The 57,671-nt window shown below is 56.0% G+C and carries 48 protein-coding genes and 1 tRNA gene (2 of these 49 cut by a window edge); 29 read left to right on the forward strand and 20 right to left on the reverse strand.

The window, feature by feature from the left end; genetic code table 11:
• Positions 1-471, forward strand: partial view of an MFS transporter gene (locus CFT68_RS20010; RefSeq protein WP_088845455.1) — the final stretch only. It extends 813 nt beyond the left edge of the window; the window shows 471 of its 1,284 coding nt (coding positions 814-1,284); the start codon falls outside the window, past its left edge; the stop codon is at positions 469-471.
• Between the two features lie 303 nt (positions 472-774).
• On the opposite strand, the gene CFT68_RS20015 is transcribed toward CFT68_RS20010, so the two are convergent.
• Together CFT68_RS20015 and CFT68_RS20020 are read right to left on the reverse strand one after the other, a co-directional pair.
• Positions 775-1,371, reverse strand: a complete 597-nt coding sequence (locus tag CFT68_RS20015) for a hypothetical protein (RefSeq protein WP_088845456.1) — start codon at positions 1,369-1,371, stop codon at positions 775-777.
• A 144-nt stretch (positions 1,372-1,515) separates the two neighbouring features.
• A complete protein-coding gene (locus CFT68_RS20020; protein WP_088845457.1) occupies positions 1,516-3,000 on the reverse strand; it encodes an alpha/beta hydrolase family protein in 1,485 nt (494 codons plus the stop codon).
• Positions 3,001-3,330: 330 nt separating this feature from the next.
• Between CFT68_RS20020 and CFT68_RS20025 the strand changes: the two genes are divergently transcribed.
• Positions 3,331-4,014: an SGNH/GDSL hydrolase family protein gene (locus tag CFT68_RS20025; protein WP_088845458.1), complete on the forward strand. Its 684-nt coding sequence runs from the start codon at positions 3,331-3,333 to the stop codon at positions 4,012-4,014.
• Between the two features lie 105 nt (positions 4,015-4,119).
• Here CFT68_RS20025 and CFT68_RS20030 read toward each other — a convergent pair whose 3' ends face one another.
• Positions 4,120-4,554, reverse strand: coding sequence for a hypothetical protein (locus tag CFT68_RS20030; protein WP_088845459.1), 435 nt, complete (start codon positions 4,552-4,554; stop codon positions 4,120-4,122).
• Between the two features lie 459 nt (positions 4,555-5,013).
• On the opposite strand from CFT68_RS20030, the gene uvrA reads away from it, so the two are divergent.
• A complete protein-coding gene (gene uvrA / locus CFT68_RS20035; protein ID WP_088845460.1) occupies positions 5,014-7,851 on the forward strand; it encodes an excinuclease ABC subunit UvrA in 2,838 nt (945 codons plus the stop codon).
• 282 nt (positions 7,852-8,133) lie between these two features.
• On the opposite strand, the gene CFT68_RS20040 is transcribed toward uvrA, so the two are convergent.
• Together CFT68_RS20040 and CFT68_RS20045 are read right to left on the reverse strand one after the other, a co-directional pair.
• A complete protein-coding gene (locus CFT68_RS20040; protein ID WP_088845461.1) occupies positions 8,134-9,273 on the reverse strand; it encodes a PepSY-associated TM helix domain-containing protein in 1,140 nt (379 codons plus the stop codon).
• A 105-nt stretch (positions 9,274-9,378) separates the two neighbouring features.
• Entirely contained in the window at positions 9,379-11,874 is a 2,496-nt protein-coding gene (locus CFT68_RS20045) for a TonB-dependent receptor (protein WP_088845462.1), read from the reverse strand.
• Positions 11,875-12,054: 180 nt separating this feature from the next.
• On the opposite strand from CFT68_RS20045, the gene CFT68_RS20050 reads away from it, so the two are divergent.
• The 9 genes from CFT68_RS20050 (at position 12,055) to CFT68_RS20090 (ending at position 25,642) form a co-directional block, all read left to right on the forward strand.
• Positions 12,055-12,864, forward strand: coding sequence for a tryptophan-rich sensory protein (locus CFT68_RS20050; protein WP_088845463.1), 810 nt, complete (start codon positions 12,055-12,057; stop codon positions 12,862-12,864).
• 90 nt (positions 12,865-12,954) lie between these two features.
• Complete coding sequence (tpiA, locus tag CFT68_RS20055) at positions 12,955-13,719, forward strand: triose-phosphate isomerase (RefSeq protein ID WP_088845464.1); 765 nt, start codon at positions 12,955-12,957, stop codon at positions 13,717-13,719.
• A gap of 161 nt (positions 13,720-13,880) precedes the next feature.
• On the forward strand, positions 13,881-14,261 hold the full coding sequence (locus CFT68_RS20060) for a DUF6150 family protein (RefSeq protein WP_245815461.1): 381 nt from the start codon (positions 13,881-13,883) through the stop codon (positions 14,259-14,261).
• A gap of 244 nt (positions 14,262-14,505) precedes the next feature.
• Entirely contained in the window at positions 14,506-15,267 is a 762-nt protein-coding gene (locus tag CFT68_RS20065; protein WP_088845465.1) for an ABC transporter ATP-binding protein, read from the forward strand.
• Positions 15,246-16,619: a hypothetical protein gene (locus tag CFT68_RS20070; protein WP_088845466.1), complete on the forward strand. Its 1,374-nt coding sequence runs from the start codon at positions 15,246-15,248 to the stop codon at positions 16,617-16,619. Before CFT68_RS20065 ends, CFT68_RS20070 begins: the two co-directional genes overlap by 22 nt.
• A 100-nt stretch (positions 16,620-16,719) precedes the next feature.
• Positions 16,720-17,556 carry a 50S ribosomal protein L11 methyltransferase gene (gene prmA / locus CFT68_RS20075; protein WP_088845467.1) on the forward strand — a complete coding sequence of 279 codons (837 nt, stop codon included), beginning with the start codon at positions 16,720-16,722 and terminating at the stop codon, positions 17,554-17,556.
• 221 nt (positions 17,557-17,777) lie between these two features.
• Entirely contained in the window at positions 17,778-22,976 is a 5,199-nt protein-coding gene (locus CFT68_RS20080) for a hypothetical protein (protein ID WP_141106640.1), read from the forward strand.
• A 319-nt stretch (positions 22,977-23,295) separates the two neighbouring features.
• The gene (gene plsY / locus CFT68_RS20085; RefSeq protein WP_088845469.1) at positions 23,296-23,937 is read left to right on the forward strand and encodes a glycerol-3-phosphate 1-O-acyltransferase PlsY; all 642 of its coding nucleotides are present in this window, start codon (positions 23,296-23,298) and stop codon (positions 23,935-23,937) included.
• A 343-nt stretch (positions 23,938-24,280) separates the two neighbouring features.
• The gene (locus CFT68_RS20090; protein ID WP_088845470.1) at positions 24,281-25,642 is read left to right on the forward strand and encodes a dipeptidase; all 1,362 of its coding nucleotides are present in this window, start codon (positions 24,281-24,283) and stop codon (positions 25,640-25,642) included.
• A gap of 108 nt (positions 25,643-25,750) precedes the next feature.
• Here CFT68_RS20090 and CFT68_RS20095 read toward each other — a convergent pair whose 3' ends face one another.
• From CFT68_RS20095 to CFT68_RS20115, 5 genes are all read right to left on the reverse strand, one after another.
• Positions 25,751-26,365 carry a porin family protein gene (locus CFT68_RS20095; RefSeq protein ID WP_088845471.1) on the reverse strand — a complete coding sequence of 205 codons (615 nt, stop codon included), beginning with the start codon at positions 26,363-26,365 and terminating at the stop codon, positions 25,751-25,753.
• 192 nt (positions 26,366-26,557) lie between these two features.
• The gene (locus tag CFT68_RS20100) at positions 26,558-27,157 is read right to left on the reverse strand and encodes a porin family protein (RefSeq protein WP_088845472.1); all 600 of its coding nucleotides are present in this window, start codon (positions 27,155-27,157) and stop codon (positions 26,558-26,560) included.
• Positions 27,158-27,306: 149 nt separating this feature from the next.
• Positions 27,307-28,008 carry a porin family protein gene (locus CFT68_RS20105; protein ID WP_088845473.1) on the reverse strand — a complete coding sequence of 234 codons (702 nt, stop codon included), beginning with the start codon at positions 28,006-28,008 and terminating at the stop codon, positions 27,307-27,309.
• 139 nt (positions 28,009-28,147) lie between these two features.
• The gene (locus tag CFT68_RS20110; protein ID WP_088845474.1) at positions 28,148-28,819 is read right to left on the reverse strand and encodes a porin family protein; all 672 of its coding nucleotides are present in this window, start codon (positions 28,817-28,819) and stop codon (positions 28,148-28,150) included.
• A gap of 178 nt (positions 28,820-28,997) precedes the next feature.
• The gene (locus tag CFT68_RS20115; RefSeq protein ID WP_088845475.1) at positions 28,998-29,744 is read right to left on the reverse strand and encodes a porin family protein; all 747 of its coding nucleotides are present in this window, start codon (positions 29,742-29,744) and stop codon (positions 28,998-29,000) included.
• A 275-nt stretch (positions 29,745-30,019) separates the two neighbouring features.
• On the opposite strand from CFT68_RS20115, the gene CFT68_RS20120 reads away from it, so the two are divergent.
• The gene (locus CFT68_RS20120; RefSeq protein ID WP_170934871.1) at positions 30,020-31,138 is read left to right on the forward strand and encodes an acyloxyacyl hydrolase; all 1,119 of its coding nucleotides are present in this window, start codon (positions 30,020-30,022) and stop codon (positions 31,136-31,138) included.
• Between the two features lie 131 nt (positions 31,139-31,269).
• On the forward strand, positions 31,270-31,944 hold the full coding sequence (locus CFT68_RS20125) for a DUF2306 domain-containing protein (RefSeq protein ID WP_088845477.1): 675 nt from the start codon (positions 31,270-31,272) through the stop codon (positions 31,942-31,944).
• A 36-nt stretch (positions 31,945-31,980) separates the two neighbouring features.
• Here the strand turns inward: CFT68_RS20125 and CFT68_RS20130 are convergent, their stop codons facing one another.
• The 7 genes from CFT68_RS20130 to CFT68_RS20160 all read right to left on the reverse strand — a co-directional run bounded on the left by CFT68_RS20130 (position 31,981) and on the right by CFT68_RS20160 (position 40,359).
• Positions 31,981-33,012, reverse strand: a complete 1,032-nt coding sequence (locus CFT68_RS20130; RefSeq protein ID WP_088845478.1) for a quinone-dependent dihydroorotate dehydrogenase — start codon at positions 33,010-33,012, stop codon at positions 31,981-31,983.
• A gap of 104 nt (positions 33,013-33,116) precedes the next feature.
• Positions 33,117-34,655: a YifB family Mg chelatase-like AAA ATPase gene (locus tag CFT68_RS20135; protein ID WP_088845479.1), complete on the reverse strand. Its 1,539-nt coding sequence runs from the start codon at positions 34,653-34,655 to the stop codon at positions 33,117-33,119.
• Positions 34,656-34,831: 176 nt separating this feature from the next.
• Positions 34,832-35,416, reverse strand: coding sequence for a D-sedoheptulose 7-phosphate isomerase (lpcA, locus tag CFT68_RS20140; RefSeq protein ID WP_245815462.1), 585 nt, complete (start codon positions 35,414-35,416; stop codon positions 34,832-34,834).
• A gap of 15 nt (positions 35,417-35,431) precedes the next feature.
• Positions 35,432-35,848 carry a hypothetical protein gene (locus tag CFT68_RS20145; RefSeq protein ID WP_088845480.1) on the reverse strand — a complete coding sequence of 139 codons (417 nt, stop codon included), beginning with the start codon at positions 35,846-35,848 and terminating at the stop codon, positions 35,432-35,434.
• 153 nt (positions 35,849-36,001) lie between these two features.
• Positions 36,002-37,849 carry an ABC transporter ATP-binding protein gene (locus CFT68_RS20150; protein WP_088845481.1) on the reverse strand — a complete coding sequence of 616 codons (1,848 nt, stop codon included), beginning with the start codon at positions 37,847-37,849 and terminating at the stop codon, positions 36,002-36,004.
• 61 nt (positions 37,850-37,910) lie between these two features.
• Positions 37,911-38,273 carry an ADP-ribosylation/crystallin J1 gene (locus tag CFT68_RS20155; protein WP_088845482.1) on the reverse strand — a complete coding sequence of 121 codons (363 nt, stop codon included), beginning with the start codon at positions 38,271-38,273 and terminating at the stop codon, positions 37,911-37,913.
• Positions 38,274-38,460: 187 nt separating this feature from the next.
• On the reverse strand, positions 38,461-40,359 hold the full coding sequence (locus tag CFT68_RS20160) for a hypothetical protein (RefSeq protein WP_088845483.1): 1,899 nt from the start codon (positions 40,357-40,359) through the stop codon (positions 38,461-38,463).
• Positions 40,360-40,514: 155 nt separating this feature from the next.
• Between CFT68_RS20160 and CFT68_RS20165 the strand changes: the two genes are divergently transcribed.
• The 3 genes from CFT68_RS20165 (at position 40,515) to CFT68_RS20175 (ending at position 42,837) form a co-directional block, all read left to right on the forward strand.
• A complete protein-coding gene (locus CFT68_RS20165) occupies positions 40,515-41,486 on the forward strand; it encodes a GNAT family N-acetyltransferase (protein ID WP_088845484.1) in 972 nt (323 codons plus the stop codon).
• 65 nt (positions 41,487-41,551) lie between these two features.
• On the forward strand, positions 41,552-42,190 hold the full coding sequence (gene upp / locus CFT68_RS20170; protein ID WP_394340121.1) for a uracil phosphoribosyltransferase: 639 nt from the start codon (positions 41,552-41,554) through the stop codon (positions 42,188-42,190).
• 233 nt (positions 42,191-42,423) lie between these two features.
• Positions 42,424-42,837: a hypothetical protein gene (locus CFT68_RS20175; protein WP_088845486.1), complete on the forward strand. Its 414-nt coding sequence runs from the start codon at positions 42,424-42,426 to the stop codon at positions 42,835-42,837.
• 74 nt (positions 42,838-42,911) lie between these two features.
• Here CFT68_RS20175 and CFT68_RS20180 read toward each other — a convergent pair whose 3' ends face one another.
• Positions 42,912-44,342, reverse strand: coding sequence for a DEAD/DEAH box helicase (locus tag CFT68_RS20180; RefSeq protein ID WP_088845487.1), 1,431 nt, complete (start codon positions 44,340-44,342; stop codon positions 42,912-42,914).
• A gap of 152 nt (positions 44,343-44,494) precedes the next feature.
• On the opposite strand from CFT68_RS20180, the gene CFT68_RS20185 reads away from it, so the two are divergent.
• The 3 genes from CFT68_RS20185 (at position 44,495) to CFT68_RS20195 (ending at position 46,047) form a co-directional block, all read left to right on the forward strand.
• Positions 44,495-44,568: transfer RNA gene (locus tag CFT68_RS20185), tRNA-His, on the forward strand.
• Positions 44,569-44,723: 155 nt separating this feature from the next.
• Positions 44,724-45,659, forward strand: a complete 936-nt coding sequence (locus CFT68_RS20190; protein ID WP_088845488.1) for a PfkB family carbohydrate kinase — start codon at positions 44,724-44,726, stop codon at positions 45,657-45,659.
• Between the two features lie 139 nt (positions 45,660-45,798).
• Positions 45,799-46,047 (forward strand): hypothetical protein, encoded by a 249-nt coding sequence (locus tag CFT68_RS20195; RefSeq protein ID WP_141106641.1) that lies wholly within the window; start codon positions 45,799-45,801, stop codon positions 46,045-46,047.
• Between the two features lie 83 nt (positions 46,048-46,130).
• Here CFT68_RS20195 and CFT68_RS20200 read toward each other — a convergent pair whose 3' ends face one another.
• Together CFT68_RS20200 and CFT68_RS20205 are read right to left on the reverse strand one after the other, a co-directional pair.
• Positions 46,131-46,874 carry a TolB-like translocation protein gene (locus tag CFT68_RS20200; protein ID WP_141106642.1) on the reverse strand — a complete coding sequence of 248 codons (744 nt, stop codon included), beginning with the start codon at positions 46,872-46,874 and terminating at the stop codon, positions 46,131-46,133.
• A gap of 197 nt (positions 46,875-47,071) precedes the next feature.
• A complete protein-coding gene (locus CFT68_RS20205; protein ID WP_088845491.1) occupies positions 47,072-48,805 on the reverse strand; it encodes a M61 family metallopeptidase in 1,734 nt (577 codons plus the stop codon).
• 231 nt (positions 48,806-49,036) lie between these two features.
• Between CFT68_RS20205 and rpmH the strand changes: the two genes are divergently transcribed.
• The 9 genes from rpmH to CFT68_RS20250 all read left to right on the forward strand — a co-directional run.
• Positions 49,037-49,195, forward strand: a complete 159-nt coding sequence (gene rpmH / locus CFT68_RS20210) for a 50S ribosomal protein L34 (protein ID WP_088845492.1) — start codon at positions 49,037-49,039, stop codon at positions 49,193-49,195.
• Positions 49,196-49,229: 34 nt separating this feature from the next.
• Complete coding sequence (locus CFT68_RS20215) at positions 49,230-49,655, forward strand: ribonuclease P protein component (protein ID WP_088845493.1); 426 nt, start codon at positions 49,230-49,232, stop codon at positions 49,653-49,655.
• A gap of 22 nt (positions 49,656-49,677) precedes the next feature.
• Positions 49,678-51,387, forward strand: a complete 1,710-nt coding sequence (locus tag CFT68_RS20220; RefSeq protein WP_088845494.1) for a S41 family peptidase — start codon at positions 49,678-49,680, stop codon at positions 51,385-51,387.
• Between the two features lie 134 nt (positions 51,388-51,521).
• Positions 51,522-52,220: a tRNA (adenosine(37)-N6)-threonylcarbamoyltransferase complex dimerization subunit type 1 TsaB gene (gene tsaB, locus CFT68_RS20225; RefSeq protein ID WP_088845495.1), complete on the forward strand. Its 699-nt coding sequence runs from the start codon at positions 51,522-51,524 to the stop codon at positions 52,218-52,220.
• A gap of 61 nt (positions 52,221-52,281) precedes the next feature.
• Entirely contained in the window at positions 52,282-52,794 is a 513-nt protein-coding gene (locus tag CFT68_RS20230) for a DUF2480 family protein (RefSeq protein WP_088845496.1), read from the forward strand.
• Positions 52,795-52,878: 84 nt separating this feature from the next.
• On the forward strand, positions 52,879-54,216 hold the full coding sequence (locus CFT68_RS20235; RefSeq protein ID WP_088845497.1) for an APC family permease: 1,338 nt from the start codon (positions 52,879-52,881) through the stop codon (positions 54,214-54,216).
• A gap of 19 nt (positions 54,217-54,235) precedes the next feature.
• The gene (locus CFT68_RS20240; RefSeq protein WP_088845498.1) at positions 54,236-55,066 is read left to right on the forward strand and encodes an ion transporter; all 831 of its coding nucleotides are present in this window, start codon (positions 54,236-54,238) and stop codon (positions 55,064-55,066) included.
• Positions 55,067-55,135: 69 nt separating this feature from the next.
• Complete coding sequence (locus tag CFT68_RS20245; RefSeq protein WP_141106643.1) at positions 55,136-56,422, forward strand: hypothetical protein; 1,287 nt, start codon at positions 55,136-55,138, stop codon at positions 56,420-56,422.
• 330 nt (positions 56,423-56,752) lie between these two features.
• Positions 56,753-57,671 carry the 5' portion of a serine hydrolase gene (locus CFT68_RS20250; protein ID WP_170934872.1) on the forward strand. 218 nt of this gene lie beyond the right edge of the window, so only the first 919 of its 1,137 coding nucleotides appear in the window; its start codon is at positions 56,753-56,755; the stop codon falls past the right edge of the window.

Here is a 57,671-nt window from a genome sequence, read left to right on the forward strand (position 1 = left end):
GATGGCCTAGGCCACTTGGAAGCGGCTCCGGCCGTGGGCTCTGTCCTGATGGCTACGGCCCTCACGTATTTTCCGCTGCGTCGTCATGCGGGCCGCAAGCTGCTCTGGGCCGTGGGCGGATTTGGCCTGGCTACCATCTGCTTTGCGCTGTCTTCTAACTTCTGGCTCTCGTTGTTTTTGCTGTTCCTGACGGGCGTATTTGATTCCGTCTCCGTGATTGTGCGCTCCACGCTGCTGCATACCTTCACGCCGGAGCACATGAAGGGCCGAGTGTCGGCCGTGAACAATATCTTCATCGGCTCTTCCAACGAAATCGGCTCCTTTGAGTCGGGCGCCGCCGCAAAACTGCTGGGTGTAATTCCGTCCGTGATTTTTGGAGGCATTATGACTATGCTAGTAGTAGGCGTCACGGCCCTGAAAGCCGACAAGCTGCGTAAGCTCGACATGACGCCTCAGCCCGTGAAGGCCTAAAAGCAGGATGATGTTTCTAAAACGCAGAAGGTCGGCCAACTCCTAAGAGTTGGCCGACCTTCTGCGTTTCAACAGTAAGGAGCATCAAAATCAGTTGTTTATAGCACAAATGTGGATAAGTCTGTGGATAAGCCCATAGTTGTTAACATATTTTTCGTAAAAGTCAAGGTTGGACAGCAGCAGATTTTTACTTGGCTCTGTAAATACTGTAAAGCTTGGACGGTGTTGAAGCGCAACCGTTACCCCAGCCACACCCCAGCACGCGTAGCTCCGCCACCACATGCTAGGCCTATATAATCAACGTCAGGTTCGCATGGGGACCAGCAGGAACGTACCACGCAAACAGCGCGCAAAACCGTTGCGGCGGCTGTCGGCATTCAGGTCCTGGCGTTGGTAGCGGCCATTGAGGGGCTGCCCGCTGATGGCCAGAATGGTGTAGCCGCGTTGCTTTACCAGATAGCGCCGCCGCTCAGTAGCCGGCACGGGCACCAAATGCTGATGGAATTCCCACACCGAACGGACCCACTGCGGCTCCGTACCGGAAGCACGGGCCTCATGGTAGAGTTCAGCCAACCGAATATCCGTGGTATAGTGCTGCTCGGGCTGTTGGCGCACTATCAGGTCGTGGGCTTGCCAGAGGTGCTTCATGGCATCGGGCTTGCGCAGAATCTCACCGCAGTGTTTGCAAACGTGCTCATTGGGGCCGCAAACTAACCGAGAGGGGTAGCCAGGAACTGAGGAAGTCAATGCGCCTTTGCGCTGCTCGCGTAGCACTTGCACCAGCGCCGAAAATAACTCGCCTTCGCTGGCGCCATGCTTATGGCGCAGAATATCGAGCGTATGCCTGCTGAGCATCTCGAAGGCAAGCAGGTCGCGCAGGTCGTGGAGCAGCGTGGGCATGGCAGGCTATAAACCCGAAGCCGGGCAGTGGGTTCCTGAAAGCCTCATAAACCTGCCAAAGAGTGCAGGCGAGTAGCGCTTTTCGCGCTATAGGTGTCCACTCAACCGAAGCCTAGCAAGCCCGGCAGCACTTCAGGTACTGGCCTAGCGGCTAGCCTGGGCAGCCTTATCAGCCTTTTTAGGGCTCTTTAGTTTAGCTGGGGTAGAACGGGGCTCCGTAACGGGTAGAGGAGCCGGGCGAGTGGTGTTATCAAAAATCCACTCACGTACCAGGTCCAGGGCTTTGGGTGAGAAGGTGGGTTGCTGCGTGCCGTTTATCAGGGGCCAATCTTTCTCATCGGGCTGGAACCAGTGGTTTACATCTGACAGCTTCTTGGCTTTTACGTGAGAGTTTTTGAGGCCCTTTTTCAGGATAGAAAGGTTCTGAGCGGGCGTTACCTGCAGATCGGCGGTGCCATTGAGGGCCAGCACCGGGCATTTCACTTCCGCCAGTTTCAGAGATGGGTCGAAATCGAGGAAGAAACGCGACCAGGGCGAGGTGAGCTGGGCGGCGCGTGCCCGCGCCATCTGTGGGTCGAGGTCGATGTTGTTGAGGCGTAGGTTGGCGGCCACTTTTCCGCGAGCCTGGTTGTCGTTAGGCGTTTGCCGCACGATGTCGATTACACGTTCATGAAAATCCAGGGCAGCCTTCACCTGAGCCGGGTTGGCCCCAATCAGACGCAGAATTTCCAGTTGCTGACGCACCAATACGGCACGCCCTGTGAGGCCATACCCGGCCAACGACACCACAAAGGCTGGCCGGACGGGCTCCGACTGAGCAGCTGCCAGTAAGGCCACATTGGCACCCTCGCCGTGCCCGATTAGGCCTATTTGTTGCGGATCAACGAGGTTGCGACTCCGCAAAAAAGCCATACCAGCCTGGGCGTCGCCCATCAGATCGGTGGTGGTGGCCGTGAGGTAGTTACCCTGTGACTTGCCTACGCCCCGGTCATCGAAGCGCAAAACAGCAATGCCTCTGCGCGTGAGGTGGTCGGCGAGCTGACCAAACATGCGGTATTCCTGCTGCTCGGCGTCGCGGTCCTGCGGGCCCGCATCAGAAAGCAGAACTACGGCCGGGAAAGGCCCTGGTCCGGCCGGCACCGTGAGGGTGCCCGAGAGCCGGATTTTGGCGTTGTTATTATTGAAAATCACCTCTTCCTCGCGGTAAGGCGGGGTCAGTCGGGGTTTGCCGTTGGCTGTTGTGGGGGCGGCTGCAGCGTGGGTGAGCGTGAGGGGTACAGTGAGGCCGGGCTGGGCCCAGGTGCCCGTGAGCAGTTTGCCACCGTCTTTTATTTTCCCCACGAAGCTGCTGCCAGCCTGCTCAATGCGCAGCGTAATGTCGTTGCCCTTAATTTCGGCTTCCGCAGGCATACGGCTGATGCGTTGCTTAGGCGCATCCAGCGCCGCGTAGTAGGTGCCATTGCTGAGCGGTACCAGCGTAATGATGAGCTCAAGCGTACCGCCCGGAACCTTGAGTGGCCCTCTCCATTGTCCGTTTAGTACGGGGGTAGGAGGATCGCCGGCCAGAACTGGCATCGACACCCAAAAAACCAGAAAAAGAAGAGCAAGGGCGGGTAAAGCTTTCTTCATAAAATGAAAGTCATCAATGGTATTTTACCGCGTACGGGCACAAGCGGAACGGAAAATATCAAACCTGACGCAGACTTGCCAATGTAGGTTACACGCTACCTCCTGCAAGGGCCCATGGAGGCTTTAATCGTTGAAAAAAGGTCTGGATGGTTTCACGAGGCCAACCCGGATTCACATAAATGTTATGCTATATAGGAAAATGTATAGTCATGTTGTTTGATGACGGTTTCGCTTGTCTGGTTTTTGCACAAGGCATACGCTAGGCCTAGTTGTCCGTAGACTCACGTTTCCAGCCAGCAGCTGGTTTTGCTTTAGTATTTTACGCCTCCTATGTCTGCTCCCCGCTTCCAATTTGGCCTAGGCCTGTTTCTTGCCCTCCTGAGCTTGCCTGGTTTGGCTCAGAATGTCCCTGCCATCAACCCCGCACAATGGGCTCCTGAGTTGCGCGCTTTCGCCCAACAGGACAGCCTCACGCCACCGCCCGCTAGGCCTATCCTGTTCTACGGAAGCTCCTCGGTGCGGAAGTGGGAAACGCTGCAGCAGGATTTTGCTGGTAGGCCAGTCCTGAACCGAGGCTTCGGCGGCTCCCGCTTTCCTGATGCGCTGTATTTCTTCGATAAGCTGGTAGTGGCCTACCACCCGCGCCAAGTGGTGCTCTATGAAGGCGACAACGATATCGGCTCCGGTGCCACACCGCAGGAGGTGTTCCAGTCGTTTCTGGCGTTTGAGAAGCTCATGCAACAGAAGCTGCCCAAGGTGCCGCTGGTGTTTCTGGCCATCAAGCCCAGCCCCTCGCGCTGGACGCTGTACCCCAAAGTGCAGGAAGTTAACCGCCTCATTCGGGACTACATTGTCGCTCACCCCAAGCGCCTGCGCTACGTGGATACGGCCACGCCGCTGTTAGGACAGAATGGCAAGCCTCAGCCCCAATTCTATGTATCCGATAGCCTCCACATGACGCCTGCTGGCTACAAAGTGTGGAAGCAGGTGGTAGGGAAGGGATTGAAGAAGTAGCACAAACCGGGTCTGGTTGGGCGGCACTAGCAGAAAAGACTGCCTTACGTGGTCGTAGTAAGGTATATTGTAATTCAGTGTACGGGTCAAAAATAGGTCACGACGCTACTGTTGGCCTTTCTGCACGTGTTGAATAATAGCCGGCAGGTTTTTGATGGGAGAAAACCAACCATTAAGTTCATTGAATCTTACGCCGTGTACGCCTTGCGCAGCGAGAGCCAACAGGTAGTCTATGGCTTGTTGCGTATCCGTGGATATTACCATCACGTTGCCGCTGTCATCAACAAAACCGCCATTGGGGATAGTTCTGGCGTATTCCTGCGCCCGTTGCCTGTCAGTGAACAGGAACACCCAGGGTTTACCATCCATAACACCCACAAACGGTTTCCGATCTTCGATAGTAGCCGTTTGCCGCGTTATAAAATGCCATTGCGGCAACTCCAGGGCCGCTGCCCACAAGGCAGATAGATCTTCAGTTTTTCCAGAGCTTTTAGCTTTTTCTAAAAGTAGGTCAATATCCTTGTGGGCAGCAGAGTCCATACGTCTTGGTTAGAGTGCCATTGAAGCGCTTATTGCGCTTGACATACTACGTATTGGGCGTTTGGTTGTGCCCGCTTCTGTGGTGCATATGCGGCACCCTCCCATTTGGCGCTCATATAGCGTAACTCGTGCCCGCCATAACGGGAGAATAATCCTAACGTAACGCTCCACATAATTAAGGGGGACGCCCTTAATCTTTTAGGATTAAATATAATAAAGTACAGCCAGCTCACGGATTGGATAATCCAGCAAATCAAAGTAATGACTGAGCTTCGGTAGGAATTGGGGCGGCTGAATATTGGTGTTCCGGCTTTCTGGAAGAACTGGACCGCATCGTCATGCTGGCAACGGAGTAAAGGGGTATAAAGTAGCACGACACTGCTACCCCCCGTACCTTCGCCTGACCTAAACCGCAGTGGCTGGAAACCAAACCTGGGCCTGCGGCTGTTTACCCGTTCTATGGCCGACAACTCCGTTCTGCAAGTAGCCGCCCCCGCGGCCGACCCGATTGACCAGCTCGACCCGCGCGAGTTTATTCTGATAAAAAATGCTCGGGTTCATAACCTCAAAAACCTGAGCGTAGCGCTGCCGCGCAATAAGTTTATTGTAGTTACGGGCCTGTCGGGCTCGGGCAAATCGTCCTTGGCGTTTGATACGCTGTATGCTGAAGGGCAGCGCATGTATGTGGAAAGCCTCAGCAGCTATGCCCGCCAGTTCCTGGGCCGCATGGACAAGCCCGATGTAGACTATATCCGGGGCATCTCACCGGCCATTGCCATTGAGCAAAAGGTCAGCATCAAGAACAACCGCTCTACGGTAGGCACCAGCACCGAGATTTACGACTACCTCAAGCTACTCTTCGCCCGCGTAGGCCGCACCTATTCGCCCTTGAGCGGCAAGCAGGTCCGCAAAGACAATGTAGCCGACGTGGTGGATTACCTCATGCATCTGCCCGAGGGCACCCGCGTGATGCTGCTCTCGCCGCTGCTGCCCGCCGAGGATGGCCGCCCCATGAGCAAGGAGCTGGATTTGCTGCTGCAGAAAGGCTATAGCCGCGTGGTGGTGAACGGCGAAACCGCGTTCATTGAAGAATTGATTGCCGAAGGCCAGCCCGAAGTAAAAGGCGACGTGCACATCATGATTGACCGTGCCGCCATTCAGCCCGGTGACGAAGACTTAACGTTCCGCCTCGCCGACTCGGTGCAGACCGCTTTCTTCGAGGGGCACGGCACTTGTCTGGTAAAGCTTGACGATGAGACCCGCATCTTCTCCGACCGCTTCGAGCTGGATGGGGAGGTATTCGAGGAGCCCAGCGTCAACTTTTTCTCCTTCAACAACCCCTACGGCGCCTGCCAGACCTGCGAAGGCTTCGGCTCGGTGCTGGGCATTGACGAGGACCTGGTAATTCCGGATAAGAGCCTGACGGTATATGAGGGCGCTATTGCTCCCTGGCGTACCGATAAGCAAAGTGAGTGGCTGAAGCCTTTGCTTAAGAATGGCATCCGCTTCGATTTTCCCATTCACCGGCCTTATAATGAGCTGAGTGAGGCTGAGCGCCAGTTGCTCTGGAAGGGCAATAAGCACTTCGATGGCCTAGATGACTATTTCAAGTGGGTGGCCACCCAAACGCATAAAATCCAGTACCGCGTGCTGCAAAGCCGCTATCGGGGCCGTACCACCTGCCCCGACTGCCGCGGCACGCGCCTACGCAAAGACGCGCAGTACGTCAAAATCCAGGATCATAGCATTACCGATCTGGTCCTGCTGCCCGTAAGCCGCGCCTTGGAGTTTTTTCAGAACCTCGATCTGCCCGAGCACGAAGCCAAAGTAGCCGAGCGTCTCGTAACGGAAGTCACGAACCGGCTGGAGTACTTGAACCGCGTAGGCCTGGGCTACCTTACCCTGAACCGATTGAGCAGTACGCTATCCGGTGGCGAGAGTCAGCGGATTTCGCTGGCTACGTCGCTGGGTTCGGCGCTGGTGGGCTCCATGTATATCCTCGATGAGCCCAGCATAGGCCTACACCCCAAGGATGCTGAGCAGCTGATTGGCGTGCTACGCTCCCTGCAGCAGCTCGGCAACACCGTGATTGTGGTGGAGCACGAGGAGAAGATCATGGAGGAAGCCGACCAGATCATCGACATTGGCCCGGAAGCAGGCAGCGGCGGCGGTATTCTGCAGTTCCAAGGCACTTACGAGGAGATTCTCAAAGACACGAAATCCTACACCGGCCGCTACCTGAGCGGCAAGCTGGAAGTAGCCGTGCCCAAAACCCGTCGCCCCTGGCGCAATGCGCTGGAGCTAACGGGTGCCCGCGAAAACAACCTCAAGAACGTATCAGTGAAGTTTCCGCTGAACGTGATGACGGTAGTTACGGGCGTATCGGGCTCCGGCAAATCCACGCTGATTCGGCGGATTCTGGCGCCGGCTTTGCTCAAGCAGCTTGGCGGCGGTGCAGGTGAGGCTACCGGCAAGTTCGACCGCCTCACGGGCGTAAATGGGCAGGTAACGCACGTGGAGTTCGTAGACCAGAACCCCATTGGCAAGAGCAGCCGCTCCAACCCCGTGACGTACGTGAAGGCCTACGATGCCATCCGAAGCCTGTTTGCTGATCAGCAGCTAGCCAAGGCACGCGGCTTCAAACCGTCGCACTTCTCCTTCAATATTGATGGGGGCCGCTGCGAAGTGTGCCAGGGCGAAGGCCAGGTGAAGATTGAAATGCAGTTCATGGCCGATATCTACCTGACGTGCGAAGCCTGCGAAGGCCGCAAGTTCAAGCAGGATATTCTGGACGTGAAGTTTCAGGACAAGAGCATCAACGAGGTGCTGGAAATGACCATTGAGGACAGCATCGAGTTTTTCAAAGGACAGCCCAAAATTGTGGAGCGCCTCAAGCCGCTGGATGATGTAGGCCTCGGCTACATCCGCCTAGGCCAGTCGGCGAATACGCTTTCTGGTGGTGAGGCCCAGCGCGTGAAGCTGGCCTCTTTCCTGACCAAAGGCAACACGCTACAGAACGACAAGATCCTCTTCATCTTCGATGAGCCCAGCACTGGCCTACACTTCCACGACATCAATAAACTGATGACGGCCCTAAACGCGTTGGTGGAGCAAGGCAACTCGGTTCTTATCATCGAGCATAACATGGACATCATCAAGTGCGCCGACTGGGTCATTGACCTCGGCCCCGAGGGCGGTATCAACGGTGGCCACCTGCTGTTCGAAGGTACGCCCGAGGACATGGTAAAAATCAAGGATACCAACCACACGGCTCGGTTCTTGGCTGAGAAGTTATAACTGGCCTAGGCTAGTGGACAAACAAGAAAGGGTGGCCTACGCATGCGTAGGCCACCCTTTCTTGTTTGTCAGGAAGTAGACATTGGTTAAATAAAACTCGTCATGCTGAGCGGAGCCGAAGCATCTCTACCTCTGGCTAACCAACTGGCCTAGCACCGATTCAACGAAGCGGTAGAGATGCTTCGGCTCCGCTCAGCATGATGTTTTTTGGCTTCTATCTATCTAATGTATCCAAATATCTAATGTATCCAAACCTTACTTTAACAGTCAAAAAAAGAACCCCTAGGCCACTTCGGCAGTGCGGTGCTTCTTGCGCTTTGTCTTGTTGCGCCGGCCCCACCAGATTATGGTTCCGGTAATAGGCAAACTCGCGGAGATTAGGCTGCCTAGAAACGCCACCAGCTTACCTCCAAAACCCAGAATCTGGCCCGTGTGCAGGTCATAGTTCATATCGGCGAACTTGGTGCCGGTGCTTTTGGTGGCATGAAAGCGTGACTCCAATAGCTGGCCCGAAACGGGGTGAAACGCGTATTCGTCGCGGTGATAGTAGTGTAGCGCCTTTTGGTACGTCCAGCAAAAAACAGGGGCCTTGCCCGCGCCCGTAGGCCCGATGAGCACCATCTCGTGGGTAGGCGAAAGGCGGCGCACGTTGCGGTATACCATGTCGGAGAGGGGAGCAGGGGCCGCTGCGGCAGGTTGCAGCGTATCCAGCTTAAGGGTCATGATATCCGGCGGCGACGCCTTGCCGCCGTTCGCGGCAAACACAATCGGCTCCAGCATCCAGGGGAAAATCATGAACAGGCCCGACAGTGCTAGCAGCAGACCAATACTGGCTGCATAGAAGCCCAGCACATTGTGCAAATCATAGTTGATGCGGCGCCAGCGGGCTCCCCACTTAATGGTAAAGCGCTGCTTGCGCTCTTGCTTGCGCTTTGGCCACCACAGCACCAAGCCCGTGAGCAGCATCACCACAAAAATGGAAATGCTGATGCCGACCACCCATTTCGCTACTGCCTCAGGCAGCAGCAGGTGCATGTGTATCTCCTGAACGATGGTGAAGAAATGCGTCTTTAGATTTACTTCTTGCAGAACCTTGCCCGTGTAGGGGTTCAGATACACCTGAATAGGCAGGCCAGCTTTATCCAGAAAAAATACGGTGGCCGAGCGGTCGGGGGCAAAGTACGTGACCCACGCATCCTGCATGATAGCGCCCGGATGGTAAGCTTCTGCGGCTGCTTTCAGCTGCGAGGGCAGCACTGGCTCGGCCTGCTGCACTTCTACCTTACGCCACGGCTCCGTCAGGTCTCGTATATCATCCTGAAACGTGAAAATTGCCCCCGTCAGACTCACAATAAACACCACCAGCCCAGACGAAAGCCCGAGCCAGAGGTGAAGTTTGCCGATGGCTTTTTTGAACGTCATGCGGAAAAGGAGGAGATGAAGGAAAGGGTATGCTGAGCCAAGCGAGGAACCTAGATAAGCTGCTAGGCCACTCGGTAGGTTCCTTGCTTGGCTCAGGCAGATAGCCTAGAACTTGTAGGCCACGCTGCCCACGAAGCTGCGAACTTTCTGAGGGTTCATGGTGGTGTAGCCGATCCAGTAGTGCTCGTTGGTCAGGTTATCCACCTTGCCTGAGAGGCGGAAACGCTGGAAATCATAGAACACCGAAGCGTTCAAAACAGTGTAAGCGGGCAGAATAAACGTGCCTTGGCTGGCGCTGTTCACGATTTTATTGTCGCTGGCGTAGTTGCCACCAAAGCCCAGGCCTAGTCCTTTCAGCGTACCCGCCGATAAGCGGTAGCTCAGCCACAGGTTGGCTAGGTAAGGCGAAGAGGCTGTGTTGGGGCGGTAGCCATCCACGTCGGCGGCGCTACGTGTTAGCTTGGAATCGTTGTAGGCAAAGCCTCCCACAATGTTGAAGCCCTGCAGCGGATTGGCAATCAGGCTCAGCTCTACGCCTTTGCTCAGTTGCGTACCATTCTGGGTCTGTGCGTTCGGAATGCCGTCGTTGGCAGTAGGAGTGGTAGGAGCCACTGGCGTGCTGCGTAGGATGTCCTGCACCCGAATATCATAATAGCTCACCGTGGCACTGATTCGGCCATCGGCGGCGTCCAGCTTCACGCCGGCTTCTACTTGGTTGGCACGCTCTGGTGTGGCATTGCGCGTCTGGCCCTCCGTATTGAGGTAGGAGCCGCGGTTGGCGAAGCTGTTTTGGTAGTTGGCAAACAGGGCCACCCGGTCTTTCACTGGCTGAAACACCACGCCAAATTTTGGGGAGAGAGTTGTTTGCTTGTAGGGCTCTACGGCGGCGCCTACTAGGCCACCCTGGTTATCGTAGCGGTCGAGGCGCAGTGCTGCCAGCACGCTCAAGCGATCCGTGAGGTTAAGCACATCCGAAACGAAGGCACTGTACGTGTTGATCTTCGTCGTGACGGGATACGTGAAGCCAGGTGCGCCTGCTGCATACTGTGCCCCCAAGGCCGTGCCATTGAAGTCAGTGTAGGCCTGGTTGCCAAGGCCTAGCGCCACCGGTGCCCCAAAGCTGCTGCCAAAAAAGTTCTGGTCGTTATTGATGCGCAGATAGTCAAGGCCCACCACAAAGCGGTTGCGCAGCGTGCCGAGCAGGAAGTCGCCATTGAACAGCTGCTGAATCTCCGTGGTATTGGCGCGGCTATTGTCCGTCGATTGGTCGGCGCGGCTCAGGAAATTGGTAGAGCCCAGGCGCGTCCGGTCGCCGGTCGTGATGCTGTCGGCAATGGGGGTCAGGTAGAAATAGGGACCAAAACCATTAGAATAGCTCCGGCTGTGCGTCACATTGGTAGAGGAGGTGAAGCCGGGCGCCAGCTGGTAGTTTACCTGGGCAAAGTAGTTGGAGCTGCGCGAGTTCTGCGTCAGGCCATTGCCGATGTACGACTGGCGGTAGTCGAGGTTAAGCTCATCAGCGCGGCGGGCTCCCAGTGAAGCGGGCGGGAAGTAAAAGAAGATAATCTGCTTGCCTACGCTCTGGGTGTTGTACAGCTCAGCATCGAGGTGAATGGTCAGGCGCTCGGTAGGCTTGTAGGTAAGAGTAGGCGCAATAGTCAGGCTCTTGCCATAGCCTTGGTAGCCGCGATTTTGGAAGTTGCGCTCATAGCTGCCGGCTGTGTTCAGGCGGAACAAGAGCTTCTTTTGCTTGTCGAGGGGCGTATTCAGGTCGAGGCTCAGGCGGTTGAAGCCGAAGCTGCCGCCCGCATAGGTCGCCTCGCCACCAAATGTGTCGTAAGCCTTTTTGGTCACGCGGTTGATCAGGCCACCATACGAAGTGAGGGCGCTGCCAAACAGCGTGGCCGATGGGCCTTTGATGACCTCCAGTTTCTCTAGGTTCACGGCATCGGTGCTGCTGGATACGTTGCCGGCAATGCCGTTGCGGAGCTGGCTCTGCAGGATAAAGCCCCGGCTGTTGTAGTAGCTGCCCCCGTCGCCGGCGCGGCCGGTGGCCTCCCACATGCGCTGTAGGCCAGGTGCGTTGCGGGTAGCGTCATCGGCCGTGAATACTAGCTGCTCGGCCAACAGCTCCTTGCCCACCGTGGCATACACCTGTGGGTTCTCCAGGTTTTGGAGCGGCATCTTGCTCACATATTCCGACTGCTTGCGGGCAAACTTATTGGTGCGGCTGCCTTCCACCACCACCTCTTTCAATTGCTGCTGGCTTTCGGAGAGTTGGAAATCCTGCGTGGTGGTCTGGCCGGCCGTTACGATTACGTCACGCTCCTGAGCGCCAAAACCTATCAGCCGCACTCCCAAGGAATAAGTGCCTGCGGCTAGGCCACCTATGCGGTAGTTGCCATTGGCATCGGTGTCGGCCCCACGGCTAGAGCCCTGAATACCAACTGAAACGCTGGCGGCCGGCTGGCCATCTGCCGTAGTAACACGGCCTTGGATAGCCCCACGCTGGGCCTGGGCCGTGAAAGAAACTGCACTGAGCAGTATCAGCAGCCAAAAGGCAAACGCCTGCGGTAGCAAGCGAGTAGTAGATGGTTTCATAGAGCAGGTAAAAATGATTTCTGCTGCAAAGCTCGGCAGGAATTTTTTATTATTTAGAATGAATACAAATAATATTCAGAAAAGATATAAAGTAGCCGAAGGCTTAAGCGCTTCCGAGTGCATCATACACATGCTGGTAGTTCGTTTGCGTACTTGCACCACCATTCAGTTCTTCTTCCCATGTCTGCTCCTACTTCCACGCCTGCTGCCTTTGATGTTCTGACGGCCCCCACCGACAACCGCTTGTGGCGCTGGGCAGCCTCTGCTGCTATTGTTGGCAACATCGGTCTCAACTATGTATCGCAGCGCTTCCCATTCAATGGCCAAACCAACGCGCAGGTATCGTACAAATACCCCACGCTGCTCACACCGGCCGGCTACGCCTTTAGTATCTGGGGCCTGATTTTCTTGAGCCTACTGGCCTACGCGGTGTGGCAGCTGCTGCCGGCTCAGCGCCGCAACTTGCTTCCCGATGCGGTAGCTAGGCCGCTGGTGCTAGCCAATTTGCTCACCGGGCTCTGGCTGGTGGTGTTTGCCTATGAGCTGCTACTGCCCAGTATGCTGGTAATGCTTCTGATTTTGGCCAGTTTGGCTATTGTGTATGGCCGGGCCCGCCACTACGTGCGCCGGAACGCGGCGCCCTGGTGGGCCAGCGTGCCTTTTGGCCTGTACCTGGGCTGGATTTCTGTGGCGACGGTGGTGAACGTGACGTTGGCGCTGGGTACCAAATGGCAGCCCGGCTCCGATCAAAGTCTGCAGCTCGCCATTATTCTGGTAGGCATCGTGGCTGGCTTGGCCCTGAATGTCACGCGCCAGTTCCGGGAACTGGCCTACCCGGCCGCCGTAGCCTGGGGTCTGGCCGGCATATGGGTGGCGCGCCGCGCCAACGAAGACACGCTGGTGCTTGCCTGGATGGCGCTAGCCGCCGCTGGTCTGGTAGCCCTGATAGGCCTAGCCCTAGCGTGGTGGGGCAGAAGGCAGACGACGTAATCGGTTACTCGTAGGCCAGTGTGGGCTGGGGCGGGGTCGAGTACATCCTGCTAACTTGCGGGCCAACTCCCAACCTCAACCCTTTCCGCTATGCGTAAGAATATTGTAGCCGGCAACTGGAAAATGAACACCACGTTGCAGGATGGCCAGGCCTTGATTTCCGAAATCGTGAACATGGTGCAGGATGAAGTGACTGGCTCCAACGTGGAAGTAGTCGTGTGCCCGCCGTTCCCGTTCCTGTCGGCTATTGGCAAGCAGCTGCCCACGGGCGGCCGTTTCCACCTCGGCGCCCAAAACTGCCACCAGAAGGAAAGCGGCGCCTTCACCGGCGAAGTATCGGCCAAGATGCTGCAATCGGTAGGGGTTGAATACGTGATTCTAGGCCACTCGGAGCGCCGCCAGTATTTCCGTGAGGATGATGAGCTGCTGAGCCAGAAGCTGAAAGCGGCCTTGGCGGCCGGCCTGAAGCCGATTTTCTGCGTGGGCGAAAGCCTGGAAACCCGCGAAGCCGACGAAACCTTCGACTATATCAGCAAGCAGCTGAAAGATGGCCTGTTCCACCTCTCCAATGAGGAGTTCGACCAGGTAGTAGTGGCCTACGAGCCCATCTGGGCCATCGGAACGGGCAAAACGGCTACCAGCGCGCAGGCGCAGGAGGTGCACGCCTTCATCCGGGAGCAGATTGCCCGCGCCTACGACGCCGAAGCCGCTTTGAACACGAGCATCCTGTACGGCGGCTCGGCCAACGCCCAAAATGCCCGCGAGCTATTTAGCCAGCCCGATGTAGACGGCGGCCTCATTGGCGGCGCCTCACTCAAGTCCAGAGACTTCACCGAGATTATCAAGTCGTTCTAGGCCAGTAGCAAGAACTGTCATTCCGAGTGAAGCGAGGAATCTGGGAGGATTTTCTAATCTGTAGAAGATAAACGCAGATTACTCGCTTCGCTCGGAATGACAGAAAGCTGAATCCGGCAGGATAATTGTCCAAAGGCTTCTGCCTTCTTCATTACCTGCTTATGCTCACTACGCTTCTGTTTTCTGGCTTGCTGGCTCTGAATCCGTTTTCGCCGGCACCTCGGGTGCCGCTAGCGGCGCCAGGCGTAGCGTTGTCGGTGGATGGCTGCCGCATCTTTGGCTCGGTGTATCTGGAAACGGATCCGCGCCGCCAGAGCCGGTGCTTCGGCACTATCTACATGGAGCCGGAAACGTCCTTTGCTGATGTGCTGGTGTTTCAGGAAACCAACAAGCTTTTCGCCGATAAAGCCGGCCTGTGGTACCTCACCGATGCCCGCGACTTCGCCGATTACGTGCTGTTCGTGACTACCAACCGCAACCTCGCCGACTTCAGCATTCAATACACCAAAGTGCGCTCGTACGCGGGCTGCCGCAAGCAGTAAAGCCGAGCTTCAGTTCTTTCAAAGCCTCTTTCATTCATTTGGAAGAGGCTTTTTTGATTTTAGCCTAACGTCAAATTCGGGCCTCTGCTTACCGCAATGCCTGTAGGCCACTGGCTGGCTTCCATGAGGCGCAACAAAAACACAGGCAGAAGAAAACGGGCTGTGCGAATCCCGTATCTTACTTCTTCGAAAGGCCTGCCATCAACCGCTAGGCCGCTTTATTATACCTTATGTATTCAGTGAAATGGAATTAGAGCTTCGTCAGCTGACGAAATCATTCGGGCCAAAAACGGTGCTGCGCGACGTCTCGCTCACGGCCGAAACCGGCTACTGCGTAGGCGTGCTGGGCCGCAATGGCGCCGGCAAAAGCACCTTGTTCAACCTGCTTATTAATGTGCTGCTGCCCACGTCGGGCCAGATTCTACTGGATGGCGAGACACTGGGCGCAACGTTTCCGGTGGCCGTGAAGCGCCGCATGGGTGCCCTCATCAACCAGGGACACTTAGTGGAGCAGCTCACGGCCGAGGAATACCTGCAGTTTGTGGCCCGCATCTACGAGCTGCCCGATGCTTCGCACCGCATTAATAGTCTGCTAGGCCACTTGCTGGAAGAATACGACACCGTGCGCCGCAAGCGCCTCAGCTCCTTTTCCACGGGCATGAAGCAGAAAGTGGCCGTGGCCTCCTGCCTGCTGCACCGCCCCGAGCTGCTGATTCTGGATGAGCCCCTGAATGGCCTCGACGTGTTTTCGGCGGAGCGGATGCTGGAGCTGTTGGGCAGCTACCGGGCGCAGGCCCTCACGTTCATATCCTCGCACAACCTGGCCCACATCGAGAAAATAGCTACCCACCTGCTCATCATCGATGGCAGCGAAGTGAAATACTGGGGCACCATGCAGGAGTTTCTGCAGGGCCGCGAGGCCTACCTCAACGATGCTCTACTCCAGCTGTTGCACCCAGCATCCACCGCTGCCCAAAACCTGACATGGCTCACGACGGAACGCTAGGCCACTTTCTGCCTTTCCTGCTGGGCCGCCTTCTGCGGGCGGTGCTGTGGCCCGATGCCGGGGAGGGCCGCGCGGCCCTCATTTTTCTGACGCTGTTCTGCATCCTGTATGGGGTGGTGCTGGCTTTCATGCTGAACAACGAGAATGGCATACCCAGTGGCTTTGCGCAAAAGCTGCTCTTTGCGCTAAATGGCATACTCTACGCATCGGCGCTACTAGTGGACTTTGTGCCCACGTACCGGCCCGTGCAGCCGCCCTTGCCCGATCATTTTCCGGTATCGGGGAGACTCAATCTGATAACGGCTTTTTTACTGGACCTTATCACTGTTCGCCGGTTCCTGCTGCTGCTGTTTCTGCTGGTGGCCCTGGCCTGCGCTCCACATTCCTGGCGCCCACTGGGCCTTAACCTGTTGGTGCTGCTGAGTGCGGGTGCCGCCAGCTTCAACCTGCGTCTGCTGCTTTCTATGGGGCGTTGGCGCCACTTGCTGTTTGCCCTTAACGTGCTGTGCTTGGCGGCGGCGGCCGGTTGGCTCAGCACCTTCATTTCCCTCCCGCTCGCCGCCACCGCCCTAGTTGTGGTGGCCATAGCCGGTCCGCTGGTGCTGTGGGGCGTGGCGCTGGCCGGGCTAGGGGAGAAGTTCAATGCACGTCATCTGGCAGTAGCGCCCGAAAGCAAGTCTGAAAATCAATTACTAGCGCGCCTTTCGCCGGAGTGGAAGGCTTACCTGCGCAAATGCTGGCCGGCGCTGTCGGTGGCGCTGGTAGCCAAGCTGGTCATCCTAGGGCTCAGCAGCCAAATGACTGCTACCCGCCACGGCGATCCGCTTAATGGGGTGTTTTGGATGTCTTTCCTGCCCATCATCAGCTTCACTTATGTCAATAATAATCTGTTCGGGATTATTGGACCCGTGTCCGCGAATGAGCTTGCCCGGTTAGGCCTTACCAAGCGGCTGCTGTACCTGTACCTACGCCTGGTGGGCCCGGTGCTACTGCTAGATTGCCTCCTGTCAGTGGTTGTGCTACTGGCACTGTTTCCGCAACAACGATGGTCGTTAATCGGATTAATTCCTCTGGCCGCCGTTGCTATGCTCGCGCTAGGCCTATGGGGTAGCCTCTATAAAGCCAAGGCCATCAGCAAGAGCATCGACCTAGCAAACATGCGGAACAACGCCTCTACCCTGATGAATCTGCTGAGTATTGGTGTGGGAGCAGCGCTGTTTTTTATGCCGTGGTGGTGGGCGCGTATTGTGCTGGCCATAGTGGTTATGGCCTCTGCCTGGTGGCCGGTACAGCGTGTGCTGCGCAATGAAGGTGGCCTACGGCGCCAGTTGTGGGGTGCCTTAAACTCCTAGGCCAGTAGCTCCAGTCCAAATCTGTATTTTTGCGCCGGAATTGCTGCTCTGATCTGTTGGGCAGGATTTTCATTTCTTCTGATACCTCTTGCACTCCTGTATGGACTTTATTGAAGTAAGCGTAAAAGCTCCCCGCGAGCTATCTGATATTCTGGTGGCCGAAATGGCGGAGCTGGGCTTCGATACCTTCGAAGATAACGACGAAGGCTTCTGCGCCTACACTACCGAGGACGTGTTCAACGTCGATGGCGTGGCCGAAATCATCAGCCGCTACGAGGGCCTTGGTGAGGTGGGCTACACGCACCGTGTGATTACGCGCCAGAACTGGAACGCCGAGTGGGAAAAGAACTTCCAGCCCTTGGTTATTGCCGATAAAGTGTCGGTACGGGCTCCCTTCCACGAGGCCCGCCCCGACCTGGCCTACGAAATCGTGATTATGCCGCGCATGTCTTTCGGCACCGGCCACCACGATACCACGGCCCTCATGATTACCAACCAGCTCGACATCGACCACCAGGGTAAGCGCGTGCTGGACATGGGCTGTGGCACCGGCATTCTGGCCGTAATGGCCGTGCACCTCGGCGCCGATTACGTGCTGGCCGTGGACGTAGAGCCCTGGACCGCGGAAAATGCTGCCGACAATGCCGCCGAAAACAATGTGCAGGACAAGGTAGAAGCCCGCCTCGGCGACGTAACCGCGCTAGAAGGCGAGGCTACGTTCGACATCATTCTGGCCAACATCAACCGCAACGTACTGCTGGAGGATATGCCGGCCTACGCCCAGTACCTCAAGCCCGGCGGCCCCATCCTGTTCTCTGGCTTTTACGAGGAAGACCTCCCGCTTATCCGCGAAGCCGCCGAGAAAGCAGGCTTTCAGTATAAGAACCACCGCACCCAAAATCACTGGGTATCGGCCGTGTTCCGGCAACCTGCTTAAAGCCACTTTGGGGCTTACACTTCCGCTACACATCAGTAAAGCAAAAGGCTGGTTCTTAGGAACCGGCCTTTTTTGTTGGCCTTTGTAGCCAGTTCAATAGCCTCCGGATAGTATAAAAAATAGCTAGGGTATGATTGTTGGAGGGATGGGGGAGAAGATGGCAGAAAGTGCCGGGTTTTGTCGAAATTGTAGGCGATTAATTACGCGCTGACGGATTTAGTATGAAGCATTTTACTTTTGGATGGGTATGCGCGCTGCTGCTGGGATTGAGTGCTCCAACATGGGCGCAGCAGACCAAGCCCCAACCTTCTAAACAACCTGCCGGAGCAGCTCCTGCTGCGCCGGCATTGCCCCGTTTTACGGGCAAGCTGAGCAGTGACCCTCAGCAATTTATGCAGGATGTGCAGTCGATGATGGCAACGGCCAACGTGGCCACGGGAAAAGCTGCTGCCGCGCGCCTGCAGCAGGTGTGGGCCAGCAATAAGCTCACGGCCACGCAACAGGCCTACATCGTGGCGCTGTCGCAGCAAATGCTGGCGCGCAAGTTCAAGGCCAAGCCGCACTTCGAAGCGTTCTTTACGGCCATTGCGGCCGGAGCTACCGTGCAGAACTTCTCCGATCAGCAGATGACGGAATTTCTGAACGTGGCCGGCAAAGCGCTGGCCAAAGAGCAGGTGCCCGAGGTGGAGAAGTTCCTGATGAGCTCGGCTCAGTTCCTGGATACCAAGTTTCTATATCGCTCGCGCTACAACACGCTGCGCGTAGTAGGCGGAACGTTTAGCTTTGCTTACAACGAGGAGGAAATGCCCTCTATGGCTCCTGTGGCCGCGCCCGTAGCAGCACCGGCCACCGTAGAAAGCAAGCCGCTGAACACCAAGGCCGGTGCTAAAAAGAAGGCCCCTTCCGGCTGGGATTCCGAAGATCTGTGGAGCAATACCGATGATGGCTGGGGAACACCGGCTAAAAAAACAACGGCGGCTGGCAAAACGGCGGAACCCGCTTTCGTGCAGGCGCCTTCCTACGATACCTATATCCCGCCCACTACGCGTGGTCCCGTCCTGGTCCTGAAAGACGCGGACTTGTTTATGGCGTCGCCCGGCGACTCTATCTACATCCGGAAAACCAGTGGTGTAATTACACCTAAAAGCCAGTTCGTAGGGTACGGAGGGCAGTTTGCCTGGCAGCTAAACAACAACCCCGTCACGGCCGATCTGACGAGCTACAACTTTGATATCACCAAGGCCGAATTCACGGCACAGCCGGTCACGCTCACGTATCCGGCGCTGCTGGAGGCCCCGGTGAAAGGGTGGCTGGCCTACCGCAGCGTGAAGCGCAAAACGCCGACCACTGATACCGGCTACCCACGCTTTATCTCCAATACCAACGACGCCCGCATCAAGAACATCGGCGAAAACATTCGCTACTATGGTGGTTTGTCGCTTTCGGGCAGCCGCGCCCTTTCGGCCTCGCTGGATGGCGCCCTGTCGCGCATTGTGGTGGAGCTGGATGGCAAGCCCAAGTTCAAGGCGTCCTCCCTGGCCTACGTGCTCGGCGACTCCATTATCACGGCCCAGCGCGCTGCCGTGACCATTTACCAGGATAAGCAGGACTCGCTCACGCACCCCGGTGTAAAGCTGAAATACGCCAAGAAACAGCAGGTACTGCAACTGGCGCGTGAAGAAGGCCTCTACAAAACTACGCCCTACTACGACTCTTATCACCAGATGGAAGTAACGGCGGAGCTGCTCACGTGGCCGCTGCGTACGCCTTATATCGATTTCTCCATCCTGACGGCCAAAAACCAGGTAACGGCCAACTTCGAATCGAAGGAGTTCTACACCAATACCCGCTATCAGCAGATCAAGTCCATTAACAAGATTCACCCCTTGCAGATGGTGGTAGGCTATAGCCAGGCCCACGGCAACGTGCGCCTGTTCACGATTCAGGACATGGCCAAGGCGCTCAACCTGAAGCCCGACAACCTGCGTTCGGCCATGTCGGGCCTGGCCCGTGATGGCTATATTCAGTGGTACCCGCAGACGGACCAGCTGATTCTACTGCCCAAGGCCTCGCACTACGTCAACTCTTCGCGCGGCAAGAAGGACTACGACCACATTGCCATTAAGTCATTGTCGCCTTCCGGCAAGAATGCCACGCTCAACCTGGCCAACAACGACCTAATTGTGCGTGGAGTAGACCGTTTCAACTTCTCCGATGACTCCGTGACGGTGTTCGTGAAGCCAGACTCCAGCATCATCCGGATTCAGAAAAACCGCGGGGTGCTGTTCAATGGCACAGTGGTAGCCTCGGCCTTTATCTTCAAAGGCAAGGAGTTTAAGTTCGACTACGATGGCTTCTTCATTGATCTGGTGAAGATTGACTCCATCATTGTGAAGGGCAAAGGCTCGAAAGGCTCCGTGATGAAGGCCCGCAAGGATGTCGATTTCACCCTGACCAACAAGAAGAAGACCTCATCGGGTAAACTCTACATCAACGCGCCCAACAACAAATCGGGCCGCAAGCGCCTGGGAGCCTATCCGTCGTTTGATGCCAGCACCGGGGCCTACGTGTTCTTCGATAAGCCCGAAGTATTGGGCGGGGCCTACGATACCACGGTGTACTTCGATATTCCGCCATTCAAGCTCGACTCGCTCAACAACAAGAACCGGGCAGCTGTGGGCTTTAAGGGCTCATTCGTGTCGGGGGGCATCATGCCTACGTTCAAGACCAAGCTAGCTTTGCAAGATGATGGCTCTTTGGGCTTCGTGTATGACGTGCCGAAAGAAGGATTTCCGCTGTATGGCGGCAAAGGGCGCCTGTTTAATAAGGTGACGATGAGCAACCGCGGTATTCAGGGCGTGGGCAACATCAAGTACCTGACCGGCGACTTTGCCAGCGACCAGTTCATTTTCTACAAAGACTCCGTCGTGACGGTGGGCAAATCGGGTACTATCTTGCCGGGGCCGCTGAACGGGACCGAGTTTGCGAAAGTGACCCTGCAGCCCGGCTACCAGATGAAGTGGGCCGTGAAGCAGGACTCGATGTACCTGAGCAGCCAAGGGCAGGGGCAGGGCCTGAAAATGTACGACGCTACGTACGCTTTCAAAGGTACCCTGGCTTACACGCCCGGCGGCCTCTATGGCACCGGCGGAATGGATGGCCCGCAGTCTTTTATCCGCTCGGCCGCTTTTGTATTCAAGCCAACGCGCTACACGGGTAAAAATGCCACGCTCAGCATCAAGTCGGCGGAGGTAAACAAGCCAGCCCTCACGGCTAACAACGTGGGCTTTACCTACGATTTGAAAGCCGGCAACACGCAGTTTGCCCGCGAAGCCGGCGACAATAAATCCAGCATCGAGCTGCCCTACTCGCAGTACCGCACCACGCTCTCGGGCGGTAAGTGGGACTTCAAGAAGAAACTGGTGCAGCTGAGCGTAGAAGCCGGCGCCGACTCGTCGCGCTCCTATTTCTACAGCACTAAGCCGGAACAAAAAGGCCTCAAGTTCCAGGCTGCTACCGGCCAGTACGACCTAAGCCGCTACCGGCTGGTGGCGGGCGGAGTGCCCCGCATTGCTGCCGCCGATGCCTGGATTTCGCCTGACTCTAGCAAAGTGTACATTCTGCCCAACGCGGAGATGCGTGGCTTCCAGAACGCCGGCATCGTGATGGATACCTTGCACAAGTACCACACGCTGTACAAAGGCGAAATCAAGATTCAGTCGCGCAATGCCTTTACGGGTAACGCGCTGTATAGCTACAAAAACGCCTCCGCCGATTCCTTCGCTATCAAGTTCACGAACTTCGCCATGGACTCTACGGCGCTGGCAGGTGGCCTAGGCAAAGCCGCCAAAGCCACTAAGGGCCTTCTGAAGCGCGGCAACGGCGCTGATGATGCGCCTGCTTCGCCGGCTACCACAGCCGTAGCTACTATTGCAGCTTCCGACAAATTCCACCTGGCGCCGCGCATTGCCTACCGGGGTGCCGTGAAGATGAACTCCCAGAAGCGGGGCTTCACGTTTGATGGACAGTCGAAGCTGGAGTTTGTGAAGAATCAGACGGCTTCGGAGTGGTTTGCCGTGCAGGATAGTATTGACCCGAAAGGCATTAAGATCAAGCTCAACGAGCCGAAGTCGGAGGATGGGACACCGATGAAGTCGGGCCTGTTCCTGTCAGATAACTTGGGCAAGGTGTACCCCCTGTTTGTGGCCGTGAAGCCCGGCGTAACGGACCAGAATATCTTCGAGGTAGATGGTACGCTGAGCTACAACCAGAAGAAGCGCGAGTACGCCATCAGCCGCCACGAGTACACCAACCCCGATATCTACGAGGGCTCCGTACTGACGCTGAACGACTCGACGGGTGCCATGAACTTCCGGGGTAAGGTGAACCTCATCAACTCCAACAAGGACTATACGCTTACTTCAGCGGGCGTAGGCTACGCCAAGCCGGACAGCGCCATCTACGACCTCGACACCTTCATGGCCTTCGACATCAACCTGCCCGAAAAGGCAGTGGAGGCCATGGGCATTGATATGGCGACGAACGCCAAAGGCCTGCCCGAAGCCCTGACCGGCTCGCAAACCCAGCTGTTCAAGATGGGCGAGTTCATCGGCAACAAAGGCGTGCAGGATTACAGCACCCGCAAAGGCAGCTACACGCCGCTGCAAAAGGTGTCGCCGAAGTTCCTGCATACGGTGGTGTTGAGTCAGGTGGACCTGCGCTGGAACGACAAGCTACGGGCTTGGTACTCGGTGGGCAAGATAGGCCTGGTGAGCATCGGCAAGAAGGACATCAATGCCCTGATTGACGGCTACATCGAAATCAAGAAGGAGAGCACCGGCGATGTAGTGGAGCTGTACCTGGAGGCTGAGCCCCAGACGTGGTACTATCTCAAGTACTCAAACAACGTAATGCTGGCCAAAGCGCAGCACGGTTCCTTCGATGAAATCATCGGCCTCAAAGCCAAAGGCGACTACAACACGGCCACGGAATACGGCTTCTATCTCGGCGATGACCAGGAGGTGCAGGCTTATCTCAACCACTTCCGCAAGGACTACCTCAAGGAGTCGGGCAAGCGCAAGGTGAACACCTCGCAGCCCGTGAGCACGGGCAACTTCGACAACATGGAAAGCGGCGGCAAAAAGAAAAAGAAGAAGAGCGACCCCGTAGAAGATGCCCTGAACGCCGACCCCAACGCTGCCCCGGTGGAGGAAACCAGCAAGAAGAAAAAGAAGAAGGATGAGCCAGTAGAAGCTGCCGCGCCGGTGGAAGCTGACCCCGCCGACTCCGGTAAGAAAAAGAAGAAAAAGGACGAAGCAGTAGAGGCCACCCCGCCCGCCGCTGCTCCGGCCGAAGAACCCAAGAAGGAGTCCAAAAAGAAAAAGAAGAAGGACGCCAACGACCCCTTCGGCGACGAATAAACCAACAGCCCCGACAGAGTTTCTGTCGGGGCTGTTTTTTAGTACAGTGGCCTAGGGGTGTCGTCGGCTTCCCCAATGTGCGTCACTCTACACAGGCACGTCATCCTGAGTGCAGCGAAGGATCTTAGCACGTCAGTAAGAGGTGCTAGGCCAGTCGTTCTCGCGTGGCAAGATTCTTCGCTGCGCTCAGGATGACGCGCGAGTAGGACGGCGGCGGCGCTTCAATGGCCCAATCAGCACGTTGGTAGCTATTCTTCCCAACGCCACTTCTCTAGAACCGTATCTTTACCCCATAGCTCGACCTCTACCCACCTCCTGCATGAATCTCCCCCTCGTTCTAGGCCTCTTGGTGGCCGCTTACTTCATTGGCTCTATCCCGACCGCGCTTTGGGTGGGTCGTCTGTTTTTTGGGATTGACATTCGGGAGCATGGCTCCGGCAACTCGGGCGCTACCAACACGTTCCGGGTGCTGGGCAAGAAGCCCGGTTCCTTCGTGATGGCCATTGATGTGCTGAAAGGCTGGGCCGCCACCTCATTGGCTTCCGTGATGCTAAATCAGGGCGCCATTCTGCCGGAACAGCTGCTGTACTACCAGATAGCCTGCGGCGTGCTAGCCGTGCTAGGCCACATCTATCCAATTTATGCCGGCTTCCGGGGCGGCAAAGGCGTGGCTACCGTGCTGGGCATGATGCTGGCCATTGCGCCGGCTACGGTGGGGGTGTGCATTCTGGTCTTTATCATCACGCTCCTTATTTCACGCTATGTATCCCTAAGCAGCATGACGGCCGGCATGACGTTTGCCGTGCTCCAGCTGCTGCCCCAATTTCGGCCGCAGAACCAATTGCTGGTGTGGTTTGGCTTTGTGCTGGCCGTGCTACTGGTATATACCCACCGCGCTAATATCGGGCGTCTGCGCACCGGCACCGAAAGCCGTGTGCCGATGCCGTGGGATAAGAAGTAATGCTTAGAGCACTAGTTTCAATCAGTCTCGTTTGAAGTAGCGGTATAGGTTGTAGCTCAAGAATAGCAGCAAGCTGACCAAGAAAAGACCAATTAGAACTGGTGCTATAGCAAGTACGGTGTACAGCCAATTCGGGCCTCCGTGGGCTTGCGCAGCTGTAGGAGAGCAGCAAGCTACGAACAGGACTAAGCAGACTATTTTGTAAAGACGCATGTAAGGCTTGCTTATAAAGGCAGGTGTAAAGTAGCCGCTTTTCACGTTAACGGAAACAGCTATTGCTACCGAACCCTACCGTTTCGTTCCCTACTTTTACCCCAGCATTTCCAACTAACCCCACCGCCGCATGGCTTCTTACCTCGAACAGAACCAAGAGCGTTTTTTAAGTGAACTGATGGACTGGCTCCGCATACCGTCGGTTTCCGCTGATCCTAAGTTTCATGGCGACGTACTGCGTGCCGCTGAGTACCTCAAAGCCCGCTTCGAGGAAGTAGGCCTGGAGAATGTGGAGCTGTGCCCTACGGCCGGCAACCCCATCGTGTACGGCGAGAAAATCATTGACCCCAACCTACCTACGGTGCTCGTGTACGGCCACTATGATGTTCAGCCCGCCGACCCGTATGAGCTCTGGACTTCGGGCCCTTTCGAGCCGTTAATCAAAGACGGTAAGATTTACGCCCGTGGCGCCTGCGACGACAAAGGCCAGGTGTACATGCACGTAAAGGCCTTCGAGATGATGCAGCAGGGCGGCGGTGTGCCCTGCAACGTGAAGGTGATGATTGAGGGCGAAGAAGAAATCGGCTCAAACAACTTGGCCATCTTCGTGCGCGAAAACAAGGAGAAGCTCAAGGCCGATGTCATCCTGATTTCGGATACCGGCATGCTCGCCAACGACCAGCCCAGCATAGAGGTAGGCCTACGCGGCCTGAGCTACCACGAGGTAGAAGTAACCGGCCCGAACCGCGACCTGCACTCCGGCCTCTACGGCGGCGCTGTGGCCAACCCCATCAACATCCTCTGCAAGATGATTGCCAGCCTGCACGATGAAAACAACCACATCACCATCCCGGAGTTCTACAACAACGTGGCGGTGCTGAGCGACGAGGAACGAGCCGAGCTGAACCGTGTGCCCCACTCCGACGACGAGTTCAAGCAGAGCATCGGCCTGCCTGATACCTACGGCGAGAAAGGCTACACTACCGTAGAGCGCATCGGCATCCGGCCTACGCTGGACGTGAACGGCATCTGGGGCGGCTACACCGGCGAGGGCGCCAAAACCGTTATTGCCTCCAAGGCTTACGCCAAAATCTCGATGCGTCTGGTGCCCCACCAGACCTCCGAGGAAATCACCGAAATCTTCCAGAAACACTTCACCAGCATTGCGCCCAGCGGTGTAACGGTGCAGGTACGCCCTCACCACGGCGGCGAGCCAGTAGTTACGCCTACCGACTCAGTGGCCTACAAAGCAGCTGCCGATGCCATGGAAACTACCTTCGGCAAGCGCCCCATACCGACGCGCGGCGGCGGCTCCATCCCGATTGTGGCCATGTTCAAGACGGAGCTAGGCCTGGATACCGTACTGCTGGGCTTCGGCCTAGATTCGGACGCCATCCACTCGCCCAACGAGCACTACGGCGTATTTAACTTCCTAAAAGGCATCGAGACCATTCCGCACTTCTACCGCAACTACGCGGCAGCCATGAAGTAAGCGCAAGTGACCTAGAACCACAAAAAAGGCTCGTCTTGTGTAAGACGAGCCTTTTTTATGCTTCCGCAACGACATGGGCCTCCCAACTCAGGAAGACTGGCCTTTATATTAGCGCCGACGCCGTCCGGAGCTGCCACCCAGTAGATAGCTCACGTAGAGCTGAAAGGCGCTGTTGCGAATGTTGGGCTGAAATGAGGTATTGCCAGTCGTATACTCCTTCGGGATATTGGTGATGCCGCCGTTGTAGCGTAGGCCTATGCCCGGCCCGCTAGCCGACTGATAGCCCAAACCGGCCGCATAGCCGAAATCAACGGTGTTGTAGGCGTCTTTGATATCGGTAGTAACACTCCCGATTTTCTGCTTGGCAGATGACAGGAACCCCAGCTGCGGTCCTACCTCAAAGAATAAACCATCGGCATTAATGCGGAACATGATCGGTAGATCGATGTAGTCGAATTTGTTGATGACGTCAGTGCCATTGAGAGTGTACTTCGAGCCTTTCTGCGAATACAGCAGCTCGGGCTGCACTGAGAAGGCATCGTTCACGCCAATATTGGCCAGTAGGCCACCATGAAAACCTACTTTGTTGCCCTTCAGCGCGGCATCATCGCCGGCAAAATTGGTCAGGGAAGCGCCGCCTTTCAGGCCTACACGTACGTTCTGGGCCTGGCTGGCCGTAGCAACGCCTGCTACTAGCAGAAACAGCAAAAAGGACTTCTTCATGAGTAAAGGAGGATGAGTAAAAGATGGGCAAAACTACGCAAAGCAGCCAGTTCGATGCTTTCTGCTCAGCCATAATCGTCTACGGGGTTGTTTTGGGCGTTGGTGTTGGCGCCGGAGCAGCTTTGCTGCGGACTTTCCTTTTGTCTTTCCCAATCTTGCCAATCAGCCGCCCGGGGCTGGTAAAGAGCTGAATCATCTGACGCGGGTAAACAAGTAGGCCAGGTAAAACTCTACGCTGCTGTTGCGCAGCTGCACTTGGCTGCTTCCATCAATGTCTACCCGGCGGAATACATTATTTAAGCCGCCATTATAGCGCCAGCCAACAGAAAACCCCGTGCTGTCCTGATAGCCGAGTCCAACTACAAAACCAGCATCTTGCTTGCGGAAAGCGGCAGTGCCAACCGGTGTGCGTTGCGCTACAACCGGAGTAACAGACCGAAGCTGGCTAAAATAAGGTCCGGCTTCAAAAAAGATGTCGTCCCAGTGGTACTGAGCAAGCACGGGGAAACTCACATAATCTAACCGGTGCTGGATGGATGGGCCATAGGCACTGCTGTTGTCGCCGCGCTGAGTATATAGTGCTTCTCCCTGAACCGCCAGGTGCTTTGTGAGCTTAATGCGCAGTAAGCCTCCTCCGTGGGCACCGAAGCGCAGGGAACTGTTTTTGGCATCGGCTCCAATACCGTTGGCAATGGTAGCACCGCCCTTGAGGCCTAGCAGAATGCGTTGGGCCTGCGCTGGCACTGCCACAAGGAGCATGGCGGCCAGCCATAATCTGTAAATAGATTGCATTGAATAAGTAGAGTAGGATAAATAGCCTACTAGCTAAACGTGCGCAAGACTACCAGATTATAGCCGGGTTCACCAAACCCCATAAAAACACAACCGCCCGGCTCCTGCATCAGGAACCGGGCGGCGTACAGGCAAGTGGCCTAGAGGGCTTACTTGCTCGGAATCAGGTAGCCCAACGAGAGCTGCAGCGCCGAGTGGCGGGCGTTGGCCAGGTCGCCGTTGAAATAAGAGCCATTGTCGCTTTTCACGAAGTCGCTGAAGGCGCCGGTGTAGCGCAGGTTAAGGCTCACGCCGTTATCGGCCTGGTAGCCGACGCCGGCTACGTAGCCCAGCTCGCTACGCTTGAAACCGCTGACATCTTTCTTGTCCTGCGACTCAAACACTTCGGGCGTGCCGTTAGGCTGGCGCGTGCGGGTGATTTTGGTTTCGTTGTTGGAGCTCAGCAGGTAGCTGTACTGCGGGCCAGCTTCCACAACAAAGCCGCCAGCGTTGATTTTCAGCAGCACCGGCACATCGAGGTAGTTGTAATTTACATTGCCCTCGCGCTTCTCGGTGTACCCTACGCCCAGCAGGGTGTTGGTGTACTCGGTGGGCTTATTCTCGAAGCCCTTTTGCGAATACAGAACCTCGGGCTGGATGGAAAAGAACCCGTCGCCGGTTACGTCGGCATTCAGGATAACACCACCCAGAAAGCCGAATTTATTATTGTAAGTGTTTTCGTTTTTTACGTTACCGGCCAAGTTAGAATAGTTGGCGCCGGCACGGAGGCCCAGGCGTACGCCCTGAGCGTGAACGGAAGAAGCAGAAGCGGCTGCCAGAAGGGTAGCCAGTACAACAGCAGACTTTTTCATACGTGCAACAGTAGTTGAGTGAGGGAAGAAATGCGCACTGATTACTCCAAAATCGAAAAGCATGCCAAGCTTGTGCTTCGGGCATAAAAAAGCCCCATCTGAAGCACCAGATGAGGCTTTTTCTAGGAATTAAGCTGACCTATTTGCCCGGAATCAGGTAGCCTAACGATAACTGAAACACGGAGTTGCGTGCGTTTCTCACGTCATTGTCCTGGTAGCCGTCTTTTCCGAAATCAGTGAAGGAGCCGTTGTAGCGCAGGCCTAGCAACAAGCCCATATCCGACTGGTAGCCCAGGCCAGCGGCGTACCCTATTTCGTTGCGATTCACGTTGTCCAGGTCGCTGGTGCCGCTGCGCTGGGTGGCGGTATTGCCATTTACCGACACCTTCGACTCGTCCTTTACCTTCAGCAAGTAGCTGTACTGCGGGCCCGCCTCAAAGAAAAGACCGCCAGCGTTTATCTTCAGCAGCACCGGTACATCAATGTAGTTATAGGTCCGGTCGCCTTCGTATTTGATGGTGTTGTTGCCGATGTTAAACTCATTATCGGCGTATTGGAAGCCTTTCTGAGAGAACAGCACTTCCGGCTGCAACGACAGGAACCCATCATCAAGCAGGCCGATATTGAGCATCACCCCTCCATGAAAGCCGAGTTTATTCTCAAACCGATCCTCATCCGTAAGGTCGCCAGATAGGTTAGACAGGTTGGCACCGCCCTTAATACCCAACCGGATGCCCTGTGCGTGGGCCGAGGAAGAAACGAGGGTAGCGGCAGCTAGCAAGGCTCCGGTTGCAAAAGCTATATTTTTCATAGGAAGGGAAATGGTTAGGGGAAAAGAAATGCACTCTAGGCCAGGGTAACGCTCAAAATAGCGTCCAGCGTATATATCGGAACAGCATTTCCGGTGTTTCGGCGCTTTTAGTAGAGCATAAAAAAAGCTGCCGACCTTTTCAGGTCGGCAGCTTTTCAGGTTTTTCGGATAGGGTGGCCTAGCGGCCAGTGGGCAGCAAATAACCTACCTGCAGCGTGTAGGCATTGTTGAATGCCTTCGACTCGTTTTGGGTGTCCTTGCTATCAATGAGCGAGTTGAAACCGCGGGCGTAGCGCAGGCCCAGGCTCAAACCGCCATCGGTCATGTAGCCAATGCCGGCCACACCACTGATGTCAAACTGCGCTAGGTCAGACTTGTACGCTTTGTCGCGGCTTACGCCCGTGTAGTCCTGGAAGCCACTGTTGTCTTCCACCTTATCTTTGTCGCCGTTCGTGTACTTGGTGGTCGTCTGCTGCTTGTTTTTGGAGCCGAACAAGTAGCTCACCTGTGGGCCGAGTTCAAAAAACAGTCCATCGGCGTTGATGCGCGCCAGCAGAGGAACATCGATGTAGTGCAGAACACGCTGTTGCTCTAACTCTACCTTCGAAACGCCAGCGGGTAGGCCAGTCGAGCGCTCCGATTTAACTTCGTATCCTTTACGGTTATACAACACCTCGGGAGCAAACGAGAAGAAGCCGTCGCTGCTGAGCGGGATGATAGCACCCACGCCAGCGTTGTAGCCGAGCTTGTAGTCGCCCAGATCGGTGCTATAGTTCGGGCCCGTAATCTGGTCTACATTTTTGCCTGAGATATTGGAATACGTAGCGCCACCTTTCAGGCCAATGCGGAAACCGCCGGCATCCTGAGCGTGGGCTACTGAAGCCGCCGACACGAGAACGAGCGAGAGAGCTGCAAATTTTTTCATACTAAAAGAGAGGAATTTGAAAGACAATTTCTACACCACTTCACCGACCACTACAGCCACGTTCCTCGTGGTTTTCAGGGAGTCATAGCGTAAAGCGGTAGGCCAGGGTTGCGGATTAGCACGCATTTTATTCAGATTTAAACCTGCGGTAACACGCTCGTTTCCGGCAAACCACAACAGCAGTAGGCTCTTACAAACTTCCTGTTTAGCGTAGGTTTCCGATGGCGCGTCGGGTGGGTTTCGCTATTTTTGAGCGGCTTGCCAGTTGGTTTTCTATGATGATTCGATACAAAGTGCTCTTGAGTAGCCTACTGCTCGGGGGGAGCATAAGCCAAAGTTGGGGGCAAGCCGGAAAGCCTGCTGAGCCCGCTGGCCCGTTGGTGATTGGGGCGTATGGCCTGGGCAGTTTTGTGGTGGCGCATACGCCTTCCGTCAAGCACCTTTCGGTGTCGCATCCTACGGGCGTAGAGCTGAATGTGCAGCGGCAAACGAATGGCTCGGCGCCCTGGCACGCCTGGTACCGCTACCCCAAAATCGGCTTCGCCCTTACCTACTACGACTACCATAACCCGGTGCTAGGCCAGTCGTATGCGGCCGGCGTGTACATCAATAAGTCGTTTTGGCGTACGCGGCGGCAGGAGCTCAACTTCCGCATCGGAACGGGTGTGGGCTACTTCCCACAGGCCTACGACCGGGAAACTAACCACAAAAATACCATCGTCAGCTCCCGGCTGAACGCCACCATCCAGACCCGCCTGGAGTACGATGTGGCGCTTTCTGAGCGCGTAGGCCTGTTGCTGGGCCTGGGCCTGAACCATTACTCCAACGGGGCTACCTCCAAGCCTAATTTCGGCATCAACCTACCCACGGTACTGCTGGGCCTCAACTACCATCAGCAGCGGCCCTTCTCGCCGCTGCCCATCGGCGAAGCTGCCCTCATGCCGCCCGATGTGGGCCGCAGCTTTCTGGAGATAAGTACTACCGCCGGCGTAAAGCAGCTGGACGTGCAAAACAGTCAGAAGTATTGGGTGAACTCCGTGACGGTAGCTGCCGGGCGCCGCGTAAACCGGAAAAGCAACCTCGTAGTAGGCCTGGAAGGCTTTTATGACCGTAGTCTGGCCGCCGAGCTGCGTGATACTGCCCGCACCACCGACAACCTGCCCGATGTGAAAAAAGCCGGCGTGTACCTGGGCCACGAGCTGTTGTTTGGCCGGCTGGCCTTCGTCTCGCACCTGGGGTTTTACGTCTACAATCCCTACAAATCCAACAAGTTCTACTACGAGCGGCTGGGCCTGAAATACTTCTTCACGGAGCGCTTTTTCGGCAATATTGATCTGAAAGTACACCGCGGTGCCGCCGATGTAGTGGAGTGCCGACTGGGCATGCGGCTGTAGCGCAGCTTCGCTTCAGACATCGAATTCTGCAGTTCAGCGCCGCTTTTCGGGAGCTGGGTAAGATGTAATGGGCGCACTGCTGCCGGGCGGTGATATTGCCTCATCATTCATCCTCTCCATCGGCTTTCTATATGGAAACCTTCCTGCTCCTGAACCGCTGGCTGCATATTGCCGCCGGTTTCACCGGATTCTTTGTAGCCCCCGTGGCGCTAGCGGTACGGAAAGGCGGAACGGCTCATCGGTTGTGGGGCCGGGTATTCTTCTGGTCGATGCTGGTAGCTGGTAGCACGGCTATTGTTTCGGCAAGCCTGCAGGGACTGACGTTTCTGCTGCTTACCGGCATTTTTAGCCTCTATCTGGCACAGTTTGGCTACCGCTCCCTGCAGCATAAGCGCATGGGGGAGGGCCAGCAGCCTGCCTTCTACGATTGGGCGAGTGGCCTACTTGGCCTAATCATCTTTCTCGGAACAGTGGCCTACGGAGTGCTGCACCGCCCCTTCAACCCGGTGCCTCTGGTATTCGGTGGTATTGGCGTCATGACGACGGTCCGGCAGCTGCTGGCTTTCCGCCGACCCGGCGCCTGGCCAGCGGGCCAATGGCTGCGCAATCATATTTCCGGCTTTGTGGGCTCCTACATTGCCGCCGTATCGGCCTTCTCGGCCACCAGCCTGAAGTTCATTCCGTTTCCAATCAACTTCCTGTGGCCTACCGCCGTGTTGGTGCCTTTGCTGATCTGGCTACAGCGGCGCTACGTGCCCACTAGGGGCAGCAGTTCTGCGCTGGCGGCTGTTAGTGTCAGTAAATAGGCAAAGGTCTCTAACGTAAAAGTTAGCAGGAACTTATCAGGCGCTAACCAGTGCCTGGTTGATGCGCTTGACCAAGCCAGGACCTTCATAAATAAAGCCCGTGTAGAGCTGAATCAGGGAGGCGCCTGCTGCCAGTTTCTCCTGTGCATCCTGAGGCGAATGAATACCGCCAACCCCAATAATAGGTAGCTGCCCGGAGCTGTGCCGATGCAGGTAGCGGATTACTTCGGTGGCTCGCTGCCGCAGTGGTTTGCCGCTAAGCCCACCGGCTCCCAGCGCGGCTACTTGCCCGGCCGGTGTCAGCAATCCGTCGCGGCTGATGGTAGTATTGGTGGCTACTAGGCCACTCAGGTTGGTTTCGCGGGCGATGAGCAGGATGTCGTCGAGCTGGCCATCCGTTAGGTCGGGGGCTATTTTGAGGAGCAGTGGCCTAGGCGTGGGCAACGACTGGTTACGCTCCTGCACTTGTTGCAATAGCTGAATCAGGGGTTCGCGCTCCTGCAGCTGGCGCAAATTAGGCGTGTTCGGCGACGATACATTCACCACAAAGTAGTCCACCACCTCATGCAGGGCTTCTACGCAGGCCACGTAGTCGTGGGCCGCTAGCTCATTAGGCGTATCCTTGTTCTTGCCGATGTTACCGCCAATCAGCATATCGGAGCGGCGGTGACGCAGGCGGGCAGCAGCTGCCGTCGCGCCCTCGTTATTAAAGCCCATTCGGTTGATGAGGGCCTCATCGGTGGGCAGCCGGAACAAGCGCGGTGTCGGGTTTCCCGGCTGTGGCCGCGGAGTCACCGTCCCGATTTCCACAAACCCAAAGCCCAGCGCAGCCAGCTCATCCGTCAGCACAGCGTTCTTGTCAAAGCCCGCCGCCAGGCCCACCGGATTCCGGAAAGTCAGCCCAAATACCTCCCGTTCCAGGCCAGAGTCGCGAAAATCGTAGAGCCCCCGTAGCAGCGCCGTAGCACCCGGCATCCGGCTCATCCGTTTCAGGTTATCAAATACCAGATGATGAGCCCGCTCGGCGTCGAGCTGGAAAAAAAGAGGTTTCAGCAGAGCTTTGTACATGGCCCTGCAAAGATGGTGAAATTGTGAGATGGTGAGTTGGACGTGCTAATTGCGCAATTGGCGCAGTCTAGGCCAGTAGAACGTCCATCTCACAATTTCACCTCCTATCCCGCCCAGCCTTCGCGGTCGAGGCTGCGGTACTGGATAGCTTCGGCCAGGTGCTCTATTCGGATGTCGTCGGTGCCAGCTAGGTCGGCAATGGTGCGCGCTACTTTCAGAATACGGTCGTAGGCGCGGGCTGATAGGCCTAGGCGCTCCATGGCGGTCTTGAGCAGCGTGTGGCCAGCCTGGTTGATGCGACAAATATCCTTCACCATCTGAGAAGGCATCATGGCGTTGGAATGGATATCCGGAAACTCCCGAAACCGCTCGGCCTGGCGCTGCCGGGCACCTTCCACCCGCTGCTGAATATCTTGGCTGGTTTCGGAGCGGCGCGTTTCCGTCATCTGGTCGAACGTGACGGGCGTTACTTCCACGTGCAGATCAATTCGGTCCAGCAGGGGGCCACTCACCTTATTGAGGTAGCGCTGCACCACACCGGGGCCGCACACGCATTCCTTCTCGGGGTGGTTGTAGTAGCCGCAAGGGCAGGGGTTCATGCTGGCTATGAGCATGAAGTTTGCCGGAAAGTCGATGCTGAGCTTAGCCCGCGAAATGGTCACGCGGCGTTCTTCCAAGGGCTGCCGCATTACTTCCAGCACGGTGCGCTTAAACTCCGGCAGCTCATCCAGAAACAGCACACCGTTGTGCGCCAAGGAAATCTCGCCCGGCTGCGGGTTGCCGCCGCCACCTACCAGCGCCACATCCGAAATAGTATGGTGCGGACTTCTAAAAGGTCTTGAGTTCAGCAACGAGCTGTTTGTGCCCAGCTTGCCCGCTACCGAGTGAATTTTCGTGGTTTCCAGCGCTTCCTGCATGTTCAGGGCCGGCAAAATACTGGGCAGCCGTTTGGCCAGCATCGTTTTGCCGGCACCCGGAGGGCCCACCATTATTACGTTGTGTCCGCCCGCCGCTGCTATTTCCAGGGCACGCTTAATGTTTTCCTGGCCTTGCACATCCGCAAAGTCGGCGGCGTACTGGTTGGCGGTGTTCTGAAATACGTCGCGCGTGTCAATTACCAGCGGCTCTATGTGCTGGCGTCCTTCCAGAAAGTCTACAGCTTCCTGCATCGTCTCGACAGGAATAATGTCGAGGTTATTGACAATAGCGGCTTCCAGCGCATTCTCTTTGGGCAGAATAAAGCCTTTGAAGCCTTCCTTGCGGGCCTGAATAGCAATGGGTAATACGCCCCGAATAGGCCGTAATGCCCCATCAAGGGCCAGTTCGCCCATCACCACATACTGGCCTAGTAGCTCCGTATTGAGTTGCTGCGAGGCATGCAGAATGCCCAGCGCAATGGGCAAGTCGTAGGAGGAACCTTCCTTGCGGATATCGGCGGGCGCCATATTCACCACCACTTTGGTGCGAGGCATGCGGTAATTCTTAAACTTGAGCGCAGCCTCCACCCGTTGCTGGCTCTCCTTAATAGCATTATCAGGCAGGCCCACCACAAAAAAGCCTGTTCCTTGCGATACAACTACTTCAATGGTAATAGTATAAGCATTAACTCCTTGCACGGAAGAGCCGAAGGTTTTAGTAAGCATATATCAAAAAATACAGCTGAACAGTAATAGGAAAATTTCGAGTACAAAGATACCGCGTCACCCATAAATCTAGGCCACTCTTCGCCTAACGAAAAGGCGTATTGATCGGGGAAAAGCCAGCTTACACCTTGCTCCTCCCCAATCAATACGCCTTTTGCACTCTCAGTACCGTGGTATTATTTTACCAGTTGCTCAATCAGCATGATCATGATGTGAATGGCCTTAATGTGGACTTCCTGGATACGATCGGCGTAGCCCATATGAGACACCCGGATCTCTACGTCGCTGATATGGGCCAGTTTGCCACCGTCTTTACCCGTCAGGCTCACCACTTTCATGCCGGCTTCCTTTGCTGCTTCGGCGGCCAAGAGGACGTTAGGCGAGTTGCCGCTGGTGCTGATGGCGAGCAATACGTCACCGGGGCGGCCTAGCGCCTCCACATAGCGGCTGAACACGTAGTCGTAACCGAAATCGTTGGCTACGCAGCTCATGTGAGATGCTTCGGTGAGGGCAATGGCGGCCAGGGCGCGGCGGTTCTGGCGGTAGCGGCCCGTGAGTTCCTCCGCAAAATGCTGGGCATCGCAGAGGCTGCCGCCGTTGCCGCAGGTCAGCACTTTACCGCCTTCATCAAGCGCACCGGCTATCAGGCGCGCGGCTTGCTCAATTGCCTGCAGGTTGGCAGGGTCTTGCAGAAATCGGTCGAGGACGGCGCGGGCTTCGGTCAGCTCGGCCTGAACGAGGTTGGTAAGCAGTTCGGACACGGGTAGAAAAGAATGCTAGGCCAGGGGCTGGCCCGAAGAATCGTAGGGGGTAGAAGAAGGGGCCGTGGGCGTGGAGGGCGGCACGTAGCCTTCGGGAATGGTGGTGACGCCGGTACGCGGGGCGGCGCCGGGCATGCGCTCTGTGAGGCGCTGCTGTTCCATCTGCTGGTCGTAAAGGCGGGCTTTCAGCTCATTGATCTTGCCTTCGCGCGCCGTAATGTCGCGCCGCAGCATGGTGCTGTCCAGGTTCTCCGTAATCAACTGCAGGCCTAGCAAGATGATGGCCGTAATGAACAGGCCGAAAAACAACGATTCCGGCGAGCCAGCCATGTTCGAGAAGGAATTTCGTACGGCTGGGCTGAGCAGGATCAATAGGCCTAGCAGCAGAAATACCATTACCAGAATGGTTATCAAACGTTTGATTGCAAGCATGGATTTCAGAAGCTAAGAGGGGAAAACAAAGCGTATAGTACGCAGAAGCAGGGTTGGCGGACTAAATATAGTGTTTTGCCAGTCTAATACGCTTTTGCTACTGTTCAGCTTTCTGCCGTTGCACTAAGCTGGGAGCCCTAGTATAGGCTAGGCCTATACCAAGGCTGCGTTGGTGGTCTGCATCAGGCTCAGGCGCTTGTACAGGCCACCTTCGTTGCGCAGCAACTGCTCATGGGTGCCGCGCTCTACAATACGGCCGTGCTGGAGCACCACAATCTCATCGGCGTGCTGCACGGTGCTCAGGCGGTGGGCAATGACCAGGGAGGTGCGGTTTTGCATGAGCCGCGTGAGGGCTTCCTGTACGAGTTTTTCGCTTTCCGTATCGAGGGCAGAGGTGGCCTCGTCCAGAATTAGGATGGGCGGGTTGCGCAGAATGGCGCGGGCAATGCTCAGGCGCTGCCGCTGCCCACCTGAAAGCCGGGAGCCCCGGTCGCCGATAACCGTTTGGTAGCCTTCTGGCGAGGCCGTGATGAAGTCGTGGGCATTAGCAATGCGGGCGGCTTCCATTACCTCGGCCTCGGTGGCCTGGGTGTTGAAGCGAATATTGTTAAAGATGGTATCGTTGAACAGAATGCTTTCCTGCGTGACGATGCCCATCTGGTCGCGGACGGAGTGAATGGTGCAGTCGCGCACGTCGTGGCCATCGATGAGCATCTGGCCGCCTGTGGGGTCGTAGAAGCGGGGCAGCAGGTCGGCGAGAGTGCTTTTGCCGCCGCCGCTAGGGCCTACCAGCGCCACGGTCTTGCCTTTCTGAATGGTGAGGTTGATATCCTGGAGCACGGGCGTATCGCCGTAGCTGAATTGTAGGTTGCGTAGCTCAATCTGCTGCTCAAAGGGCGGCAACACCTTGGCATCGGGCTTGTCGCGGATAGCGGGCTCGGTGTCAATAATGCTCAGCACTCGTTCGCCGGCCACCAGGCCCCGCTGGATGTTGCCGAACGATGACGACAACGCCTTAGCCGGCGTAAGCACTTGCGAAAACAGAATCACATAGCCAATAAACGTCTCGCCCGTCAGGTTCGATTGGCCACCCAGAATCAGCGTGCCGCCAAAATATAAGAGGCCCGCTACGACTGAAACGCCAGCAAATTCGGAGAATGGAGAGGCCAGGTCGCGGGTGTTGTCGATGGCGCGGGAGGTGCGGGCATATTGGTCGTTCTGGGCTTCAAACTTGCCTTTAATATAGTCCTGGGCGTTAAAGGCTTTGATAACCCGCACGCCGCCCAGCGTTTCATCAATCACGGAAAGCATGGTGCCGAGGGTACTCTGGCTTTGCTTGGCCTGGGTGCGCAGGCGCTTGGCCACCGTGGCAATAACGCCGCCCGAAATCGGTAGCAGAATCAGGGTAAATAGCGTCAGCGGCACCGAAATATGGAACAACACCACAAAGTAAGCCACTATCGTGAGCGGTTCCTTGATAACGGCCGTCATAGTGTTTACCACGGAAGTTTCCACTTCCTGCACGTCGCTAGTGAAGCGCGACATCAGGTCGCCTTTGCGCTCGTTGCTAAAAAAGCTGAGCTGTAGGCCAATGATACGGTGGTATAGGTCGTGGCGCAGGTTTCGGATAACGCGGGCGCGCACCTTGGCCAGCAGTCGCAGGCTCAGGTAGCGGAAAACGTTGCTTAGCAACACCGATATCACTACCACCACGCACACAAACGCCAGCGCGCCCAGCTTGCCGCGGTCGGCCAGCACATCGGCGAAGAAGTAATAAAACGTATCGGAAACCCACTGAATAGTGGGCGTAAATGTGGGCAACGAAGCAGGTGCCTGTAGCTTCACTGTGTCCGTCTTGTCAAACAATACCTTCAGCAGCGGAATAATGAGGGTAAAGTTGGCAATGCTGAAAATGATGGTCAGCACTGTGTACAGCAGGTATTGCGGCAGGAAAATGGCCCACGGGCGGGCGTACTGCAGAATGCGGAGGTAAGTCTTCATCGGAAGCGGCAAAGGTAGCGCATTCCCAGGGTTGGCGACTTTTTGAGCAGAAGGTACTGGCCTAGGCCACTTCTACCATCGCCACAATTTCAATCTGGCCAAGTAGCTGCTGATTGAAATCGGGCAACTCCTCGGCGGGCACGCAGAACGACTGCTGCTCTAGGCCACCAATGCTAGAGCGCACTGGGAAGCAGGCGGCATACTCCGCGTCTACAGCAAAACGCAGCACGTAGGCCACTCCAGCACCCGCGTTGTCCCAGCTGCGGGCCAGCTGGGCCGCGTAGGCCTCTTGCAGCATCGGGCAGAAGCTGGGTTGCTCTGGAAGGCGCGGCGGAAACTCCAGCCACCCCGAAGCCGCAATCAAATCCAGCTCCTGCTGATCAACAGGCCAGTACAGCAGCAAGGCAGAAGGTTCATGACGCATGGTTTTCAGGTGATGAGGTGACGGACGGTAAAGAGAGGACAAGGTAAACTGGCCTACAACTAAAAAAGAACGTCATCCTGAGCTTGCCGAAGGATCTCGCGTGCTGATGTTGAGTTAGTAACCCAATGTCTGCACGCGAAATCCTTCGGCAAGCTCAGGATGACGTTCTTTTAGGAAACTAACTGGCCTAGAACTCGTGTAGGCGCTGGGCGATGTTCCAGCGGAGCGCTACCGAGGCTAGGGCATCGGTGCCGGCCGTGAAGAACGGTACAGGCTGGTTGAGTGTGCGATGACGAACAATCATTTTACCATCGAGCCACAGGTTGTGGGCCGCCTGCCAGGTCGCCGTGAAGTCGCCGTGGAAGAGGTAAGATGTCGGGCCGCTGCCTACCATAAAGCCATATTCCCGAATCTGGCCATTGGCATCGAGGGGGCGGTTGGTGTAGGGCAGGAGCACATTGGAGCCGTAGTTCTGGCCCGCGGGGTCGAGGCCCTGCTTGCTGTAGAAGCCTTTGGCTACCACATTCAGGCGGGGCAAGGGCTGGTAGCTCACAATCCCGATCAGCTCCCACAGGTTGGCGCCCATGGGGTGAGCCAACGACTGCTGATAGTGCTGGTAGTTGCGGAATTTATCCTCGTGCTGGTACATGTAGGGCCGGATGAAGTTGAATTCACCCTGGATATCGAGGTTCCGGATACCGGCCACGTTGATGTACTTGCCGCCTAGTTGCAGGCTTTGCTTGTTGGCCCACCAGCCGTCACCGCTTCGGATCTGGCTGAGCACGAACTCATCCAGCACGAGTTGCCCGTAGAGCTGTACGCTGCGCTTGATGTTCCATTTAAAGTCTAGGCCCAGCAGCGCGTTATCCTCAGAGCCAGTACCCTGTTCCACCGCCCGATAGAAGATAATCGGGTTGAGGTACTGAAGCTCGAAACCGCGGCGGCGGGGCTGCAAAACCGGCTGACCATTCACGAGCACGCTATCCGATGTAGAAGAGTAACCGCTATACACCACGCTCTCAAACACGCCCACGTTCAGGTTAGGCAGAATATCGAAGCTTAGGTGATGGAAAGCGAGGTATTTCCGGTCGTAGGAGGCATCTACATTGGGCGCGTCGGCCGTCATCTGGGCAAACAGGTTCTCGTAATGGAACTTCCAGATGCGGGTGTTGGCCTTCAGAAACAGATAGGGTGCCGCATAATCAGACAGGATAAGGCTGCGGTAGCCGTTACCAATCTGGTTGCGGTCGTGGCCCAGCTGCAAGCTCACGTGCTTTCCGGCCGCGTAGGTTAGATAGCCACGAGCTGAGAGGAAGTCGTACTGACCCGGCGTGTTTTTGAACGGCTTCCAGAAGCCCTCATGCGGCACGGCTTTGTCGCGGTCGATGCGCTGCTGCACATATTCCGGCATAGCCATTTGGTTATCAGCCAGGAAGGTGTAGAATCCTAGGCGCTGATCGATGGTGCCTTCCAACTGCACGCCGCGGGTGTTGAGGAAGCTATAGCTCTTGCTGCCGTCGCTGTTACCTAAACTCAGGCCCAGTACCGGGTTCACGCGCAACGAAAAGTCCGGCGTTTCTACACTATAGAGGTCAGAGGGCCGCTGGTAGAAATACTTCAGAATAGGCTGGTCGCGCTGGTTGATGGCCGAATCTTGGCGGGTATCGTGCCAGTTGTCGCGGAGCAGGTACCGCACATTGAAGCGGTCCTGCCGCGAGAGGCCCGCCGAGGAATCCTGCAAAATGCGCTCGGCCAGGCGGGCCACGGCTGCCCGAGTATACGGCCGCACCGAGGTATGCAAATCTCCCAGCGAATCGGGTCCGTACTGAATGGCATAGCGGTCAATCAGGCGGTAGATATCAGCATCCAGAGGCACGTACGTGGTGCCCATAGTTGTTTTGGTGTTGGATCCTGGTTGCGCGCTCAGGTTGCTGGTCCGTTTGGGGGGGGCCAGCGGAACGGGCGTATCATACGTCACCCAGTTACCCTGGCCATCAGTAGGGCGGGTGGTGGGCGTATCCTGAGCTATGGCGGGAGCGGCCAGCAGGCTCGTCAGCCCCAGAAAAAGGAGGTAGGGTTTTCTCATAAGCAGAGCCCTTTACGCCGAAACCGACGCGCGGGTCGACAAACCTACGCAGGATCGGCAAGAGTGGGATGAGGTGCCAACGCACAGAACCAAAAAAACGTCTGCTACTGGCCTACGAAAGCGCCAGAAGTGACTTGGCGCACTACCTTTAGGCCATGCCATTGCGCTTGCTTCGCCACCACGAAATAGACCTTGCTGCCTGGGATGCCTGCGTGTCCTCGGCCCGCGAGGTAGTGCCCTACGCGCACTCGTGGTGGCTGCAGGCTACCGCTGGCCGCTGGGACGCGCTGGTAAAAACAGACGATGAAACTGGCCGCTATCTGAGCATATGGCCCCTGCCCATAAAGCGTCGGCTGAGTGGCCTAGAGGTGTACCAGCCGCCCTTCACGCAGCAGCTAGGCCTGCTCACGTCCCAAAAACAGGTGCGTCCGGCCATTCGGGAAGTGTGGGACCATAGGAGTGCGGGGCTGCGCTATACAAAGATCTACACCCAATTCAACGACCAAAACGAACTAGTGCCTGCCGGAAAATTTTCGATAGGCCTAGGCCACAGTTTTTTGGTCTGCACGCACCGGCAAACGTATCAGCTAAGCCTGGCAGTGGCCTACGAGACGTTGGAAGTGGCCTACGCCGCCGACTACCGCCGCCGGTTGCGTCAGCTTTACGCCTCTCGTCTCACAGTCAGGGCCACCACTGACGCTGAGCCATTGCTGACGCTTTTCCAAGAAACCAAGGGCTATGAGGCTGGTCTGAAACGCCGGCATTACAGCGTGTTGCGTAACCTACTAGTGGCTCTGCAGCAGCGCCAACTGTCGGAAATACTGGAAGTATGGCACCCCGAAACCAAAGAGCTTCTGGCCGCTGCCTTGTTTGTGAAGTACCGTACCCGCCTGATTTACCTGTTTGCAGCTGCCTCTGCCGAAGGCAAAAAAGCGGGCGCACCACTACTGCTGCTCGACCACCAGATTCGACGCTATGCGGGTACGCCGGGGCTGATTCTGGATTTTGAAGGCGGTATGATACCGTCAATTGCTCGTTTTTTCGCCAATTTCGGGGCCACGCCCGTGCCGTACGCGGCCTTCTCCTGTATTTCTCACCGACCTTGGTATCTCTCATGGATGCGCTGAAGCCTACCTCTGCCGATTCTCTCGCCGCCGCTCCGGCCGCTGCGCCTGCCTATGACTCCGACCGCGTGCATGTTGTGTGCGCTGAGCCCTCCATTGCCAACCATTTTCTGGCCGAGCTACGCGACGTAACGGTGCAGCAGGATTCCCTCCGCTTCCGCCGCAACCTGCAGCGCCTCGGCGAAATCATGGCCTACCGCATCAGCTCGCAGCTCAGCTACACCGATAAAACGGTGAAGACGCCGCTGGGCGAATCCAGCAGCAAACACCTGCACGATTTTCCGGTGCTGGCCACCGTGCTGCGCGCCGGCCTGCCCTTCCACCAGGGCTTTCTGAATTACTTCGACCAGTCGCCTTCTGCTTTTGCGGCGGCTTATCGCATCGAGGGTACGGCCCAGGTGCAGGTGCAAGTCGATTATCTATCGGCCCCCAGCCTGGATGAGCGTGTCCTGATCCTGGTTGACCCAATGTTGGCCTCCGGTAAATCGTTGGTGCAAACGTACCGGGCCATGTTGCGCTTCGGTACACCCCGGCAGGTGCATATTGCGGCCGTTATTGCCAGCCCCCAGGGCGTAGAATACGTCACCCGCGAAGTGCCTGAAGCCAACCTCTGGGTCGCCGCCATCGACGACCACCTGAACGACCAAGCCTATATCGTGCCCGGCCTCGGCGATGCCGGCGACTTGTCATACGGCAGCAAGCTCTAGGCCTGTCGGTGCGGCTGGTTAATCCGATTGGGTAAGGTATTTGCGGGCAGCATAGGCGCGCCGCAAAAGGGTAACACGCTCTTAATCATTCGGCGCCAACTTGAACGGGCGCGGCTCGTTGGTTGTATTCTATTCACGCATTCCTGTCTGCCACTTTTTTGAGTGTCAGGCGGTTCCAGCAAACGTCTGTGGTTCCGGTCTATTTAAAATACGCTTCGGTCTTTCTGGTCAGCATGTTCAAGTTCGTGGCCGGACCTATTGCGGGTATAGCCTCGGGCTTGCCCGCTGGCCTGGTATGGGGCCTCAGCGTAACGGGCATGATGACCACCGTGCTTATTATTTCCAGCGTAGGCCAGGCGTGGGCATTGCATCAGCGCCGCAAGCGTCAGGAAAAAGGCAAGCCGCTGTTCAACCGCCGGAGCCGAGGGATTGTGCGCATCTACCGCCGCTTTGGCATGGTGGGCATTGCTTTTCTCACTCCCATCCTGTTCAGCCCTATCGGAGGAACCGTTATTGCCACGCAGCTACACGTGCCCCGCTTCCGCATCTTGTTTCACATGCTCTGGAGCGCGGTGCTTTGGGGTGGTACTCTTACCATCCTGGCCGTCCGCTTCAGCCACCTCGCCATCTTCGACCATTACCGGTAACAGCGCCAGTGTATTCATGAAAAAGGCCGCCCTCCACAATGTGAAGGGCGGCCTTTTTCATGAATACACTGGCGTTATTTGCTCCGGCGGGCGCGGGCGCGGCCCTGAGCGGCGCGGAAGGCTTTGGTAGAAGGGGAGGAGGCTTTGCCTTTGGATGGATTGGCCTTGTTGCCCTTCTGGCTGCGATTGGGCGCTACCGCAAACTCGCGGCCGGTGCGTTTGTCAATCGTTACGCCGGGCTTGATCCACTCTTTCTTCTCGTGGAAGGCACCCTGGAAGTTTGGGTCCTCGCGCTTGCGACGCTCATCCTTCTCGCGGTCCATGCTCTGCTGCTCCTCGAAGCCGGTTTTCACCACTTCTACTTCAGGCGGCAGCTGCAGCAGCGGAATTTCCTGCCGAATCAGCTCGGCAATCTTTTCCATATGGTGCATTTCGGCTTCGTTGGCGAAGGTGATGGCCGCGCCGGTGTGCTGCGCGCGGCCCGTGCGGCCAATGCGGTGCACGTAATCATCATACACCAGCGGCACATCGAAGTTGATGACGTGGCTTACTTCCGGCACATCGATGCCACGAGCCGCCACATCCGTCGTCACTAGGAAACGAATTTCGCCTGCCTTAAAGGCCTCCATGGCATTGATGCGCACATTCTGGCCCTTGTTGCCATGAATGGTCCGCACCTCGCCGTGCGCTTTCCGCTTCAGGAAGTTCGCTACGTTTTCGGCGTGTTGCTTGGTGCGCGTAAAAATCATCACGCGGTTAAAGGCGTCCCAGTCCAGAAACAGGTATTCCAGCAGGTTGATCTTCGTGATGAGGTTAGGCACCTCGTACATGCTCTGCGACACATTCTGGGCCGAGGTAGCCGAAGGCGTCACTTCCACCCGCACCGGAAACTCCAGAAACTCTTCACTTAGGGTGGCTACCTTATCTGGCATGGTGGCCGAGAACAGCACGTTCTGGCGCTTGCGCGGAATCACCTCCAGCAGCCGCCGGATCTGGGGCATGAAACCCATATCCATCATCTTGTCGGCCTCATCAAGCACCAACGTTTTCAGCTCCTTTAGTATTAGGTCGCCGCGCAGATATAGCTCCATCAGACGGCCGGGTGTAGCAATCAGAATATCTACACCCTTGGCAATGGTTTCAATCTGCGTTTTAGGGCCTAGGCCACCGTAGATAGCGAAAATGCGCAGATCAGTATACACCGCCAGCTTCTGCAAGTGGCTTTCCAGTTGCATGGCCAACTCCCGCGTAGGTGCCATAATGAGGGCGCGTGGGTGCGTGCCCTGCGCATATTTCACCTTCATGAGCAGCGGCAGACCGAAAGCGGCCGTTTTGCCGGTGCCGGTCTGGGCAATGCCTAGTACATCATGCCCGGCCAGCAGCAGCGGAATAGTTTGCTCCTGCACGGGCGTTGGATGCTCAAAACCCGCCTCGGCCACGGCCGTGAGGAGTTGCTTGTTGAGCTTAAAATCGGCAAAGGAGAGCGGCTGCGGCGTATCTGACATGACAAAAAGGTATTTCAAAGCGCAAAGGTACGGGGAATACCGGCGGCAAGCTCAGGATGACAGCTTGTTAGAGATAAGTACGAAAAAAACTCGCTCATTTTTTTGCAAATCAGCAGCAGGCCGCTACTTTTGTGACTCCAATACCCAACACGGTAGATATAGCTCAGCTGGTTAGAGCGTCGGATTGTGATTCCGAAGGTCGTGGGTTCGAGCCCCATTATTTACCCATGAACAAGGCCTCTGCTGCACGGTAGAGGCCTTTTTATTTGCTAAATGTCACGTATTCTGTGCTTTTTCCGGCCTTTCCGGAAGGATTTGGATATTTGTGGTGTTGCAGCGGCAACAGTGTAGTGCATGAATCACCTCTTACCCCTCTGACTTATGAGTCTGGTTGTTATCGGAACCGTGGCGTTCGACGCCCTGGAAACGCCCTTCGGCAAAACCGACAAGATTGTTGGTGGCGCTGCCACCTATATCGGCCTGTCGGCCAGCTACTCCCTGAAACCGGTGAAAGTAGTAGCCGTGGTAGGAGACGACTTTGCCCAGTCCGATATTCTGCTGCTCGAAGAGCATGGCGTTGATACCGAAGGCCTACAGATCAAGCAGGGCGAGAAGTCGTTCTTCTGGTCGGGCAAGTATTCCAACGACCTGAACTCGCGCGAGACACTCGTAACGGAACTGAACGTGCTAGCCGATTTCGACCCGATTATTCCCGATTCCTACCAGGATTGCAAATACCTGATGCTGGGCAACCTCACGCCCCAGATTCAGCGCCTCGTGATTCAGCGCCTCGTGAACCGTCCTAAGCTCATCGTGATGGATACGATGAACTTCTGGATGGATGTAGCTCTGGAAGAGCTGAAAACCACCATCGAGATGGTAGATGTGCTTAGCATCAATGATGAAGAAGCCCGTCAGCTTTCCGGCGTGCATTCGCTGGTGAAAGCCGCTAAAATCATTCTGGCGATGGGACCGAAATACCTCATCATCAAGAAGGGTGAGCACGGTGCTCTGCTTTTCCACAAGAACAAAGTGTTCTATGCGCCCGCTCTTCCGCTAGAAGAAGTATTCGACCCAACCGGTGCTGGCGATACCTTCGCCGGGGGCTTTATCGGTTACCTCGCCGCCACCGACGATATCAGCTTCGATAACATGAAGCGCGCCGTAATTCATGGCTCGGCCATGGCTTCGTTCTGCGTAGAGAAATTCGGTACGGAGCGCTTGCTGAACCTCACGCAGGATGAAATTGAGTCTCGTGAGCAACAGTTCGCTGATCTGGTAGCCGTAGTGCCTGCTTCAGCTGTTGCTACCACCTAGGCCACTCGTTGCCAGAAATCCAGAGCCCCGGCCAATACTTGGCTGGGGCTTTTTGTTGGCCGAAATTTTTCTGCAACCTCATAGTGCGTAGCAGGGTACAAGGAGTATTCATCCACCCGTAACCCCCACGGCCATGAGCATGAGCAAAAAACAAACCGACCTGACGAACGATAAAACCTCCGTCAACCCGGCTGCCAATACCAAGAAGAAAAGCACCCAGGTGCAGAATCCCAACGTGTCGAACGTTTCCACTCACGGCAACACCACCGATGGTAATAGCCACGGCAACGAGCCGCGCAAAACGAACCCTATTCGGAATAACCCACAAGGAAACCGGCCTATGTCGGTAGATAGCGGACAAAAGGGCCCTGGCAAACAAGGCGACTAATCTGCTGCTGCAACGCATCAAAAAGCCCCGTTAACCTTTAGTTAACGGGGCTTTTTGATGCGTTGATGTGAATGGTGGACGAGCTACGGTACCACATTCAGCCGAACTACCCGGGTATCTACGTCACCTTTATCGAAGAAATCCTGTTCAAAAAGGATCGTCTTGTTATCGAGCCAGCGGGGGTTGGTGCAGCCCCATTCCGTTTGTCGTTCCCAGAGCAAGCGCAAGTTACTTCCTTCTGCCGACCAGAGCTGTAGGCCACTTGGCTCGAAGTGGGCCAGTACATCGGAGTTGCCGCACACAAAGTGGCGCCCGTCGGGCGAAATCACGGGTGGCGCCATGAGCTGCGTACGTCTACCGTTGCGCTGGTCTACCAGCATGTAGTAGCCGCCTTCGTAGAGGTGCACCGATACCAGCCATTGTTTAATTTCGGGCAGGCTGGTTACGTACTCGTAGGCCACATGCTGCTCATTCCCTACCGGGTTATTGAGCAGGCGTACTTCCGGTCCTTTTGTAGGGCGCAGGCGCAACGCCCTGCCTGTCCGGAGTACTTGTGCTCCTGCGTGCACCAGGCGGCGTTTCTCTTCTACCGTAAAATCCAGAAACGATTCTTCTTCCTCTGCCGAAGCAGGTTTGGCTATTACCCAAGCCGGGCTTTCCAGCTTATCATAGACTGGCCTAGGAGCCGGATATATGCGCAGCACGCGCCCCGGAACCTGCACGATAGTATCGAGATGAGCGAGGCGGTAGATGCGGGGTGGAGTAGGAGGCTTTGGCAGCTGCGGCGGCAACGCTACCGAAGGGCGCTGCTTTTCGGCTGGCTGCATATGCAGGGAGCAGGCCGGCAAAAAAGCAACTAAGGGCAGGGCAGTCGCAACAGTGCGCAGCCGAAATAGCACGGTTTTCAACGAAAACGGCGGTACAGGATAGGTAGAAAAGCGGATGCGAGACCGGGAGGATGAGTTCAAGGAGTAGGGGAGAGCAGAACGGCGCTGCTCCAAGCTGTTTTTCTTACTTCTGGATCTTAAAACTCCTGGTGCAGCCACTGCTGGAAACTGGCTTGCTGCTCCGGTGTGGTGGTATGTAACTTCTCCACCGTTATTTTTTGCCAGAAATGGTGTCCTACTTCCGCTGCCAGCTGAACTGTAACCAAGCGGTTTTGGCGGAACACCGTTACCTCATGCTGTGTGGCGCCGTCGCTGAGAAGATTGTGCAGGTTCATATCAACCCGGCGGCCATTCACGGCCACTATCTCATCGTCAACGGTAAGGGCCAGCGCCGCCGGGGCATCCGGCAGTATGTCCGTTACTTCGGTCCGTTCGTTCTTTACTACTGTCCGGAAACCGTAAATTCCTTCAGAGGCCGAGGCGTTTTGCTCAATGTGCAGGCGGCAGCCTACAAAGCCCAGCACCCGGTTCAGCGGCTCTTCGAGCGGAGCCGTGCCGTAAATGAATTTATCGAAGTAAGCCTGCATGTCGCGGCCGGCTACTTCCTTCACAATGCGCGTGTAATCGTCTTCGGTATAGCCTAGGCCTGTTTTGCCGAACTCCTCCCACAAGCGGCGCATGACATCATCGAGGCTGCGTTTGTGGTTGGACAGCTGCCGCAGCGTGAGGTCCAGCAACAGCGCCACCAAGGCTCCTTTGTGGTATACCGACACCTTCCGGTCGGGCACGCCGGGCTTGTAGCCATCCAGCCAGAGGTCCATGCTGGCATCGGCCACGGAGAGGTGGTAGCGGCCATAGTCATCAAAATGCTTGCGCAGCACGATGTTGAGCTCTTGGAAATACTGAGCAGCCGTCCGGACGCCAGCCCGCGCCAGCAGATACTCCCCGTAATAAGTCGTGATGCCCTCCGCGATGAAGCACGTCCGGAAGTAGTTCTCCCGGGCATAGTCATAGGGCTGCATCTCGATGGGCCGGATGCTCTTGATATTCCAAGCATGAAATAGTTCATGACAGCTCACGCCCAGCAACTCCTTATAGAGGCCTTCTGTCATCAGCAGCTCGGCGGGGCCCAGCACGATGACGGTGGAATTGAGGTGTTCTACGCCGTGGTAGTGCTTGTAGGGCAGAATCTGGTTCAGGAAATGATAGTCACTGGCCGGGAACCCACCAAACAGCGCCAACTGCTCCTGCGAGAAAGCCCGGAAGTCAGCCACCAGTCTAGGCCAGTCTACGGGGCATTCTCCCTGAATCCAGATGTAAAAAGGCAAGCCATCGACCTCGTAATTGCGGTATTGCAGCGTAGGACTGGCAATAAGCGGCGAATCGGCGAGGTGGTCGAAGTTTTGGGCCTGCAGAGTATTGGGGCCGCTTTGCGGTAGGCCACACGCCAGCTGCCAGCCTTCGGGCAAATCCAGCGCAAGCTGGCAGGCTTCCTGCTGGCGGCCTTCAATATAGAAGAGCGCCTGCACGGGGTTCAGATACAGCTGCGTTTCATCGAGCCAGGAGCCGCCGGCGTCCATCTGGTGGGCGTAGAAGTTGTAGCGTACGCGTACCGTTTTGCCGGCTGCATCCGTCACCTGCCAACGGTCCTTCGTGATTTTGCGTGCGGCCAATACTTCACCCGATGCCGCATCCTCGATAACCACATGCTGCAGCTTCTGCGCGAAGTTCTGCAGCTCGTAGCGCCCCGGCCGCCACGCTGGCAGTTGCAGTTCCAGGGCCTGAGTGGCATTGGCGGCCACCTCATAGGTCATCTGTATCTGCAGGTAAAAGGTAAGCGGGTTCTCGAAGGAAACGTAGTAGTGAATCATGGAAACTCGGAACGGCAACTGCCGGTAAACCTGACGTAAAGCTACGAATTGCAGGGCGGTAACTCGGGGTTTTCCTCTAGTATTCAATAGAAATCAATGGTAGTTTTGCGCTAGGCCACGGAAGGGTGAGAAAGAAACCGGAGCGGAAAAAGCAAGGGAAACCATTGTCTTTTCCAAATCATACGCGTACCTTTGCCGGCCTTACCTGTCACTGAGTCACTTAACAATACCATGAAACGTACTTTTCAGCCCTCGCAGCGCAAACGCCGCAACAAGCACGGTTTCCGCTCGCGCATGGAATCCGCAAACGGCCGCAGCGTAATTGCCCGTCGTCGTGCTAAAGGCCGCAAACGCCTGACCGTATCTGACGAAGGTCGTCATAAGCGCTAAGCCGCTGACGGCCTCCGCCGAACCGCTCCTGACGATGCATAATACGCCGGGCGCGCGCTCCTACTCGTTTCCGAAAGAAGAACACTTGTGCCGCAAAAAGCTCATTGAAGAGCTTTTCGGCCGGGGTTCTTCTTTTGGTTTATACCCTCTGCGCATAGTGTGGCTCCCTACGCCGGAACCTACTACTGAGCCACCCCAAGTGCTCGTGAGCGTGAGCAAGCGCAATTTTAAGCGTGCCATCGACCGCAATTATTTCAAGCGTCTCATGCGGGAAGCCTACCGGCTCAACAAATACCGCTTGCTGGAAGCTGAAGGAGGGCACACCGTTGGGCAGCTCGCCATTATCTATACCGGGAAGGAAAAAAAGCCTTTCACGCTGGTTGAAAAAAAATTAATTTCAGGGCTAGAGCGTTTGTTGGATGGCGCCTCCCGGAAAGCCGGGGTGGTGTCTGTTTCGTAGGATACTTTCTCTGCTGCCCTTTATGCGTAAAAAATCCTTGGCCGCCGCCGCTTTGCTCGGCGGAGCCGCCTTACTCGTATCCTTCCGCTCGGCTTCTGAGAACGAGCGGTATTTCGAAATAGCTAAGAACCTCGACATTTTCGCTACCCTTTTCCGGGAAGTGAATACATATTATGTCGATGAAATACCTCCAGCCAAGATGGTGAAGACGGGTATTGACGCGATGCTCAAGTCGCTTGACCCGTATACCAACTACATCCCGGAGGACGATATCGAGGACTTCCGCACCATGACGACTGGTCAGTACGGCGGCATTGGGGCGGTGGTAGTGAAGCGCAACGGCAAAACCGTGGTACAAGCGGCTTACGAAGGCTTCCCGGCTCAGAAAGCCGGTTTGCTGCCCGGCGACGAGATTCTGACCATCAACAGTGTAAACGTTGAAAAGAAGTCGAGCTCCGATATCAGCAAGCTGCTGAAGGGCCAGGCCAACTCGCAGGTAAAGCTCATGGTGACCCGCTACGGGCAGGAAGCTCCCGTCGAGATTGCTATTACGCGTGATAAAATTCAGGTTGAGAATGTGCCGTACTACGGCATGCTGACTCCTGAAATTGGCTATTTTCAGCTATCGGGTTTCACTGTAGATGCCGGCAAGGAAGTGCGCATGGCCGTAGCCAAGCTCAAGGAACAGGGCGCCAAAAAGCTGGTGTTTGATATCCGTGATAATCCGGGTGGCCTACTGAACGAGTCCGTGAACATTGCGAATCTGTTCGTGGATAAAGGGCTCGATATTGTGAGCACCAAAGGCAAAGTGACGGATTGGAATAAAACGTACAAGGCGCTGGATGCTCCGCTGGACACCCAGATTCCGATAGTAGTTATTACTTCCAACCGTTCAGCTTCAGCCTCAGAAATTGTATCGGGTGTGTTGCAGGATTACGACCGTGCCGTGTTGGTAGGTGAACGTACCTTCGGCAAAGGCTTGGTGCAGGCAACGCGGCCACTCAGCTATAACTCGCAGCTGAAAGTAACGACGGCCAAATACTACATTCCAAGCGGCCGTTGCATTCAGGAAATCGACTATAGCCACCGCGCCGATGACGGTACGCTGGGCAAAGTGCCCGATTCCTTGCGTACGTCTTTCAAGACGCAGGCGGGCCGCACCGTGTATGATGGCGGTGGCGTAGCACCCGATGTAGAAGTGCAAGACCGCGAAATTGCGGATATCACGCGGGTGCTACTCCAGAAAAGCTACCTCTTCGATTACGCCACGCGCTTCCGTTCAGAACACCCGACTATTGCGCCGGCCCGACAGTTTGCCCTCACAGATGCCGATTATCAGAAGTTTGTTGACTATCTGAAAAACAAGGACATCAATTACAGCACCGACGCCGAGAAAGCCTTGGCCGACCTCACGAAGAAGGTGAAGGATGAAAAGCACTACGACGACGTGAAAACTGAGCTGGAGGCTATGCGCCGCAAGGTTTCTACCAATAAAAGCAACGACCTGACCCGCTTCAAGCCTGAAATTCGGGAGCTACTGGAGCAGGAAATCGTGTCGCGCTACTATTTTCAGAAGGGTAGTGTAGAAGCCAGCTTCGACGACGACCCCAACATCCTGATGGCCATGAACGTGCTCAATGATCAGTCGCGCTATGCCGCGCTGCTCAAGCCGGGCACCCTGGAGGCCAAAACCCGCCCCGAAGCCAAGCGCAGCACGGCAGGAGGGAAGTAAGCACTCAGAAATTGCAAAGTATAGGAAGCAGCCTCATCTTGGGGTTGCTTTTCTTTTTGCGCTTGTAGTGAGTGCCCGCTAGTAGTGTGTAGGGTGCTATAGATGCTTCCATGTAGCAGCCGTACCTTTGCCCCATGTCAGAGCTGCTTCTTTCCTTTGAAACTTCTTCGCCTGTTTGCTCCGTTGCGCTGCACCGAGTAAATGATGGCAGCCTTGTAGGCCAGTCGGAGCTGCGGCTGGAGAAGTCGCACTCCTCACATCTGAGTGTGTTGGTGAGCCAACTGCTGGAAAACAGCGGATATAGCTTGTCGGACCTGGTGGCCGTAGCGCTGTCGGATGGGCCAGGCTCCTATACTGGCCTACGCATCGGGGCAGCCGCAGGAAAAGGACTGTGTTATGCTTTGGATATTCCGCTGCTGGCCGTTAGTACACTACAAAGCCTAGCCTATCAAGTGGCTGCCGTCACGGCTCGGCCCGAGCAGTTTTTGTATTGCCCCATGCTGGATGCTCGCCGGATGGAAGTGTATGCAGCTCTCTACACCCACGATGGTCAGGAAGTGCTGGCTCCTGCGCCGCTACTTCTCGATGCCGATACGCTGGCCGAACAATTAGCCCACCATCAGTTGTTATGTTTTGGAAGCGGCGCCGCGAAGTTTCAGTCTGTGTTAGCTAATAGCTCGCAGGCCGGGTTTATATCCGGGATTGTTCCTTCGGCCGTGGCGGTAGGAGCCCTGGCGCTAGAGGCCTACCGACGCCAGGAGTTTCGGGATGCGGCCTACTACGAGCCATTTTACCTGAAAGAAGTGTATACCACAACGCCCAAAGCCAAATAGTGGCCTAGAGTTTATAATACAGCATTCAAGAAACCGGCCGACGAAAAGTTGGCAATAGATCATGGAGGAAATTATCAACCGCGTAGCGCAAAGCGCCCTTACTTCCCTCAATCTGGAAGAGTTGCTGCACCCCGGCGAGCGAGTAGTGTACGACATCAAAGACAACCTTTTCCATGGCCTGATGCTGCGCGAAAAGGACTTCCGGGAATTCGTGAAAACCCACGATTGGGCGCAGTACGACGGTAAAAATGTGGCTGTCATCTGCTCCGCTGATGCCATTGTGCCCACTTGGGCCTACATGCTGCTGGCCACCAAACTGCAGGGGCACGCGCATCGGTATGTGTTCGGCAACCTGGAGGCGCTGGAGCAGGATTTGTTCCATGAAGCTATTGCCAAGATTGACGCCGAGGAATACCGCGACGCCAAAGTGGTCGTTAAGGGGTGCGGCTCTGTGCCTGTGCCCACGTATGCCTATGTGGCCATCATGCAGAAGCTGTTGCCTGTTACGGCTAGCCTCATGTATGGCGAGCCCTGCAGCACCGTACCACTCTACAAGCGCCCGAAAGTGGCCTAGTGCCCTCGAATTACTGAAAACGCCCGTTCTCCCCCTGCCGGAGGACGGGCGTTTTTGTTCATCTTTAGGCCAAATTCAGCTCTTATGACGGAAGCCAAATCTGAAACGACTTATAAAATCAGCGTCCTAACGGGTATTGCCATTGTGGTGGCCAATATGGTCGGGACGGGTGTTTTTACTAGTTTGGGCTTTCAGGTTCTGGGCATTCAGAGCGGGTTTGCGCTCCTGATGTTGTGGGTGGTAGGCGGTGTTATTGCGCTTTGTGGTGCTTTAAGCTACGGAGAGCTGGCTGCGGCCATGCCGCGCTCAGGAGGCGAATATCATTATCTGTCCCAGATTTATCATCCGGCGTTAGGCTTTCTGTCGGGCTGGGTTTCCGCTACCGTCGGGTTTGCGGCGCCTACCGCTCTGGCCGCTATGGCGCTGGGCAAATATGCGCAAAGCGTGTGGCCTAGCATACCGCCAACTGCCCTATCTGTGAGCGTGGTGGTGGCCCTGACGGCGGTACACGCCCTGAGTCGGCAGGCCGGGAGCCGGTTGCAGGTGGTCATTACTTCCGTGAAAGTGTTGGTGCTCGTGGCCTTTATCAGTGCGGGTTGGGCAGCCGCAACTCCGCAACCCTTGGCCTTCTTGCCGCATACTTCCTCCGACTGGAAACAACTGCTGAGCCCGGCCTTTGCCGTCTCTTTAGTTTATGTGTCCTATGCTTATTCAGGCTGGAACGCGGCTGTGTACTTAACCGGTGAGGTTCGGGAACCCCAACGCAACCTGCCGCGCATTCTACTGATTGGTACTGCCATCGTGCTAGGCCTGTACGTTGGGCTGAACTTCATTTTTCTGTATTCAACTCCTATTTCCAAACTAGCCGGCCAGGTAGAAGTGGGGTTTGTAGCGGCCACGGAGCTGTTCGGGATAGGCCTAGGCAGGCTCATGGGCGGCATTATTGCGGTCTTGCTGGTGTCCACGGTAAGTTCCATGGTCTTTGCCGGGCCGCGCATTGTGCAGGTTATGGGCGAAGATTTACCTGCCCTTCGGTGGCTGGGCCACACCAGTAAAAACGCAATACCGGTGCGGGCTATCATCTTTCAGGCGGCCCTCACGCTGCTGTTCATTGTGTCGGCTACTTTCGAGGCGGTGCTGCTCTACGCGGGCTTCGTGCTCAGTCTGTTCACTTTCCTGACGGTACTAGGCCTGTTTGTGCTGCGTTGGCGCCAGCCAGATTTACCGCGCCCTTACCGGGCCTGGGGCTACCCCATCACACCGCTGCTGTTTTTAGGGTTGAATGGCTGGACGCTCTGGTTTATTGCGCAGGACAAGCCCACCGAAACGCGTTATGGACTACTCACCCTGACTATCGGACTGCTGGTGTATTTCGTAGGCCAGGTCCTGATGCAACGGGTTGCTGTGGCGCGAAAGCCATAACTGCACACGTTCCTATTCTATGGAATCCAAACTATCACCTGCTGCTTCCGGCTGGCGCCAACGGGCCTACAGTGTCATTTTCGAGGCAGATACACCAGAAGGTCGCCTGTTCGATATTGCTCTATTATGGGCCATTGTGTTGAGCGTACTGGCCGTGATGCTGGAAAGTGTGCGCGAAATAAATGCCGTGTATGGTTATTACCTACGGATAGTGGAGTGGGGCTTCACGGCGCTTTTTTTGCTGGAATATCTCGCGCGCTTGGTTGTGGTGCGGCGTCCGCTCACCTACGCGTTCAGTCTGCTGGGCATCATCGATTTTCTTTCCGTGGTGCCTACGCTCATTAGTCTGGCTATTGCTGGCAATCAGTATCTGCTGGTTATAAGAACACTTCGGCTGTTGCGGGTATTCCGCATTTTCAAGCTAGGCCAGTTTGTGGGCGAGGGAGAGTTCATCGTGACGGCACTCAAGGCCAGCCGCTACAAAATAATGGTGTTCCTCACCGCGGTGCTCACACTGGTTATCATTATCGGTACCCTGATGTACGTGATAGAAGGCGGTCAAAATGGCTTCACCAGTATTCCGAAGAGCATCTATTGGGCCATCGTAACGCTCACAACGGTAGGATACGGCGATATCTCCCCCACCACAGTACTTGGTCAGACGTTGGCTTCTGTGCTTATGATTCTGGGCTACGCCATAATTGCTGTGCCCACCGGCATCGTGTCTGCCCAAATGGCTACGCCTCGATCTGGGTCACCGGCCTACAAACAGGTTATTTGCCATGAGTGCCAAGCCACCGACCATAAGCCCGAAGCCGAATACTGCTGGCGCTGCGGCGAAAAGCTGTAGCCTAGGCCATGTATAGCGGAGCTAGGGCAGTTTGTGTACTTTCGCCTCCTGCACATTCCTTCCAACTCCATGCGTTTTCCTGCCGTCCGGTTGCTAATACCGGTATTGATGGTGGCCCTCGCCGCCTGCTCCGATCAAAATAAAACCCAGGTAGAAGAGGCCAGTAGCAAGCCCGCTCCTTCCCTTGATACAGCTGCTAGTACGCCACCTGCTACACCACCAGTTGCCGAAGCTACTCCCGAACAGAATATAGCAGTCTATCTGGCGGGAATGCCTGTAGGTCCTGGCAGCGACCTGCAGCCAATTACTGCGCAGCCCGCCTGGCAGGCCTTCGCCGCCGATGCGAATAAGAGCTGGAAAAACTACGATTCTACCCGCACCACCAAGATAGAGAAATGGGCAGCCACTGAATTAGACTCCGTGCGCGCGGCTAGCCCTACCGTTTTCTATCCGTTTAGCGGCCCCGATTTTCTGAACGTCACCACCATGTTCCCCAGCAGCCAGACGTACGTGCTCATTGGTCTGGAGCCCGTCGGGACGTTGCCGCAGCGCAGCACCCTGGAGAATCCGCAGCTTTTTCCGGCCCTGAAAGCTTCCCTGTGGTCAGTGCTCAACTTCAGTTTCTTCCGCACCAACGATATGGCGGTTGATTTAAACCTGAAGTCAAAGAAGCCGGATACTACCTTATTGGCCAAACAACAGGCTCCTGTAACGAAGACCAGCCAGAAGCAAGCCAAGGTAGATGGGGTTGTACCGCTCCTGCTGTTATTCGCTGCCCGTACAGAACACAAGGTTACGGGCCTCCGCTATATTCAACTAGATGCCGAGGGCAATATCCAGGAGGCTGATTCGGCTACCATCCGTAGGCCAAGTTTGAAAGTTGTCCCGGGCGTTGAGGTAAAGTTGAAGACAACAAGTGGCCTAGAAAAGACTGTGGTGTATCTCTCGGGCGACCTCAGCGACTGGAAGCTGGGCATCACGAAGGAAGCCGCCCTGAAATACGTGCGTACTCTGGGGCCAGTAACTACTTATGTGAAGTCGGCTACCTATCTCATGCACAAGTCGTATTTCAGCAAAGTCCGCAACCTGATTCTGGAGCGCAGCAACTACATTCTGCAGGATGACTCGGGCATTGCCATGAAATACTTTCCCGCTTCCGACTGGCAATTCACGTACTACGGCACCTATAAGCGGCCCATCAACCTATTTGCCAAGCAATACCAGCCCGTCCTCACAGCTGCTTATACTGATGCAGCCCATCCGCCGCGGCCGCTTCCTTTCGGCACCGGCTACAACTGGCGCCAGAATGACTCCAACCTTCTCTTAGCCAAACGTGCCAAAGCTGTGGCAGAGTAAACTAACCAAGTCCCGAATTGCTATAAAGAATGAGCCGTGCCTTACGTGGTGCGGCTCATTCTTTATATAGTAGAACACTCAACTCGCCGTTAGGCAATAGGGGAGGAGCGCTAGGCCACTCTTATAGATACTTGTCGTACTCCTTATATATAGATGATGCAAAACTGTTCCACTCGCACCTATACTATAGGGCTCTTCATTCTTGGCCTGATTTGCTGGAGCCAACAGTGGCCTAGCGCTTCCGCCCAGACGCGCCCATCAATTCCCCCGCCCGCGGATAGTCCTTTGTTAGATAGTCTACTGCACGCCGATCCGCGCTTGATGCCGGTTGTGCGTCGCGCTGCTGACTATGAACTTCAGATTATCTATACCCAAATCAACCGCGATGCGCAAAATCAGCCGCACTTCGTGCAGCACAACTACCGGCTAAATGCTCGTCAGTATTTCAACCCGGCGAGCTTAGTGAAGCTGCCAACCGCTGCGCTAGCACTTGAAAAGCTAAATCAGCTACAGAAGACCGGTTTGTCGCGCCGCACCCCAATGGCCACCGGTGTAGGCCATTCCTGCCAAACCGCTGCTCCTTATATAGTATCTCCCGACTCCGACCGCATCAACACTGTCGGGAACTACATCAAACGAATGCTCTTAGTGAGCGATAACCAAGCCTACAACCGCCTCTACGAATTTCTAGGCCAGGGGCCACTCAATCAGCGGTTGCAGCAGTTGGGTTACCCCGATGCACGTAACATCCGGCGCTTTGCTCCATGCGATACTGGCGCCAACCGCTATACCAATCCTATCAGCTTCCGCGACGCTTTAACTGAAGTGAGCGTTTATGAGCAGCCTGCCGCAGTAAATAAGCTGGCTTACTCCTTCCCATTAGGCCGGATCACCAAAGGGCGCGCCTTCCAGTCCGGCGGGCGCATCATCCAGCAGCCGTACGACTTCACAACGGCAAACTATCTGCCTCTGCAGAACGTCACAGATATTCTGAAATCACTGTTGTTCCCACAAGCTATTCCCGAAGCACAACGCTTCCAGCTTACGGAGCATGATTATGCGTTTCTGCGCTATTACTTGCGCCACACCCCTCATAACTCTGCATACTCATGCTATTTATCATCTCAGTACTTCGACGCTTACAAGAAGTACCTCTACTATGGGCGCAACGCTGAAGTCCAAGCACAACCAGGCCTACATATATATAATGTAGTTGGTATGTCGCATGGCTATCTATCCGATGTAGCCT

Origin of the sequence: Hymenobacter gelipurpurascens (assembly GCF_900187375.1) — a bacterium.
GTDB classification, from domain to species: Bacteria; Bacteroidota; Bacteroidia; order Cytophagales; family Hymenobacteraceae; genus Hymenobacter; species Hymenobacter gelipurpurascens.

Excerpts from the sequence above, each read along its gene's own strand:
- CFT68_RS20015 (WP_088845456.1), bottom strand. The coding sequence starts at position 1,371 with ATGCCCACGCTGCTCCACGACCTGCGCGACCTGCTTGCCTTCGAGATG.
- CFT68_RS20020 (WP_088845457.1), bottom strand. The coding sequence starts at position 3,000 with ATGAAGAAAGCTTTACCCGCCCTTGCTCTTCTTTTTCTGGTTTTTTGG.
- CFT68_RS20025 (WP_088845458.1), top strand. The coding sequence starts at position 3,331 with ATGTCTGCTCCCCGCTTCCAATTTGGCCTAGGCCTGTTTCTTGCCCTC.
- CFT68_RS20030 (WP_088845459.1), bottom strand. The coding sequence starts at position 4,554 with ATGGACTCTGCTGCCCACAAGGATATTGACCTACTTTTAGAAAAAGCT.
- uvrA (WP_088845460.1), top strand. The coding sequence starts at position 5,014 with ATGGCCGACAACTCCGTTCTGCAAGTAGCCGCCCCCGCGGCCGACCCG.
- CFT68_RS20040 (WP_088845461.1), bottom strand. The coding sequence starts at position 9,273 with ATGACGTTCAAAAAAGCCATCGGCAAACTTCACCTCTGGCTCGGGCTT.
- CFT68_RS20045 (WP_088845462.1), bottom strand. The coding sequence starts at position 11,874 with ATGAAACCATCTACTACTCGCTTGCTACCGCAGGCGTTTGCCTTTTGG.
- CFT68_RS20050 (WP_088845463.1), top strand. The coding sequence starts at position 12,055 with ATGTCTGCTCCTACTTCCACGCCTGCTGCCTTTGATGTTCTGACGGCC.
- tpiA (WP_088845464.1), top strand. The coding sequence starts at position 12,955 with ATGCGTAAGAATATTGTAGCCGGCAACTGGAAAATGAACACCACGTTG.
- CFT68_RS20060 (WP_245815461.1), top strand. The coding sequence starts at position 13,881 with ATGCTCACTACGCTTCTGTTTTCTGGCTTGCTGGCTCTGAATCCGTTT.
- CFT68_RS20065 (WP_088845465.1), top strand. The coding sequence starts at position 14,506 with ATGGAATTAGAGCTTCGTCAGCTGACGAAATCATTCGGGCCAAAAACG.
- CFT68_RS20070 (WP_088845466.1), top strand. The coding sequence starts at position 15,246 with ATGGCTCACGACGGAACGCTAGGCCACTTTCTGCCTTTCCTGCTGGGC.
- prmA (WP_088845467.1), top strand. The coding sequence starts at position 16,720 with ATGGACTTTATTGAAGTAAGCGTAAAAGCTCCCCGCGAGCTATCTGAT.
- CFT68_RS20080 (WP_141106640.1), top strand. The coding sequence starts at position 17,778 with ATGAAGCATTTTACTTTTGGATGGGTATGCGCGCTGCTGCTGGGATTG.
- plsY (WP_088845469.1), top strand. The coding sequence starts at position 23,296 with ATGAATCTCCCCCTCGTTCTAGGCCTCTTGGTGGCCGCTTACTTCATT.
- CFT68_RS20090 (WP_088845470.1), top strand. The coding sequence starts at position 24,281 with ATGGCTTCTTACCTCGAACAGAACCAAGAGCGTTTTTTAAGTGAACTG.
- CFT68_RS20095 (WP_088845471.1), bottom strand. The coding sequence starts at position 26,365 with ATGAAGAAGTCCTTTTTGCTGTTTCTGCTAGTAGCAGGCGTTGCTACG.
- CFT68_RS20100 (WP_088845472.1), bottom strand. The coding sequence starts at position 27,157 with ATGCAATCTATTTACAGATTATGGCTGGCCGCCATGCTCCTTGTGGCA.
- CFT68_RS20105 (WP_088845473.1), bottom strand. The coding sequence starts at position 28,008 with ATGAAAAAGTCTGCTGTTGTACTGGCTACCCTTCTGGCAGCCGCTTCT.
- CFT68_RS20110 (WP_088845474.1), bottom strand. The coding sequence starts at position 28,819 with ATGAAAAATATAGCTTTTGCAACCGGAGCCTTGCTAGCTGCCGCTACC.
- CFT68_RS20115 (WP_088845475.1), bottom strand. The coding sequence starts at position 29,744 with ATGAAAAAATTTGCAGCTCTCTCGCTCGTTCTCGTGTCGGCGGCTTCA.
- CFT68_RS20120 (WP_170934871.1), top strand. The coding sequence starts at position 30,020 with ATGATGATTCGATACAAAGTGCTCTTGAGTAGCCTACTGCTCGGGGGG.
- CFT68_RS20125 (WP_088845477.1), top strand. The coding sequence starts at position 31,270 with ATGGAAACCTTCCTGCTCCTGAACCGCTGGCTGCATATTGCCGCCGGT.
- CFT68_RS20130 (WP_088845478.1), bottom strand. The coding sequence starts at position 33,012 with ATGTACAAAGCTCTGCTGAAACCTCTTTTTTTCCAGCTCGACGCCGAG.
- CFT68_RS20135 (WP_088845479.1), bottom strand. The coding sequence starts at position 34,655 with ATGCTTACTAAAACCTTCGGCTCTTCCGTGCAAGGAGTTAATGCTTAT.
- CFT68_RS20145 (WP_088845480.1), bottom strand. The coding sequence starts at position 35,848 with ATGCTTGCAATCAAACGTTTGATAACCATTCTGGTAATGGTATTTCTG.
- CFT68_RS20150 (WP_088845481.1), bottom strand. The coding sequence starts at position 37,849 with ATGAAGACTTACCTCCGCATTCTGCAGTACGCCCGCCCGTGGGCCATT.
- CFT68_RS20155 (WP_088845482.1), bottom strand. The coding sequence starts at position 38,273 with ATGCGTCATGAACCTTCTGCCTTGCTGCTGTACTGGCCTGTTGATCAG.
- CFT68_RS20160 (WP_088845483.1), bottom strand. The coding sequence starts at position 40,359 with ATGAGAAAACCCTACCTCCTTTTTCTGGGGCTGACGAGCCTGCTGGCC.
- CFT68_RS20165 (WP_088845484.1), top strand. The coding sequence starts at position 40,515 with ATGCCATTGCGCTTGCTTCGCCACCACGAAATAGACCTTGCTGCCTGG.
- CFT68_RS20175 (WP_088845486.1), top strand. The coding sequence starts at position 42,424 with ATGTTCAAGTTCGTGGCCGGACCTATTGCGGGTATAGCCTCGGGCTTG.
- CFT68_RS20180 (WP_088845487.1), bottom strand. The coding sequence starts at position 44,342 with ATGTCAGATACGCCGCAGCCGCTCTCCTTTGCCGATTTTAAGCTCAAC.
- CFT68_RS20190 (WP_088845488.1), top strand. The coding sequence starts at position 44,724 with ATGAGTCTGGTTGTTATCGGAACCGTGGCGTTCGACGCCCTGGAAACG.
- CFT68_RS20195 (WP_141106641.1), top strand. The coding sequence starts at position 45,799 with ATGAGCAAAAAACAAACCGACCTGACGAACGATAAAACCTCCGTCAAC.
- CFT68_RS20200 (WP_141106642.1), bottom strand. The coding sequence starts at position 46,874 with ATGCAGCCAGCCGAAAAGCAGCGCCCTTCGGTAGCGTTGCCGCCGCAG.
- CFT68_RS20205 (WP_088845491.1), bottom strand. The coding sequence starts at position 48,805 with ATGATTCACTACTACGTTTCCTTCGAGAACCCGCTTACCTTTTACCTG.
- rpmH (WP_088845492.1), top strand. The coding sequence starts at position 49,037 with ATGAAACGTACTTTTCAGCCCTCGCAGCGCAAACGCCGCAACAAGCAC.
- CFT68_RS20215 (WP_088845493.1), top strand. The coding sequence starts at position 49,230 with ATGCATAATACGCCGGGCGCGCGCTCCTACTCGTTTCCGAAAGAAGAA.
- CFT68_RS20220 (WP_088845494.1), top strand. The coding sequence starts at position 49,678 with ATGCGTAAAAAATCCTTGGCCGCCGCCGCTTTGCTCGGCGGAGCCGCC.
- tsaB (WP_088845495.1), top strand. The coding sequence starts at position 51,522 with ATGTCAGAGCTGCTTCTTTCCTTTGAAACTTCTTCGCCTGTTTGCTCC.
- CFT68_RS20230 (WP_088845496.1), top strand. The coding sequence starts at position 52,282 with ATGGAGGAAATTATCAACCGCGTAGCGCAAAGCGCCCTTACTTCCCTC.
- CFT68_RS20235 (WP_088845497.1), top strand. The coding sequence starts at position 52,879 with ATGACGGAAGCCAAATCTGAAACGACTTATAAAATCAGCGTCCTAACG.
- CFT68_RS20240 (WP_088845498.1), top strand. The coding sequence starts at position 54,236 with ATGGAATCCAAACTATCACCTGCTGCTTCCGGCTGGCGCCAACGGGCC.
- CFT68_RS20245 (WP_141106643.1), top strand. The coding sequence starts at position 55,136 with ATGCGTTTTCCTGCCGTCCGGTTGCTAATACCGGTATTGATGGTGGCC.